Origin of the sequence: Pseudarthrobacter sp. CCNWLW217 (assembly GCF_037203985.1) — a bacterium.
In the GTDB taxonomy this organism is placed as follows: Bacteria; Actinomycetota; Actinomycetes; order Actinomycetales; family Micrococcaceae; genus Arthrobacter.
This window is the reverse complement of sequence record NZ_JBBCBT010000017.1, coordinates 1-57,671: the sequence shown is the minus strand read 5'-3', so window position 1 is coordinate 57,671 and position 57,671 is coordinate 1. Positions and strand designations below refer to the sequence as shown.

The window sequence follows — 57,671 nt, the reverse complement described above, 5'->3', positions numbered from 1 at the left end:
TGGTCGCCGCTGTGGCCGTCGGCGGGGCCATCGGGCTCTGGCGGGCCCGGGTGGTCGAAATGACCGGCATGCCCGAGCTCATCGCGCTGCTGCACAGCTTCGTGGGCCTCGCCGCCGTGCTCGTGGGGTGGAACGGCCACCTCGAAGCTCCCGCGTTGTCTTCGGACCTGATGGCGATCCACCATGCCGAGGTGTTCATCGGCGTGTTCATCGGGGCCGTGACCTTCACCGGTTCGATCGTGGCGTTCCTGAAGCTTTCAGCCCGGATGAAATCCTCACCCCTGATGCTGCCGGGCAAGAACGCGATCAACCTCGGCGTCCTCGCCGCTTTCGTTGCGCTGACCGTCTGGTACGTCAACGACTCCCAGTTGTGGCTGCTCATTGTTGTCACCGCCCTCGCGCTGGGGCTGGGCTGGCACTTGGTGGCCTCGATCGGCGGCGGTGATATGCCCGTGGTCGTATCGATGCTCAACAGCTACTCCGGGTGGGCCGCAGCGGCCGCGGGATTCCTGCTGAATAACGATCTTCTCATCATCACCGGTGCCCTGGTCGGCTCCTCCGGTGCGTACCTGTCCTACATCATGTGCAAGGCCATGAACCGGTCCTTCATCTCCGTGATCGCTGGCGGCTTTGGCATCGCAGCACCCAGCACCGGGGGCGACGTCGAGCAGGGCGAGCACCGGGAGATCACCGCGGAAGCCACCGCGGAGATGCTGACCAACGCCTCGTCCGTGGTTATCACCCCCGGGTACGGCATGGCCGTCGCGCAGGCCCAGTACCCGGTCGCGGAACTGGCGCACCAGCTGCGCGAACGGGGCGTGAACGTCCGGTTCGGCATCCACCCGGTCGCCGGGCGGCTGCCCGGGCACATGAACGTTCTCTTGGCAGAAGCGAAAGTCCCGTACGACATCGTCCTGGAAATGGACGAAATCAATGATGACCTCGGCGACACCTCCGTGGTCCTGGTCATCGGCGCGAACGACACCGTCAACCCGGCCGCGGCCGAGGACCCGGGCAGCCCCATCGCCGGGATGCCCGTCCTCAAAGTCTGGGAAGCCGAGAACGTCATCGTGTTCAAACGCTCCATGGCCGCCGGCTACGCAGGAGTTCAGAACCCGCTGTTCTATCGCGACAATTCCCAAATGCTCTTCGGCGACGCCAAACAACGCGTCGAAGACATCCTCCGAGCCTTCTAACAGAGAACACCTCCTGATGTGCCTCAGTGGTAGTGCGAGCCACATCGGGAGGCCTTCAATGTCCTTGAGCGGGCGGCTTCCAGAACCCCTCCAACAGCACACGCAGGTCCGCACCGCGCTGCGGGGGCATCAACCACTCCGTGAGAAGGACGCATGACGTTGCAAAACTATCCGGCCTGGAATCGACTAATCGGTGCAGTCGTCGAAATCCGCCAGAACGGGCAGGTCGTCAGCGCAGGTGTCGTAGAAGACGCTATGCCGGATTCTTCTGCTCTCTGGATCGCGGCTGACGGCGTCCAGGCACGAAGTATGTACGAGTCGGCCCTGAACTATCAGGTCTGGGTCGAACCACAGCAGCTGGCTGGCAAGACCTGCTATCGGATGACGTCTGCCCAGCTCTACCCAATGGGGCCGGACACGTGACAAGCTCGAACAGCTCACGGAGCAGGGCTATCGAAACCCGCCGAACTGTAGGCGCGCCGATCCAGGTGTAGAAGCCGTCTCAGTGACCGTAGCAGTGCACCTCTTCCCGACTCGTTACTAACCGCCGTTAAGGGACCTTTCGTCACAACGGGAAGCGCTCCCAATGCCGCTTTGGAGCTGGAATGTGGGCAAAAAAGGAGGTGTGGACAATGTCCACACTTTTGGCTTCGGACTGGGTCGTATATCGGTCGGACTGGCCCGGATTGCGGATGTTTTCGGGAGTTCCCAGTGTTTGCAGGGGCTGGAATGCAGTTCGAGTCCCACCTCGGGCACGGCATATCCCCTCGTCAGAGGGGTTTTTGCTTTAATGTGTGTACAAAGCTTGTGGTGGCGTCCCTCTGACGTTGGGTTCGCGGGCTGTGGCCTGGCCGCCGCGGTCGCCTATTCGGTTGTGTGTGGGTGGTGGGTTAAGGGCCTGGCCGTGGGCCCTCCGCCTGCTGGGATAGGGGGTTATTTGCCGTCCTATCTGGTTGTTCCGGTGGCCAGTTGTTGGCCCTCACTCGTTCATGGGCAGGAGTTGTGGTGACGGCATGACTCCGAAGTGCCTTCGAGGATCCTCCGTGGATAGATGTTTGCTGTGAGCCAGGCAGAGTGCGCTCATCGTGTGTTTGTCCGGCCAAAGGGGGTGTGCACATTGTGCACACCTTTGTGCACGGGAGGCTTTCAACCTGAATTTTGATCCCTTCCTCCTGGCTCTGCCTTCACCACTTCATGAAGTTCTCTGGTTCAGGCGACATGACTTGATGGCCAAAACCCACAGTTCCTAGGACGTTCCGGGTTCAGCGGCACCTCTCACGCCGTACCTGTGGCCGGCGTACGATCCGTGGGCGGGGTGAAGGTGTGTGGGATCCGGACTCTTCTTCCGGGGGCCGTCCTGGTTTGGTTGATTCCGTTGACGCCACCGATGTTTCTGTCAGATTTCGGCGTCGTTCTGATATCGGAGTCACCGCTGGGTTTGAGGGTCCGGAGCGCAACTTGGGGAACCGGGAACGGTTCAAAGTTTCGCGAGGAAATAAGCGACGGAGGAGCGCCGAACGAAACTTTGGATCGTGAGCGGCGCACAGCGCCCTGATTGCGTGCAGGACCCGCCCAGCGATGATGGGGATCAGAATGACGTTGCCTCTGGTGGTTCACGGAGGTGCGGGAGCAAGGCGGCACGATTGACAGAAGCGCGGACGCGGGATCTCTAGGGTGGAGAGAACTCGAACAACTGGAAGGACCTGGCGACACGGCTTGACAGGCGGATAAGCCATACGGCAATCGAAGCGGTACGACCACCCGGCGACGCGGAGATGGAACGATTCATTCGAGCGCCACTCAACGTCGCCCGTTTTACACGGAACGGGCCTCGTGATGAGAATCAACGTCGTGATTCGGACGTGGGATTGTTACCAGGAACAGAGAAAGCCAGAGCCTCCCCGTTGCGAGCGTGGGAGACCCTGGCGGCTTGTGCAGCCTTTCCGCTGAACTAGCTGGCGTAAGGGTCAGCTACACCTATGTATTGGGTGTAGAGGTATTCTTCGATGCCTTCGTGGCCGCCTTCGCGGCCGAGTCCGGATTGTTTGATGCCGCCGAAGGGTGCGGCGGCGTTGGAGATGACGCCGGTGTTGAGGCCGAGCATGCCGGTTTCGAGGCGTTCGCCCATCCGGATGCCGCGGTTCAGGTCGCGGGTGTAGACGTAGGCGGCCAGGCCGTACTCGGTGTTGTTCGCGAGCCGGACGGCCTCGTCCTCGGTGGTGAAGGTGATGATGGGGGCGACGGGTCCGAAGATTTCCTCGGACAGGATGCGGGTGCCTTCGGTGACGCCAGTGAGGATGGTGGGCTCGTAGAAGTAGCCCGGGCCGTCCACGGGTCGGCCGCCGATCACGGCGGCGGCGCCGGAGTCGATGGCGTCCGTGACGAGTTCGTGGACTTTGTCCCTGCTCTTCGCATCGATCAGGGGACCGACCTTGGACTCCGGCTCCGTGCCGCGAGCCGTCGTCATGCCGGCCATTTTCACGGCGAATTTTTCGATGAATTGGGTTGCCACGGACTTGTGGACGACGAACCGGTTCGCGGCGGTGCAGGCCTCGCCCATGTTCCGTAGCTTGGCGAGCATCGCTCCGGTGACCGCGGCGTCGATGTCGGCGTCTTCGAAGACGATGAACGGGGCGTTGCCGCCGAGTTCCATCGAGGTGCGCAGCACGGTTTCCGAGGCGTCGGCGAGCAGGCGGCGGCCGATCTCGGTGGATCCGGTGAAGGAGAGCTTGCGGAGCCGGGTGTCCTTGATCAGCGGACCGGTGGTGGCGCCCGCGGTGGTGGAGGGGATGACATTCAGGACACCGGCGGGCAGTCCGGCTTCCTGCATGAGCGCGGCGAAGAGCTGGGAGGTCAGTGGTGTGAGTTTGGCGGGTTTGAGGATCATGGTGCAGCCTGCGGCGACGGCGGGGGCGATCTTGCGGGTGGCCATGGCCAGCGGGAAGTTCCACGGGGTGATCAGCAGGCAGGGACCCACCGGCTTCTTGGTAACCAGGAGCCGGGATTTGCCCTCCGGGGAGACCGAGTAGCGGCCGGAGGTGCGGACGGCTTCTTCTGAGAACCAGCGCAGGAATTCGGCGGCGTAGGTGACCTCGCCTCGGGCCTCGGCCAGTGGTTTGCCCATTTCCAGGGTGATGAGCAGAGCGAAGTCCTCGGCGCGGGCGGTGACGAGCTCGAAGGCGCGGCGCAGTATCTCCCCGCGTTCACGCGCCGGAACCTTCGCCCAGGTGCCCTGCGCGGCAGCGGCCGCGTCCAGGGCCGCGAGGCTGTCGTGGACTCCTGCGTCAGCGATGGCCATGAGGGCCTTGCCGGTGGCGGGGTCTTCGACGTCGAACGTCTTACCCGACGCGGCCGGGCGCCACTGCCCGTTGATCAGGAGCCCGGTCGGAACGGAGGCCAACAGCGGATCCTCTTGGTTATGGGTTATGGACAATTGTTTTCCTTCATCCAGTGCGTGGTATCGCGCCTAGGGCGCATGAAATGGGCGATGGCCAGTTCGCCGCCGAGGAAATATGCGCAAACCTGGCCAACGGGTGCTCAGCTGTGCATGCTAAGGGGCAGCTCCGGCGTCGCTGCCTGGGTGTTGCCCAGGGACTGCAGCCGCGTGGCCACGACACTTATCTCGGCAATATTGGTGCGGGGTGGCAGGCTAACTGCGCAATATGCTGCCTCGGCAACGTCGTCCGGATGGACTGCCCAGTCTCTGACCTCCCGGGGTGGCGGGCTCGGACGCAGGTCAAGGATGGGGGTATCTACGATTCCAGGCAGGATGCTGCACACCCGGATACCGTTTCCGTGCTCGTCCCGGGAGGCGCCTCGGGCGAGACCCAGAAGTGCGGACTTCGACGCCCCGTAAGCTGCACCACTGTGGTCCGGCCAGCTCGCAGCAATACTCGAGATTATGACGACGTCGCCGTGCTTTTCACGCAACTGATCCAGGGTAGCGGACAACAGGGTGAAAACTCCGTAGACGTTGGTCTTCATGATGTGATCGAAGCTTTCGTCGTCGAGCTCCGCGAAGCGCCGGCGCGGAACGTTAGTGCCGGCCGCGCAGATGAGGGTGTCGATGGGATCCTCGACTGAGAGCCGCTGGGCGAGGGCCCGGGCCCCGGCCGTGTCCGAGACGTCCAGGGCATGCGGCACAAACTGTCCGCTGAGAAGATGTTCAGGGCTTACCGCATTCAGGGCTTCCTGCCGACGGGCTACGCCATGTACCCGGGCGCCGGCTGCTAGGAACCGGCGGACTACGCTGGCACCGATTCCGCTGCTGGCCCCCGTGACGAGGGCCACCCGGCCATTTAGATTTCTCTCCATGATTTTCCTCCAAAAGTTGAGAGCCGTGGTCACAGTTCTCTGCCTAGTTGCGTCCGTGACCCGGCCGTGGAACTTGCCGACCGATCTAAGTTATCACTTGACAGACAATCTGTCCGCATGGTGATGTTGAGCCTAGATGGTGTGCCCCTCCGGCACCCTCCAAGTACCAGAATGATTTGGATCCGCTGCTGCGGCATCACAAATCAATTCGTGCTTGGTATCAACCGAGTCAAGCCACTGCGCGTGGCTTTCCAACGCGGGAGCATTCAATGACGATTGTTGAGCAGAATCCAGCCCAACCCCAGACAGCCCCCGGACGCATCCGGCTTCAACGTAAATCCTTGCTCGCCACGGGCGTGGGTAACCTGCTCGAATGGTTCGACTGGACCATTTACACGGTTGCGTCCGTGTACCTAGCGGGCAGTCTCTTTAACTCCGGCAACCCGATGTCGTCACTGCTCAGCACACTCGCTGTCTTTGCCGTCGGCTTTCTGATGCGGCCCATCGGTGGACTCGTTTTCGGGCCCCTCGCGGACAAATGGGGGCGCCGCAAAGTGCTGCTCACCACCATGTTCCTCATGGCTGGTGCCAGTTTGGGAATTGCCCTGATTCCGTCCTACGCGTCGATCGGCAGTTGGGCCTCCTTCCTGCTGCTCGTGGCACGGCTTGTCCAGGGATTTGCCCATGGCGGAGAGGCAACGACGTCGTACGCATATATCGCTGAGATTGCCCCGCCCAAGCGACGAGGCCTGTGGTCCAGCACGGTCTTCATAGCCGTAGGCTCCGGCTCCCTACTCGCCACCTTGTTCATGGCACTCCTTACTGGCGTCCTCAGCAAGACTGAAATGATGGAGTGGGGATGGCGGATACCCTTCGCCGCTGGAGCCTTGCTCGCAGTGGCTGCATTGTGGTTGCGCCGGGGCATGATGGAAAGCGAGCACGTGGCCACCGCCCCCGGCGGCAGCGCAGCGACGCCCTGGAGTCCCCGTCAAGTCTTCCGGGCAGGAGTCAAGCTGTTCCTGTACGAGGCAGGCTCCACTTTGACTTATTACACCTGGGTGACCTCGGCGGCGATCTATGCCATTGGCGTCAAGGGGATGGACCCGGGTCAGGCTTTCTTCATGAGCGTTGTCGCACAAGTGGTGTACATTGCGTTCCTGCCCGTTTCGGGATGGATCTCGGACCACTGGGGCCGCAAGACAACTACCCTGATCTCCCTGATAGGTATCGCAGCCACCGTTTTCCCCCTATGGGGTTTGATGTCGAGTGAGCCCTGGACTTTGCTGGTGGCTCAGACTGTCGGACTGTTGCTGGTTGCGTTCATCACAGGGTCTAAACCAGCCGCCATCTCCGAGCAGATCCCGACACGATACCGTACCCGCATTTTCGGAGTCTCAATCTCACTGGGTGTTGCTGTCTGCGGCGGAACGGCGTCCTACCTGAGTACATGGTTGTACTCGATTGGATCCGGTTGGATATTCAACGTCTACGTCATCGTTGTCGCAGCTGTATCCAGTGCCGTCGTTCTTACTTGGAAAAACAACAAAGGCGTCCCATTGGATCAGATTTAGCCAAAGCTCGCCCGTTTCCCGCCTTACGTTCCCGGCGTCGCCCATGGCGCGCCGGGAACTTTTCGTTTCCGGAAGGATTCATCATGAGCATATCGACCAAGTCGCTGCCCCTCCCGATGTCGGCGCCCGCCGCTGTCCGTACTTCCCTGCAGCCCCGCAGCATCCGCGTATTCGAACAGGACCTCCCAGTTCCTGGCCCTGGCGAGGTCCTGGTCCGGACCGAGTACTGCGGACTGTGCGGATCCGACCTGCATATCTGGAATGGCGATGACGGGTACGACTGGGTACCTTGCGGCACCGTGCTGGGACACGAGATAGTGGGAACTGTGGTCCGAGTAAACGGACCTTCAGCAATTGCGCCCGGGACACGCGTTGTCGCGGTGGCGCAGTCTGGTTGCGGCGACTGCCCGGCCTGCGCATCGGAGTACGCCAACGGCTGCGCCCACAGGCTCACCTTGGGCCTCTCACAGGACGGCGGGGCGGCCGGCTTTGTCCGCATCCCGTATGCGCAGCTGATCCCGGTACCTGAACACATACCTGCGCTGACCGCGGTTCTCACGGAACCACTGTCGGTGGCAGCCCGAGCCGTGGCCAGCCGCGGGCTCGTCACGCATGCCGACACCGTGGTGGTCAGCGGCCCAGGCACGATCGGCATACTTGCGGCTCTGGTGTGCAAGCACCTCGGCGCACGCGTTGTACTCAAGGGGCCGGAACGCGACGTTGCTGCACGCTCCGGACTAGCGGCGCAGCTTGGTCTTGAGTTGGTGCCGGAGCTGCCGCCCGGCTACCGGCCGAACGTCTGGATCGAAGCGGCCGGCGCCGCCGCGGCATTGGACGACGCCGTCCGCGAGCTGTCTGTCCTGGGCCGTCTCGTGGTGGTCGCTTTGTACGGCTCCCCTCCGGTGGTGGCGGCCAACGATGCCGTGCGTAAGGAACTTAACATCATCACCAGCTACAGTTCACATCGCGCTGACTATCAGCTTGCCCTCCGCATTCTCCAGGAACGACCCGACCTGGGCGATCTCCTGGTGGACGTGGTGCCGCTTCGGAATATCGCTCTGGCATTCGAGAAGGTGGGTCGAGGAATAGCGCCGAAAGTAGCCGTCGCGCCCTAGCGGCACGAAAATAATGGTCCTTGGGGCTCCGCGGTCAGCGGGCTCAGGACATGTGAAGACACGGATCCGGCTTTGCCGTGGAAGGAAGCCTACGGGTAGTGCTTGCAGCGATCCAGCTATCGGCGAGGACACACGAAAAGGCGGGCGGAACCAGTTCCGCCCGCCTTTCGACGATGGCCTTGACTCAGCTGCGCTAACAGCTAACTGAACGTTCCATCGATGGTAAGGCCGCCGTCGATCTTGATTAGCTCCCCATGGACAAAGGATGCGTCGGGGGACAGAAGGAACGCGATGACCGAGGCGATTTCCTCGGGTTCCGCGAGCCGGCCCAGGGGAGTGCGCCCGATGAGGGCCGTTTCACTAAGGGTTCCGTTTCGCAGGCCACTGCGGACCATCTCGGTGTTGACGTATCCAGGCGCCACTGCATTGACGCGGATGCCGTGGCGACCCCATTCAACCGCCAGGGTGCGTGTCAGGCCGAGCATGCCAGTCTTGGCGGTGGCGTATGCAGTCCGGCCCGGCAGCCCCAAGGTGGAACCAACTGAACCTATGTTGACAATGGAGCCACGCGCGGCCTTGAGCATCGGATAGAAAGTTTTGGCCATGAGCATGGAACCGGTCAGATGAATGTCCAGGAGTCGGCGCCACTGGGCGATGTCGAGTGCCTCAGCCGGCTGCCGGAGGATATTTCCCGCACAGTTGACCAAACCGTCGATCCGTGCGGTTTCGTCCGCGACAGCCGCATGGAGGGAATCGACGCTTACCTCGTCAGCAACGTCCACACCGAACCCCAAGTGGGCCGAGCCCACCGGGTAATGCCTGTTGAGTTCCTCGGCGAGATCCTTGGCAGGTCCTTCATTGAGGTCGGCCACGATAATGCGCCAGCCGCGACTGGCGAGAGTGTTTGCCGCTTTCGCGCCGATTCCTTGCGCGCCGCCTGTAATCAGGGCGGTAGTGGGAGCGTTCATTATTGTTGCTTCTCCTTGAACTATATGTGTGACGGCTCAGTAATGGTTGAGGCGGAAGGTAGCATCAGGCTCCTGCACGGTGACGTCAGGAGTTCCGTTAAGGCTTTGGAGCAGGGTTGTCGAACAGGCGACAGCCAGTGCTCCCCAGGCCGCGGATCGTGCCAGGGCGGCGGAAAACGCTATGGTCCAGGGACTTCCGCCTACACCATCCGTGATGGTGCTTCCTTCACTCAGGAAGCCCGCCAAGGCCGCGTCGCCGGCGCCGGTGGTGTTGATAACCGGGGCTGAAGGAACGCGGGCCCATCGGACACCGTTCGGGCACATCCCGATCAAACCGTCGGCGCCCATGCTGGCGAGGACCGTGCCGACTCCCGCGTCCACGAGTTCCCGGGCTGCCGCTACAACGTCCCCGAGAGTCGACAATTGGCGCCCGGCGACGGACTCCAATTCCGGTAGGTTAGGTTTCACTAGGTCAACCAGGCCGCTCGTAGCCCAGCGACCCAGGTCGGCACCGTTGACATCCAGACATACTTTGACCCCAAGCTGCTGGACCTGCGCTAGCAGCCATCGAAGATCCACAGGGTTCCCGTCGGTTGTCATGGGCAGGGCTCCCGCCACGACCAGCCAGTCGGCGTCCAAGGTGCGGAGCTCATCCAGGGTGGCCTCGCACACGGACCGCCATTCGGCCTCCGGCAGGAGCCCTGGTTTCTGGTTGGCGTTGGTGGTGGATCCGTCCGAGGAAACCAGCGCGGTGTTGACGCGAGTGGGAGGCGACACGAGAACCGTGCGGATAAGCTCGCCCTCCCGGCGCATGAGTTCCAGCCCGGAAGGATCCTTGGCCGATACCGGCGCGACCGCGCGGGTGAGGTTACCGGCCAGCTGCAGGGTGCGGGCGACGTTGATGCCGTTTCCACCCAAGTACTGCTCGACAGTGAGCGCCCGGTTGACGGTCCCTGGCACCAAATCTTCAAAGAAGTAGACACGGTCCACCACCGGGGACGGAGTCAGTGTCACCACGACCTGCCGTCTGCCGGCAGTCTCTTGCTCTGACTCCTTCCCGGTTCGGCGGGTGCTGAGCGCCCCGTGCCGGGCGGCTTCGCCTGAGCGGCTGGTCTTTTGAGTGATGAGGCTCATAGGGATCAGCGTCCCGTTGGCTAGTCGTCGGCCAGGGCGTGGCTGACTTGCTCAGCGACGCGCACTGCCGAAAGCCCGTACTTGTCGAGCAGGTACGCGTTTGGAGCGGATTCGGACCAGGCGTCTGCCAAGCCAAGTCGGGTGACAGTCTTGCCAAGCGTGGTGCCGGTGACGAGCTCGCTAACGAGCCCGCCGAGTCCTCCGATAATGCTGTGCTCTTCGACGGTGAAGATCGGGGCAGGCCCGGACAGGGCCGTCAACAGGGCCGCCTCGTCCAGGGGCTTGAGACACGGAACATGCACGACGCGCGTCTCGATTCCCACTGCCGCCAGCAGGCCGGCAGCGTCCATCACTCGGGAGCTCTGGACGCCCGTGGAGACCAGGATGGCACCGTCGCCCTCGCGCAGGATATGGACTGCCCCCTGGACAAAGGAATAGCCAGGGTTAAAGACCTCGGCGACGGCGTCCCGGGCAAGCCGCAGGTATACCGGGCCCTCGTGTTCCGCCGCCCACCGGATTGCTGCCTCGGCTTCCACGGCATCGGCCGGGGCGATAACGGTCATTCCCGGCATGGCCCGCATGATGGCAAGGTCCTCGATGTCCTGGTGCGTCTTGCCGCTGCTGCCGTTGAGCAACCCTGCGTAGGAAGCGGCAATCTTCACCGGCGCACCGGTCTGAGACACCAGCATGCGAATCGGATCGAGGGCGCGGTGGGTCAGGAAGACGCCGAACGTGGACAGCCATGGTCGGAAGCCCAACGTAGACAGACCGAACGCTACACCGACCATGTTCTGTTCCGCTATACCGATTTCGAAGAAGCGGTCCGGGAAGGCGTCTGCGAAAAGGTCGGCTTTGGTTGATGTGGCGAGGTCCCCGTCCACGACGGCCACCCGCAAGTCCGTACGGGCGAGGTCCACAAGGGTCTGTCCCCAAACGTCGCGTTGCGCCTTCACTTTGCTTCTCCTTCGAATGTCTGACCGAGCTCTGCTGCTGCGGTGGTCAGCTGGTCCTTAGTGGCCACGCCGTTATGCCACTTGTACGTGCCTTCGGCGAACGACACACCCTTGCCCTTCGTCGTCTTAGCGAGAATCACCGTTGGTTTGTCGGATCCGCGCAGTTCCCGGACGCGATCGAATGCTGCCTGAATCTCGTCGAAGTCGTGGCCGTCGATGTTGATGACGTTCCAGCCGAAGCTGCTGAAGACTCCTGTCAGGTCCACTCCGGCCCACGGATTGGAGCGATCGAAGCGGTCACCTTCTTCCGAGACCGGCCAGCCGTATTGCTGGAGCCCGTTGAGATCGACGACCGCGGTCAGGTTGTCCAATTTGAAGCGGCGGCATGTGTGGACTGCCTCCCAGACCATGCCTTCTTCGAGTTCGCCATCACCCAGCATGACCCAGGTGTGGAAATCGGCGCCCAGCCGCTTTGCGGCCAGGGCCATTCCGGCGCCCGCCGACAGACCCTGGCCCAAGGAGCCGCTGGATGAGTCGACGCCCGGCGTCAGTTTCATGTCGGGGTGTCCCTGCAGCCGGGAACCGCCTTGATCAAAGGTGGCCAGTTCCTCCACCGGGAAATACCCGCGCAATGCCAGCACGGCGTATAACCCGATGGCGCAGTGGCCCTTAGAGAGGATGAAACGGTCCCGGGACGGTTCCTGTGGGTTGCGCGGGTCAACGGAAAGCTCGTTGAAATAGAGGTAAACGAGCAGGTCCATCGCCGAGAGCGGGCCACCGATGTGGCCGGCCTTGGCGTCCGCGACCGTCTGGAGGACGTGCCATCGACCGCGGGAGGCCAGTTCTTGGAGTTCGGCGGTCGTCGCACGAATTTCTTGTTTGGTTGACATGACATTGTCCTCATTGATCGTAGTCAGGAAGTCGTGAGTAAGAGATTACCGCTATGCGGACTAATTGTCCATTAAATGAGAAGTATCTAGTTGTTGCTGCGCACGATCACCTTGACTGCCCCGGCGGCGGAGCGCGCCTCCGCAAATGCATCGGCAACGGCCTCGAGGGGATATTCGGATATCGGGACTCCCGCGAGTCCAAGGGCCCGGTTTCCGATGAGCTGCACGGATTCGGCGAAGTCGGCCGGTTCGTAAACCCGGACGCCGATGATTTTCTGCTCGGCAAAGGCGAGCTCACGCAGATCGATATTGGCCGGTCCGTGGTGCACGGCGACGATCACGATGCGTCCCCGAACCGGCGCTGCCTCCGTTAGTGCCGGCGTGACACTGGAGTGCCCGGCGCAGTCAAACACAACTTCCGCCGTGGCCTCGCGATTTTCGCGAGCGACCGGAGAGTCCTGCGGAGCAAGGGCCCTGAAGCCGAGTGCCTCAACAATGTGCCGGCGCTGCTCACTTGGCTCGACAAGGAGCACATCCTTAGCGCCGCGAAACCTCGCCACGAGGGCCACCAGGATTCCTATCGGCCCGGCACCGAAGATTAGTACCTTCTCTCCCGGTGCCATCCGCGAGCGACGGACGGCGTGGACCGCCACGGCCAGGGGTTCGGCCAGAGCCGCTTCGGTCGCCGGCGCGTCGGCGGAGAACGCGAAGAGGTTCGACACCGGAACGGCCAGGACTTCAGTCATGGAGCCCGGGACGTCGATGCCCAGGAGGCGCAGGTTCCGGCAGACATGCCCCAGCCCATTTACGCAGGCGCCGCACTGACCGCAGGGCAACAGTGGATTGACAGCGACCCTCGTGCCCGCGGGAATTCCGCTCCCGCCTGGTTCCTCCAGAATGCCGGTGATCTCATGCCCCAGGATGAGTGGCATTGCGGCACGGGGATGGCGGCCGTCAACAATTGGAAAGTCGGAACCGCAGATGCCGGTGTATGACACGCGGACCAGGGCTGCGCCGGGGCCTGGGCTGGGTTTCGGGACATGCTGGACCTCGAAATGGTGGGCGGCGGAAAGAACCGCGGCCCGGATTCCGGTGGTTAGGGTGGTTGAGGGCGACATCGACTGCTCCTTTGAATGTCCGAACTGTTCTTTTGGGACTGGCCTCTTCAAGCTACCACCAAGTGGACGCAATATCCGTGCGGTGATAACTCGGAACGCAGCGGGGTGGAATGTTCCAAATCTTGCGTCTTGGTACCCAGATACGTATCGTGACTCATGAATGAATGTCCGCTACGTGAGAGGTTCCAATGTCGGAAGCAGTCGACCCCAGCGGCGGAATGAACCTGGTGACAAAATCCGCCCTGGTCCTCCAAGCCATAGCGGATGCCGGCGAACTCTCAGTGAATGAACTCGCCGAACGCACCGGGGAGCCCGCCAGCTCCCTGTATCGGCTCCTCTCAACGCTAGAAATGATCGGATGGGTCGAGCCTGGGTCACGTCGAGGGAAGATGCGCCTGGGTCTCGGATTTGTCAGGCTCGGTGCCAGGCTGGAGTCGCAGCTGGATCTGCGCGAACTCGCCAGGCCCGAGCTCGAGAGGCTCCACGCAGAAACCGGTCAGACTGCGTTCCTCTGTATCCGAAGAGGGCTTCGTGCCGTGTGCATCGACCGAATTGACGGCCTCGATGTCCAGATACACAACCTGAGGCTGGGCGAGTCAATGCCTCTGGGGCAGGGGGCCGCGCCGCGTGCCATTCTGGCATTCGAATCTGCCGATATCGTTGAACGCTACCTCCGGGAACTGCCGGATGATCCCCTGTTCGGACCAGTGGCCCCGAGCCCCGAAAGCCTGCGGGAAAAACTTTCAGAAACGGCTGCTGCTGGAGTGGCCGTGGCCCACGACGATTGGGGCCAGGGAATCGGGGGGGTTGGCGCACCGATCTTCAACCACAAGGGTTCAGTGGTGGGCGCGCTGTCCATCAGCGGGCAGACGCATCGCGTATTCCACAGCGGCTACGATCTCGTCGCAAGCGTCAAATCGGCGGCCGATACCGTCAGTCGCGCACTGGGCGCATTGCGCGCCACGGAAAGCGCCCTGGACCTCCACGAAAGAAGGGCAGTCTAGTGGCCGCGAAACCGATCCGTGTCATGGCAAATAGCGCCGATCTGCTCAATGCGCTGGCGGACCGCGGTCCGCTGTCGGTGGTGGACATCGCCGATGAACTATCGATGCCCCGTCCCAGCGTGTACCGGTTGCTGGATGCCCTCCAACACGTTGGCCTCATAGGGCTGCGGGACGATGGCCGTGCCCAGTTGGGAACTGAAATTCTGCACCTTGCCGACGCTGCTGTTGAGGGTATCCCGGAAGTACGCGCTGCCCGCCCGGCGATGGCCCGCCTGAACGAACAGACCGGACAGACGGTGTACCTTTGTGCCCTCCGCCATCAGATGGTTGCGTGCCTGGATTGGGTTAAAGGTACGAAGGTCACTCTCCTGCTCCTCAATCCCGGAGGAACCCTTCCACCGCATGCGGGCGCGGCCTCACGTGCCATCCTGGCCTGGGATGAGCCGCTTCGATGGCATGTAACTTCGGCGGCCCCGTTGCAGAAACTCACCCCACATACCCTCGTAACAGCACACCAGATTGAAGCAGATGCCGTGCTCACCCGCGACCGTGGCTTCAGTATCTCCGACGAGGACGTCACTATCGGAGTTGCTGCTTTGGGCGTGCCATTGTTTGACACCCGGGGCGAATTGCGTGGGGCGTTGTCCGTCGCCGGGCTCCGCGACGATATCGTCCCGCATCAGGACGAGTACGGGGCGTTGTTGAAGGAAGCGGCGGCGGAGATTTTGGCCGCGATCTAGGGGAGCGCCGCCGTCGGGCAGAGGATGAATTCGTAGCCTTCGCTTATGTCGAACAGTCGCCGCAGGTTGACGCCTTCGGCCTTCAGCCACACTTTTCGAAAATCCTCGCTGACGACCTCGACAACCCCTGAGTGGACCTCAGCACCATCGCGCTCTATTTTGACGTGATCGCTAGGTTCGGGTCTGTAAACGGCCGCTAAGCTTGGGCCGCAGTCAGCAGGCTCAAGAGGAACTTGGCCCGTCATCAGGCGACCGCACAATGGCTCGGCCACGAGCTGTGGTGTTCCCGATCATCCGATGCCATCGCATAGCCGGAGATGTCCAGTTGAGCCGTAATTGACTGGCTAACAGAGCCCTGGAACAGATACTTCCTCAGCGCAGCTCCTGGGGCGTCAGGGACAATTCGCGGGTTGGAGCCATTCATTTAGTATTCCGTTCGACTTGAAGGATGCCTGCAAGGTGATTCCTGGCACCTATTATCGTAGAATGGACGTAGTGTCCGTTCAATGAGACTCTATGTTTCCTTCGATCCAGATGATCTCGCGGTGGCACTTTTGCCGGAGCTCCTTGCTTCCCGGCACGCCTCGGCCGGCATCATCTCCAGGACGAGGGACTAGGTAGAGAGAGGCGCTTAATGAACAATTGTCAGTGCGTGGCGCGATCTGCGGCGTTGCCATCATGACCACGTGCAAGATGATGGGAGCAGCTGCCGCCCTTGGGACGGAGAGGTGACTGCCGTGAATCCTGAGATGAACAGTCGGGAGGATCCTTCGGAGTTTCGCCGTGCTTTCGGCTTGTGGCAACCGCGCGGCGTGGTCTTTGACTGTGATGGGCTGCTGATGGATACCGAATCATTGTGGATGCTGACCCAACGTAGCGTCAGCGAGAGCCACGGGGTCCTGTTTGACGCCGAATTTCAACGCAAACTGGTCGGCCTTCCAGCGAGCCGAATCGGGCCGCTCATTGCCGGTCGTGCGGGATCAGATCCGGGCAGGGTCATTGATCAGTTACTACGGGTGAACATAACCATGGTCGCTCAATCTGCTGCGCCAATGCCAGGCGCGCGGCGTTTTGTCGCCGCCGCCTCCTTGCGTGTGGCTACCGCAGTGGCCAGCAACTCGGCACGTCGCATACTGGATACCGCGTTGCTTCGTGGGGATTTCGGCGCCGGTTTCGACATCACGGTATCGGCCGACGAGGTCGCGCATCCGAAGCCGGCCCCCGACGTCTATCTCGCCGCAGCAGACGCCCTGGACCTGGATCCGAAGGATTGCCTTGCGATTGAGGATTCCGAGGCCGGCGCCGCTTCAGCACGCTCCGCCGGAATGAAGGTTATCGCCATTCCCACTCCGGGCCAGCAACCTTGGGCGCACCTGACTCGTGACTCGCTTGAGGCGTCCGACCTCCTAAGTTGGGTCGAGGAGTGGCGGCCAACGACAGCGCCAGGACAGAGTCCCAAGGCCGCCCGCCTCACCGGGAGCACCGCGGAACCCTGGAATCCGAAAGCGGCTGGGTAGGCGTTCCAATGCCGTATCAGGGGTCTCCGGCCGAGGCGAGCTGCTCCGTCCTATCAAATTGGGTCAGCGCAGCGCATGCCCGGTCCAGAAGGCCTAGCCGGCCCCAGTCAGACCGCTGCTCCAGAGGGGCGGAAGGATTCTGCCGACGGCCGCCAGTGTTTCATCAACCGCTGCGTCGTGCAGAGGCCGCGGGGCTCGTTCGAGACTGACGAATCGCGCCCTGGTATGTCTGCTTGAGATGTTCAACTGTGGCGTCATAGTGTCTGCTGGCGTAAGTCGCGTACAGGATGTCGATGACCAGCAACTGGCCCCATTTGCTCGTCACGGATTCCCCATAAAGTTCCCCGCCGCTGGGAACGGTCGCTGTATAGAGCACAACGTCCGAGTAATCGCGCAAGGGGGAACCTTCAGCTCCGGTGATGGCAATGGTCGGCGCCCCACGTTGTTGTGCGAGATGCATCGCATCGAGGATCGGAGTGCTGCGGCCGGAGTCGCTGATGCCGATCAGCAGGTCACCGGGCTCTATGATCGCCGCCAGCATGACCTGGATCGTGGTGTCGCGGTAGAGCATGCACTTCTTCCCGGCACGCGTGAAGCGCATGACTGCTTCCTCGGCGGCAATGCTCGACGAACCCATGCAACAGAAGATCACAGTGTTCGACGCGTCGATGAGGTCCACAGCCCGCTGAATTGCCTCGACATCCTGCCGTTGCCCGGTGCGCCGTAGGGACTGCACGCTGCTGCGTTCGACCTTTCCCGCGATCTCAGCGGCTGTGTCGCTGCGGTTGACGCCTTCGTATACGACTTCAGAATCTGCCGTGTGGGCACTAGTGGCTGCCTTGGAAATAAACGTTGCTTCGGCCAGGCCAAGCAGCATTGATTTGTAGCCGTCAATCCCCAGTTCCTTGACGAACCGGGAGACAGTGGACTCACCGACCCCGGCGGCCACCGCCAGTTCAGAAATGGTCATGGTTTGAGCCAGCTCCGGGGACTTCAGTACCGCTTCTGCGACTTGGCGGAGTGAAGGCGGGAGGTATGGCAGCCGCCCCGAGATTCGGTGCAGCAGCCCGCCGGTGAAGGTCTCCGTCATGTCGTAGTCTCCGGTCTAGTTCCTAAGTGGCGAGGGCCTGAAGCAGGTTGTCCACAGCGGCCTGTGTGGCCCGGTCCACGCTTTCCTTAGTGTATCCACCGATGTGCGGGGTTGTGATGACCCTCGGGTGCGTGGTCAGCCGGTTGGGTGCGGGAGGTTCAGAACTGAACACATCTGTGGCCAGAAATCCGACTTGCCCGGAGTCAAGAGCCTGCAGCATCGCCTCGTCGTCGATCAGGGATGCCCGCGCCGTGTTGATGATGCCCGTATCCCATCGGAGCAGCCCGATCGCCGCGGATCCGAGGACCGGTTGCCCGGACGGCGGAGTGTGAAGCGATATGACATGGCTCGATGACAAAACATCCTCCAGCGGTGCCCACGAGAAGTCGGGCGAAGGAGCAAACGATGTCACGGGATATTCGTCGAAGGCAATCACCTTCATGCCTAGTCCAAGCGCCATCGTCGCAACCCGCCGGCCTATCTGGCCGCATCCGATCAGGCCAAGGACTTTCCCGGACACTTCGCTGCCGGGCCGACGGTTCCATTGGCCCGACTTCAGCTGGGCATCGTGCCAGGGGATGCTGCGGCTCCCGGCCAGAATCAGTGCGATGGTAAGTTCCGCTACTCCCTGCGAATTGGCTCCGGGCGCTGTAAGTACATTGATCCCCAGGCGTTTGGCCGCTTCGACATCGATCGAATCCACGCCGACGCCGTTCCGGGAGATGGCTTTCAGCTCCGTTAGGTCCTCGAGGAGCCGTCCGGAAAGGCGCTCTGTCCCTGCAAGGTAGCCGACGCACTCCGACACGCCGGAGCGGATCTGATCCTCATTGGGAACTGCACCCGGAGACGGATAAACCAATTCGTATCCGGCGCGTTCCAGCTTTTGTAGGGCAGGGTGCCCCCCGTCCGACAAGGAGCGGGGGGTCACTGCTATGCGGCCGTTGCGGCCTGTGTCCGTGAGGTGCGGCGAAGCCATGGACATCAGGCCTGCCAGCGGGGATTGTCAACGAACGCCGGCTTTCCATCGCGCTCCACGCACAGTTTCCGGAAGCCCTTGGTTTCAATGGTTCCGTAGTCGTGTCCGGCGTGCCCGGGGAAGGCGAAGAAAGTAACCAGCGGCTCCGTGGGGGACACGTTGATGCTTCGGTGGGCGTAGCGCCGCGGAACGTACACAGCCTGTCCGGGCGTGAATTCAGCAGCCTGCCAGTCACCTTCCGGGTTCTCCATCAGCATGTAACCGCGGCCGCTCAAGCAGTAGTAGATCTCCGCCGTGTCCAGGACTTCATGGAAGTGGCCCTTGGTCATGTGGTATTCATCGCCGACTTTCCCCGGATAGGTGATGCTCGTCCCATAGGCAACATCGCCGCTGGTCGAGGGAACACCCATGTCGAAGAACTCGTAGACAAGGGTGTCCTCCTGGGCGACCTGTGCGGCTGCGGCTTCCTGGTCGGCGTACATATCAGCCATTGCTGAAAGTCGTCGCTGGAGGGGGGCCTTGGTGTTTGACAGTCCGGTGGTGACGTCGAAATCGGTGACTACTGCTTTGACGGTGGTTGTGGGGGAGGCGTTCATGAGGGGTTCTCCTTCTGGGTTACGGTGTGGGCAATGTCGGAGAGCCGGTCGAATTCTGCTCCCCGTGTGGGAATGTCGATGTTGAATACGTCAGCTATTACGCGCGTCCAGCCATGAATGAAGTAGACCCAGCCGTCTTCGACCCGGACCTGGAGTTCCGGGTGTTGTGCACGGGCCTGATCCAGGAAGACGAGGTCGCCCCGGTAGTTGAAATCCCAGGCAATGGCCCCCTGGGGGAAAATGACGTTGTCCGTCAAGGGCGAGCCCGGACGGTCCTTTCCCAAGCCCGTGGCGTTGATGATCACCGATCCAGGGGATGCGTTGGCGACGACTTCATCATTGGTCGATCCAGCTGTGGCCTGGACGTATGTGATCGGCAGTGCGCTCCCGAGCCGGGCGTGCATGGCCTGCATTTCCTCGAGCCGCAGGTTCCGGCGATTGGTGACGATGATCTTCTTGGGTCCCGGCAGGCCGGCAGCGGCCCGCTTATGCAGATACAGCGTGAGGGCCAGCGAGGAGCCGCCCGCGCCGAGCAGCACCAGGTCCGCTGACGAATCTTCCCAGTAGTTCTCGGGAAGGATGGCTTCCAGGGACAGCCCGCTGGTGACGGCGTCCATCGCATTGCCCCACAACAGTGGGGACCGTTTGCTGATGCTGCTGATTTCATGGAGAAGCCGTGCGTCAGGGCCAAATTCGTCGAAGAGGTCCCGGGCTGCGCTGACGATGTCCAGCTTGTGGGTCGTCACGAGTGCGCCGAGCGACATTGGGTCGGATTTTATGAATCCGACGACGTCCCGGTAGGCCTCCGGCGGAGCACCCAAAGGAAGGTCGATGCCCTTGAGGCTGGCGTCAAGGCCGAGCTCTTTTGCCCACGCCGGGAAAACTTTCATGATGGAGGATTTGTTTGTCGTGACACCGATGAAGTACATCGTCGGTTCGACGGCGGGCAGTAGCGTCACAGGGCGCTCCTAGGGATTGGTGGTAGATGGGGTGGCGGGTTCGTGCTCTTCCCAGTTGCAGGCGCGGGTGACGGCCTTTTGCCACCCGGCGTACAGGGCAGAGCGTTTTTCTTCAGACATGTCCGGGGTGAAGGCCCGGTCAAGTGCGAATGTGTCACGCAGTTCGTCTTTGCTCGCCCAGAACCCACAGGCAAGGCCCGCCAGAAGCGCGGCTCCGCGTGCCGTGGATTCGACTTGCCGGGGACGGAGGACCGGGACATTGACCATGTCGGCCTGGAACTGCATGAGGAAGTTGTTCCGCACCGCACCGCCGTCGACACGGATTTCGGAGACGGGGAGTCCGGCATCGGCCTCCATGCAATTGATGACGTCCTTGATCTGGAACGCAATGGATTCGAGCGTGGCCCGGATGATGTGGTTCCGGCTCGAGCCACGGGTGAGTCCGAGGATCGCGCCGCGGGCATACGGGTCCCAGTACGGCGCGGCCAGGCCGGTGAACGCGGGAACAACGTATACCCCGCCGGAATCCTCCACCCGCATTGCGGCGTACTCACTGTCGGCCGAATCATAAATGACCCGGAGCTCATCCCGTAGCCATTGGATGGACGCCGCGGCCACGAAAATCAGTCCTTCAAGCGCATATTCAACTTCGCCGTTGATTCCCCAGGCAATGGTGGTCAGCATTCCGTTCGCCGAGCTGACTGATTTGTCGCCGGTATTCATGACCAGACTGGCGCCGGTGCCGTAAGTCGCCTTGACCATGCCGCGGTCGAAGCACGCCTGCCCGAACAGAGCCGCCTGCTGGTCTCCGATTGCAGAGGCGACCGGGATATGGGCGCCCGCAAAGATTCCGTCGCAGGTGTGTCCGTAGACTTCGCTGCTTGGCCGGACATCGGGGAGCATTAGACGCGGTACGCCCAGCTCACCGAGGAGTTTGTCGTCCCAGTCCAGGGTGTTGATGTCGAAGAGCATCGTCCTCGCCGCGTTGGAGTAATCGGTGACATGCGCGGCCCCGGCAGTCAGGTTCCAAATGATCCAGCTGTCGATGGTGCCGAAGCACAGCTCGCCGGCCTCCGCACGGGCCCGTGCACCGGGGACGTTGTCCAGGATCCACGCGATTTTGGTGCCGGAGAAGTAGGCGTCGATGACCAGCCCGGTCGTGGACCGGACATGCTCCTCCAGACCCTTCTCTTTGAGGCCGTCGCATACTCCGGCCGTGCGCCTGTCCTGCCACACGATGGCGTTCATGATGGGCTTGCCCGTGTCCCTGTCCCAGACGACTGTGGTTTCACGCTGGTTCGTGACGCCGATCGCACCGATGTCGTGCGGATCGATCCCGGCTCCCTGGAGGGCACGCCGTGCCACGGCCAGTTGTGTATTCCAGATCTCCATGGGATCGTGTTCCACCCACCCCGGCTTGGGGTAGATCTGGGTGAACTCCTGGCTGGCTTCGCCTACGATCTCAACGTTTGAGTTGTAGATGATTGCCCGGATACCGGTTGTTCCGGCATCCAGCGCCATGATGTACTTCGTTGTCATCGCCGGTCCATTTCTGTGTGCGTTGCGGATTCGAGGTGCAGCGCTTTAGTTCGATTCGAAGAGGATCATGGCCTTCATCCCTTGGCCTGATCCGGCGTAGTCCATGGCCTTTTCGATGTCATCCAGTGTGAACGTCTGGCTGATCAGTGGCGAGAGGTCCAGCCTGCCCTCCCCCACGAGGCTCAGGGCGGACGCATAATCGGAATTGCTCGAACCGGTTGTACCGGTCAGAGTCAAGCCCTGGTAGTGGACCCGGTTGGTGTCGAGGGCAACAGCTTGCGCCTTGCCGAGTCCGGCAAAGAAATTGACTCTTCCGTGCGTTGCCAGCAGGTCGACGGCCTGAGCCTGTACCTCGGGCTTGGAGACGCAGGTCAGGGCAACGTCAACTCCCAGACCACCGGTTTCCTCGGCCACGACAGTGGCCAGGTCGCGTTCGGTGAGGTTGACCAGTACATCGGCGCCGACTGTACCCGCGAAGTCGAGCCGCGGTTGCCGGTTGTTCGAAACGATGACTTTGCGGGCGCCGTAGAGCTTTGCCAGCATGACGTGACAGGCCCCGATGGGTCCGGCACCCATGATCAGAACGGTGGAGTCCGGTCGGACATCGAGTTTGCTGACCGCGTTGTAGCAGCACGAGAGTGGTTCGACCAGTGCGGCCTCGGCGTAGCCCACAGTCTCCGGAAGGTGGAACACGTTGCCTCGGTTGAGGGCAAAGCGGGGTATCCGGACGTACTCCTGGAAGCCGCCATCCATCGTGATTCCGAAGGCTTCATAGGAGGGGCACATGTTGTTCAGTCCAACGAGGCAGTTGGGGCATGTCCCGCAGCCGACGTTGGGCGTAACGCTGACGCGGTCTCCCACGGCGTAACCACTGACCTCGCTGCCAGCCTCCACAATCTCGCCGGCAAACTCGTGCCCAAGAACACGCGGAGTCCCTTCCGGAAGCTTGAAATGCCCGTTGGCGGCAATCCGACGGTCCGTGCCGCAGATCGAAGCAGCCCGGACTCTGATGATGATGTCACCCGCGTCGGCAGACGGTCTGGGGATGTCATCGACCCTTATATTGCCGGGGGAGTGAAGCCGTGCGGCTTTCATGATGTGCGTACCTCTTCCTGCGCCTCGTCGGCGACGGCGAAGAGCACCTTGTTGTACCAGATGGAGCGGTCCGTAAGACGGCGGAACACGGCCGGTGCTTCGTCCAGGGGGCGGACGTGGCTGATCAGTTCGTCCACGTGCAGGTCGCGAACGAGGTGGGCGATGACCATGTCCCATTCGCTGCGGCCCTTCGGGGCGACCTTGGCGTTCCAGGTCCCGTACAGCCTCAGCTCCCGCCGAAGCAGGGACGAGACTGCGTCCTTGGCCAGGTGCAGGTCGCCACTAAGGTCACCGAGCAGGACGACTTGTCCTTGGACCGAGGCTGATTCAATGGCCTGGATGAGCGCTTTCGGGTTTCCGGTGGCCTCGACAGCTATCTGCGGGCCCCAGCCGTCCGTGGCTGCTCGGGCAAGATCTGCGGTGTTCCCGGTCTTGGCGTCAATGGTTTCGAAACCGAGCCGCGACATGATCTCGAGCTTCCGATCGTCGATGTCCGCCACCAGCACGCGCGAGCAACCAAGGATTCGCAGCCATTGAGCGGCCAAGGCGCCGATCGGGCCCGCGCCAATTACGAGGGCAGTGGTATGAGTGGGGATCTGCACCTTGAGCATTGCGTGCAGGGCCACCCCGGCGGGCTCGACCATTGCCGCGTGTGTCAGGGGCATGTCGTTCGGAACCCGGAAAATGCTTTGTTCGGGAACCCACATCCGTTCGGACATTGCCCCGTGACGTCGAGACCCGAAGTAGTCGTATCCCGTTCCGAGAGCGTACTCGCCGATTTCGGACATGGGATCCCCGTGCCTGTGCAGCAGCGGGAAAACCGCAGCCCGGTCCCCGGCGCTCAGGTGGGGGCTGTCGGGGGCTTCCTCGACGATGGCCGAAAATTCATGTCCGAGCACCAGAGGGTAATGGTAGGCCTTGCCGTGCCCGTAGCGCAGGACGTCTGATCCGCAGACGCCGACGGCGCCGACGCGGACCAGAACGGGGTTTTCGCCGACTGGTTGCGGTTCCGGAATGTCCGCATATTCGAGGTCGTTGAGTCCGTTGAGGATTGCAGCCTTCATGGCGGCTTAGACCTCCATACCGTAGCGGTGGGCTTTGTGCGTGGGGTAGAGGGCGATCTGGGGGATGGTAACGTCCGGGGTGCGGGTGGCGACGAAGAGGGTTATTTCCGCAACGTTGTCCACTTCGATGCAGCTGGCGTGGATGCCTTCCTCGATTTCCTTCTTGTCGAGCCAGCCGTCGATGTAGGCGGGGACGTCGCCGTCGTACAGACCCTTGTCGATGATCTCGGTCATCGGAGTCTTGACGTGGGAGGGGTTGATGACGGTGACGCCGATCTTCTTGTCTTTGCCCTCCAGGAGGATGTTCTTGCTGAACCCCATCAGGCCGTGCTTTGAGGCGCGGTACGGGCTGTGGCCCGGGCCGGAGGCGACACGGGCGGAGGACGATCCCATGTTAATGATGCGGCCGCCGTTTTCCTGCTTTTCCATGATCCGGAACGCCTCACGGCACATCAGGAAGACAGCGGTCAGGTTCGGAGTCATGGTCTTGTTCCATTCATCCAGGGTGACGTCGACGACGGGCGGTGCCAGTGAGTCGCGACCGGCGCTGTTGACGATCAGGTCCACGCTTCCCCAGTTGGTTTTGGCCCATGCGAACAGGTCTATTACGGACTGTTCGTCGGTGACGTCGGCGAGGATCGAATGGACGTCCCCGCGTCCGTAGCCGCGGATGCTGGCGGTGACCTTCTCGAGACGTTCTTCATCGATGTCGACCAGGAGGACCTTGCTTTCGTTGGCTGCGAAGATCCGGGCGACGGCTTCGCCGATTCCGGAGGCTGCGCCGCTGATGATGGCGACTTTGCCGGCCAGGGCGACTCCGGTCTGTGGGACGTATGTTTCGCTCATTGTGATTTCTCCTGTTGGTATTGAAACTGTGGTGGTGAGGTTTGGGGATGGCCTGCTTAGGCCCGGGTTCCCGCCGTGCGGGGGCGTGGGGAGCTGGCGGCGAGTTCAGCTGCCTGGCCTGCCTTGGTGGTGATTTCCTCCCAGCGTCGGCCGGTTACCGCGTCCTTGGTGGCGATCCAGGATCCGCCGCAGGCTGCCACGGATGGCTGGGCCAACCACGCTGAGACGGTGTCTGCGGTGATCCCGCCGGTGGGCATGAACGACACGTCCGGGTAGGGGGCGCTGAGGGCCTTGACCAGGGGTATGCCGCCGATGGCCTCGGCCGGGAAGAGCTTGAGTAAACGCAGCCCCAGGGACCGCGCCGCCTCGATTTCTGACGGCGAGGTGACGCCTGGGATGATCGGGATCGAGCGTTGTCTGGCCCGCTCCACGACCGAGGCGTTGAGCCCAGGGGAGACGATGAAGTGTGCACCGGCGTCTGCTGCTGCATCGACGTCGTCTTCGGACAGAATGGTTCCGGCCCCGACCAGCAGTCCTGGAACGTTGTCCACCATGCGGGCGATGGCGTCGGCCGCAACGGGGGTTCTGAAGGTGATCTCCGCGACGGGAAGGCCCGCGTCGACAAGCGTCTTGCCCAGCGGAATTGCGTCGTCGGCATATTCGATTTCAATGACTGGCACTATCGCGAGCTCGCGAAGTCTCTGGAGCAGGTCTTCGGCGTTCATGCCGGTTGCCTTCTTTCGTTCTGCGGGACGTTGGCTGTCCGGGCGGGGGTGATGTGGTACGCCTGTCCGAGTGACGGGAGCGTCCACTGCACGTCGCCGGCCAGGTGCGTGAACTCCTGTGCCGCCTCGCCGGGGTCTACTGTGTTGAAGTCAAAGAGGCCGAAGTGGTGCCCGACGACGGCCGGGATGTCCGCCGCCGCGCACAGTTCGAGGGCTTCATTCACCGTGAAGTTCCCCGGCACCCCGTTCTGAAGCCGGTGGCTGTCCCTACCGTTGATGGGGAGCAGCGCAAGGTCGACCCGCATGTTGCGGAGGAGTTCTGCCTGGCCCTGGTAGGGGACGCAGTCACCAGAGTGGTATATCTTCACGCCTGCGATGTCGATGATGTAGCCCAGGAAAACGGAATCCCCGTTGATGTCGGTTTCCAGATCTTCGTGGGCTGCCGGGACGACGGTGACGCTGATGTCGCTGGCTAGTTCCACGCTGCTGCCGGCTGTGACCGGAATCAACAGCTCGACGGGGATGTGCCGGTCCATGGCCACCTGGGTTCGTGCCCTGGGGGCAAGGAAGAAAGGACGGTTCCTCGTCTGCAGTGCCCGGACGGTCTCCGGATCCAAATGGTCAGTATGGGCGTGGCTGTGAAGAACAGCCTGTATGCCCACCATCTGTTCCGGGTCCACAGGGACTGGATGAAGGCGAGTGTGCGGGAAGACGGTCCCCGCGTATTTAGTGGCGAGACTGTCCGAGAGATAGGGATCAATGAGTATCCGGCGTCCGTCGTGTTCCAGAGCAAATCCGGCCTGACCCAACCACCAGAACCTGACGTCCCCCGATGGAGCGGCGGCAGCGGTGAGATAGTCTGCCCCCGGTCCGTCGGGAATTAGACGGACCATAGGGAACGTCGCAGGGTCACCATCCGCTTCGGAGGGAACGGTCGGTTCGTCCACGTCGATCACGCGGCCATCGGAGGCTGCCGCGTGTGCGACGGTGACACGGTGGCGCTGTTCCCCGGAGAAGTTTGCCACAAAGCCGTGACACGCCGTTGTGTGCGATTGAACATTTTCGTGCCTTTCTGGTGTCCAGTAAGCGGTCGCCGTTGCCATTGGCTTGCTCTTGATCACACAGTAGCAAGAATTTTCCAACAAGAAAATAGTTTGGGAAGAAAATTCCCAACAGATGTAAGCTGGGGGCCATGTGTGGAATCGTGGGATATGTCGGAAGCGTCAACCAAGACCAGGGCAATATCGAAAATCGTGCCCTGAACGTCGTCCTCGGTGGCTTGAGCCGCGTTGAATACAGGGGGTACGACTCGGCGGGCGTGGCCGTGCTCGCTGACCGCGGGATCAGCTCCCGAAAGAAAGCTGGAAAGTTAGCGAATCTTGAAAACCTTCTCCGCTCCAACCCGCTGCCCCCCGCGCAGGTAGCCATTGGCCATACGCGGTGGGCCACGCACGGGGCGCCGACGGACGCGAACGCCCATCCGCACCTTGCTGATGATGGCCGATTGGCAGTCATTCACAACGGGATCATCGAAAATTCCGGCCCGTTGCGGAGCCGCTTGACGGCCCGTGGCCACGTGTTTCTCTCGGAGACCGACACCGAAGTCGCAGCTGCGCTACTGGCTGATGTCTACCTCACCCTGGGTGGAGATCAGGCTGGCGGTGATGCTCTGGCGGCAGCCATGCGCCGTACCTGCGCGGAGCTGGAGGGGTCCTTCACGCTTCTTGCGGTACATAGCAACCATCCCGGACTCATCGTCGCGGCGCGGAGGAATTCCCCGCTCGTGGTTGGCCGGGGTGAACGCGAAAATTTTCTCGGATCGGATGTGTCGGCATTCATAGACTCAACCCGCCGCGCCATTGAGCTCGGGCAGGATCAGGTTGTCAGCCTCACGGCTGACGAAGTGACCATCACTGATTTCCACGGCAAACGCGCTGCCGGCAAGGAATTCGTCGTCGACTGGGACGCCAGCTCGGCCACGAAGGATGGCCATTCCTCGTTCATGGCGAAGGAGATCCAAGAGCAGCCAGAAGCGGTCCGCCGCACTCTCCGGGAGAGGATAGGAGCAGACGGGACCCTGTCTCTGGGCCAGCTTGGAATCAGTGACGCAGCTCTGGCCGGCGTCCGGAAGATCATCGTCGTGGCCTGCGGTACGGCCTCCTATGCCGGGCAGATTGCGAAATACGCCATAGAGCGCTGGTCCAGGATTCCGGTTGAAGTCGACTTTGCCCACGAGTTCCGTTACCGCTGTCCGATGCTTGATGACAGGACGCTGGTGATAGCCATATCGCAGTCCGGCGAGACGATGGACACGCTGATGGCCGTGCGGTACGCCCTTGAACAAGGAGCCAAGGTGCTCGCCATCTGCAACACCGTGGGAGCGACTATTCCGCGTGAATCCGACGGTGTGTTGTACACGCATGCAGGTCCTGAGGTGGCCGTGGCCTCCACTAAGGCGTTCCTTACCCAGGTGACAGCCGCGCTCCTGCTCGCTCTCTACCTTGCCCAGTTGCGGGGGACCGGGGACCCGCTGGAAATTTCCGGGGCAATCCTCGAACTAGGAGGCATGCCGGAAAAGATCCAACGGGCACTGGCGGCGGAGGAACAGATCGCCGCGCTCGCCGAATCGCTAGCCGATGCGACGGCGGTACTCTTCATCGGTAGGCATGTCGGGCACCCGGTGGCCATGGAGGGGGCCCTGAAGCTGAAGGAGCTGGCGTACATTCACGCCGAAGGCTTTGCAGCCGGCGAGCTTAAGCATGGTCCGATTGCCCTCATCGAGCCCGGACAGCCGGTCGTCGTCATTGTGCCCTCACCCGTGAGTAGCCGGACGCTTCACGCGAAGATGATGTCGACGATCCAGGAGATCAAGGCGCGCGGCGGTCGCGTCATCGGCGTCTGTGAAGAAGGGGACGCAGTGACGGGGGCCTGGGCGGATGTGGTGGTGGCCGTGCCGGCATCAAATCCGCTTCTGGCGCCACTACTAACTACCATCCCGCTGCAAATTTTTGCTGCCAGGCTGGCGGACGCGAAGGGGCTGGACATTGACCAGCCTCGGAACCTTGCCAAGTCAGTCACCGTAGAATAGCCGCGATGGCCATAGGTAGAACTTTCTGCCGAAACTATGGTCATGACGGGAAATTCCTGCTACTTTGATGCTGTTACCAATGACGGTAATGCCACTGCAGCACCAACTGATCCCGGCCGCATAGATCCTGCCGCCAGAGCGCCTGCAGTGCACATTCAGAGAGGGCCCACCATGTTTCAACGGAGAAACCGCTACCGGGGGAGCGCGGCAGTAGCCGTGCTTGCCTGCCTTGTAGCACTGACCACGGCCTGCGGTCCCGCCCCGGCCAGCCAGACGTCACAGGCAGACTCCGAGGCGTCAGCGGCGTTCACGGCAAAAGTCACCGCCGACGTCGCAGCTGCAACCGCACCGCAGACCACCACGACCAACCCCGTCCCAGCCAGCGCATCGCTCTCCAACGGGCCCAAGAAGATCGTGATCATTCCTTGTTCCATGGCCGTGGAAGGGTGCGCGCGGCCGGCCCGTTCAACGCAGGAAGCCTCGCGGCTGCTTGGCTGGGACGCGAGCATCGACGACCCCGCGAGCGACAGCACCAAGATCTCCGCGGCCATCCAGCGGGCAGTCTCCCGGAAAGTCGATGCCATCGCGTTGACGTCCATCGACGCCGCTGCAGTTCAGGGTGACATCAAGTCGGCCAGGGATGCAGGCATCGCCGTCACCTGCAACATGTGCGGCAACAAGGATGACCTTTACCAGTCGCTGATTCCAGCTCTGGACGCAAACAACAAAGCAGGATACCTCTTGGGGGAGTTCGCGTTCCTTGAAGCGCGCAAGCGTTTCAATTCAGCACCGAAATTCATCGTCCTGACCGATCCGGAATTCGACACCGTGAAGGCGCGCGTGAGCGGCCTCAAACAGTTCATTGAGGACTGCAAGGCTGCCGGAGCAGGTTGCGAGCAGGTAGCCGAGAGCTCGTTCCTGGCAGGTGAAATCAGCACCGTCGCGCCAGGGCGCGTTGCCCAGTTGGCCCGCAGCAACCCGCGCTACAACGTGCTGTTCGCAGGATTCGACGCGGCCATGCTGTTCTTCTCCCAGGGGCTACAGCAGGCAGGGCTGGCTGATTCCAAGAAAGCTTTCGGAATTTCGGTGGACGCCGACGTGGCCAATACCGAGATGATCCGCAAGGGGGGTTTCCAGGCCGCGTCCATCGGATTCGCCTTCGGCCGTGCAGGTTACGGCCAGGTGGACAATCTCAACAGGATCTTCAGTGGCCAGAAGCCGCAGGACCAGGGCATCACCGGCAAGCTCGTTACAGCGGAGAACGCCCCGGCTTCCGGCGGCTGGGACGGAGACTTCGACGGAGTCGCCCTTTACAAGGGACTGTGGAAGGTCGGCTGACGTGAACACCGCCGATTCGCCCCGCACTGTCCTGACGGTGCGGGGCCTGTCCAAGACCTTCGTCGGACAAAAGGCTCTCGATACGGTGGCCCTGGAGCTGCGCGCGGGGGAAGTACACGCGCTCCTGGGCCAGAACGGCTGCGGAAAGTCGACGCTTATCAAATGCCTTGCAGGGTTCCATCATCCCGACGAAGGCGCAGAAATGACCCTCGACGGCGTTCCCGTCACGTTGCCTTTCGAGCCCGCCCAAGCGGCGGCAATGGGTCTGGTGTTCGTGCATCAGGACCTTGGACTCATTCCGAACCTGTCCATCACCGAGAACTTCGAAGCCTCAAGGAGCTACGGATCGGGGTTGTTTTCGAGGATCCGCTGGTCGCGAATGCGGGAAAACACCGTTGCGGAACTCGCCCGCTTGGGGCACGCCGACCTCGACCCCAACACCCCCGTGGGGCGCTTGCCGATCGCGCAACAGACCATCGTGGCGATAGCCAGGGCGCTCAGCTCAGCCGGTGAAGGGGCCAAGGTTCTGGTGCTGGATGAGCCCACGGCTGCTTTGCCCGACTCGGAAGCTGCGCTGCTCTTCGCCGCCGTCCGGAAAGTGGTTGAAAGCGGCGTGGCTGTGCTCTATGTGACCCATAAACTCGAAGAGCTGGCCTCGTTCGCGGACCGGGCCACGGTCCTGCGGGATGGCCGGAATATTGAAACCATCGGCATCGCTGACACGGATCGTAAGAGCCTTGTCCGCCTGATCGTGGGGCGGGACGTCGAGGCTTTGCCCCTCGCCCGTGAGCTGGGGGTGCCAGGACGTGAGCTCATGGACGTCCGGGGACTAACCGGAAAACGCCTGAAGGATGTCTCATTCACGATCCGTGCCGGCGAAATCATCGGCGTCGCCGGCATGCTCGGATCCGGCCGGAGTGAACTCGCCCGCATACTCTTTGGCGCCCAGGAACCCGTCCGTGGCACCATCACAGTCAAAGGCAGTGAATGCCGGTTCCGGACGCCGAGGGACGCGGTGGCGCGGAAGATCGCACTCATCCCAGAGAACCGTCGTCGGGACGGCGGAGTGCTGGACATGAGCGTCGGGGAGAACCTCACCATTACGTCCATCGACCGGTTTTGGCGGCGAGTCAGGCTCTCAACCGGAACGGAACGAAAGTGGATAGCTCAAAAGATCGGCGAGTACGACGTCAGACCGGCGTCCTCCCAAAGGCTTTTCAAGGTGCTGTCCGGGGGAAACCAGCAAAAAGTGGTCATCGCCAAATGGCTGGAAACCAGTCCCGACATTGTCATCTTCGACGAACCCGTCCAAGGTGTGGACATCGGCGCCCGCGCGGAGATATTCGACCTCATCAACCGCGCGGCTGAACGGGGCGCCGCGGTCGTGCTGATCTCTTCCGAGATCGAACAGATGATTGCCCTCAGTCATCGGATCCTCATTCTCCGGCATGGACGCATCGTTGCCGAGGAATCAACCGCCGGCCTTACCGCCGGCAAGGTCACGCAGTCGATGTACTTCGACGGCGAACGAACTAAGGAAACAACGTCATGACCTCGACCCTCGACCCGTCATCTGCCCCATCAACAGCCCGTGAGCCTAGAAAAACCGGATTTCGCATCCTGCGAAGGCGGCAAAATGAGGCGCTGCCATTGTTCTTCGCCCGGATAGCGCTGCCGCTGCTCCTGATGCTCCTGATTATCGTTTTCTCCCTTGCGGCCCCCGACACCTTTGCAACGGTGGACAACCTCAAAACAGTGCTGAACCTGCAGGCGGTACTGACAATCCTTGCAATCGGGCTGCTCCTTCCGCTGATCGTCGGAGAACTTGATCTCTCCGTGGCTGCCAACTTGGGCCTCGGACTGATCCTGGTGACAGGCCTGACTTCACAGCAGGGCATGCCGGCGGTCCCCGCCATGATCACCGCCATTGCGGCCTGCACCGCTGTTGGACTAATCAACGGCCTGCTGGTCAGCAAGGTGGGGATCAACTCCTTCATCGTCACTATTGGCATGAGCACCATCCTCACCGGACTTATCGGCGCCTACACGCTCGGGAACGTCTTCTACGAGAACATCCCCGAGGAGCTAACCGGGCTCGGGCAAGGCAACCTGCTCGGCATTCCCTTGCCCGTGGTCGTCGCGGCAGCCATAGGGCTGATTGTCTGGTACATACTGTCCCAGACGCCCGCCGGGCGCTTTCTGTACGCAATTGGCGGGTCGAGGGATGCCGCGCGCCTCTCCGGGATCGCCGTACCGCGGTTCACCATTGGAGCGTTCGCTGGGGCGGGGGCCCTGGCCGGAATCGCCGGTGTGATCCAGGCAGGAATCCTCGGAAGCGGCAGCCCAACGGTGGGCCCCCCCATGCTGCTTCCTGCCTATGCCGCAGTTTTCCTGGGCGCCACCGCGTTCCTCCCGGGTACTTTTAACGTGTGGGGCACCATCGTCGCCGTCATAACGCTCCAGGTCGGCACCACAGGGCTGGCACTCATCGGAGCGCCGTTCTGGATTGAGCCGTTGTTCACCGGAACGGCCCTCATTGCCGCAGTCGCCGCAACCAGATTCCTGCGCGGCGAAGCCACCTAGGCGCTGCATCAAGACCTGAATAAGCCACCACAACAACAAGAAGGCGAAACACGTGAACATCAATCTTGAAGGAAAGAAAGCGCTGGTCACAGGGTCCAGTCAGGGAATCGGGCTCGCGATTGCCAAGGGCCTCGCGGCGGCGGGTGCCACCGTGACCATCACAGGACGCAATCCGGAACGGGTGGAGAAAGCCGCCCAGACGGTTAACAATCTCAACCTTCCAGGGACCCTGATACCACTGGCTGTTGACCTCTGCTCGGACGAGGGAACCGCCCAACTCTTCGAGGCTCTTCCCGCCGTGGACATCCTGATCAATAACCTGGGCATTTTTGAGCCCAAGTCGTTCTTCGACATCGACGACGACGAATGGATCCGATATTTCGAAGTCAACGTCCTCACGGGAATCAAGACTGCCCGCCAGTATCTTCCGGGGATGATGAAGTGCGGCTGGGGTCGAGTCGTATTCATCTCGAGCGAATCTGCACTGCAAATTCCGCCAGAAATGATGCACTACGGAGCAACAAAGACTATGCAGCTGGGAATCTCACGTGGGCTGGCGGAACTGACCGCCGGGACTGGAGTTACCGTCAACTCAGTGCTTCCAGGACCGACCTTCTCCGAGGGCGTATCCGACTTCGTTGTGAAGATGGGCGGTGACTCCCAGCTCTCCGCCCAGGAACAGACCGACGACTTCGTCAGGGAGCACCGACCGACCTCGCTGCTCCAGCGCGCAGCGACAACAGACGAAGTCGCCAACTTGGTCGTCTATCTCAGTTCCCCGCAAGCGTCGGCGACCGTTGGCGCCGCCGTTTCCGTGGATGGCGGCACCCGCCGAGCAATCTTCTAAGAAGCACCCCAGGAGTTCACGGCTCAAGCGGAGGAGGGGCGCGGGAGGGGCGGGCACGGGCGTGCCCACCCCTCTTTGCACATACGCCGCAATTGAGCGCTGGGTTAAGCCGCCCCCGTGGGATCAGCATCTTGCTTGGGCAGAACCGCCGCTCCAAGCACGGAACTGTCGCCGCCTCTTCTGGCGGAACCCGCACCGGTCTGGCCCCTCACGGGGTGCCGAACGGGCGCTCCTCAAGTCGACGCTGTAATTCTGCTGCGTCGCGCACCGGAGTTCCGGTGACAGCCCGGGAGCCCAGCCGACGTGTTCAACCGGCAGCACGTCATGGAGCTCGTGCACGCATCCGAAGTGGCCACTGCCGACCACGAGGACGAGAAATGTCAGCATGTCCAAATTCATGCCCCCGCGGCTAATTCCCATTGGAGAACCCGTCTATGGGGAGCAGGAGATCGAGCGTCCACACAGTGGCTTCGCCGAATATTTCGCTATGTCGGATTGACTGGAAGAGGAAGAGTGAACGTGACACGTATTGGCATTGTGGCCGAGTTGGGTCGCGAGACGAGGGTGGCGGCGACCCCTGTCACCGTGGGGAAGTTGTTGGAGTTGGGCTACGAGGTTGTGGTCGAGAAGGGTGCGGGGGAGGCTGCGTCGTTCCGTGATGCCGCCTACGAGGCAGCGGGCGCAATGATTGTGGGCGCCGACGAGGCGTGGGGCAGCGACGTGGTTTTGCGGATCAATCCGCCCACTGAGGAGGAGATCGGCCGCCTGGCCGACGGTTCCACACTGATCGGCTCATTGAGTCCGGGTTTGCGTCCGGAGCTGGTGGAGGCACTGGCGGCGCGGCCCATCACGGCGCTGGCGTTGGATGCCGTGCCACGGATCTCGCGGGCGCAGTCGATGGACGTGCTCAGTTCAATGGCGAACATTGCCGGCTACCGCGCCGTGATCGAGGCAGCCCACGAATTCGGCCGGTTTTTCACCGGCCAGGTGACCGCGGCGGGCAAGGTCCCGCCGGCCAAGGTCCTCGTGGCCGGTGCCGGGGTCGCAGGCCTGGCCGCGATCGGTGCTGCGTCCAGCCTGGGTGCGATCGTGCGTGCGACCGACCCGCGGCCCGAGGTGGCCGATCAGGTGAAGTCCATCGGCGGGACCTACCTCAAGGTGGAGGTCGAGGAGGAGATGAAGTCCGCCGACGGGTACGCCAAAGCCACGTCAGAGGCGTACAACGCCCGTGCTGCGGAGATCTACACCGAGCAGGCCCGGGACGTGGACATCATCATCACCACGGCCCTGATTCCGGGGCGTCCTGCGCCGAGGCTGTTGACCGCAGAGGATGTGGCCGGCATGAAGTCGGGCAGCGTGATCGTTGACATGGCTGCCGGGCAGGGCGGGAACGTGGAAGGCTCGGTCGCCGGGGAACGGGTGGTGACGGAAAACGGTGTGGTGATCCTCGGATACACCGACCTTCCGGCCCGGTTGCCGGCCCAGGCCTCCCAGTTGTACGGGACGAACATGCTGAACCTGCTCAAGCTCCTGACGAAGGAGAAGGACGGCCAGCTGCGAATCGACTTCGACGACGTCGTGCAGCGCTCAGTGACCGTGGTGCGCAACGGGGAGAAGACCTGGCCGCCGCCGCCGGTCCAGGTCTCGGCCGCGCCGGTGGTGAAGGCCGACGCCGGGACTGCCGCCGACGGCACGGCGCCGAAGAAGAAGGCCGGCCTCAGCCCGGCCGGTAAGGCCGGGCTCTTTGCCGCGGGCATCGCAGCGTTGTTTGTGGTCAATACGGTTGCGCCGGCGCCGCTGCCGCAGCATTTTACTGTGCTGATGCTCTCGGTCGTGGTGGGCTTCTATGTCATCGGGAAAGTGCACCATGCCCTCCACACCCCGCTGATGTCGGTCACCAACGCCATCTCAGGGATTATCGTCGTCGGTGCACTGCTGCAGGTGACCTCCGAGAACCCTGTCATGCAGGTTCTCGCTGCGGTCGCGGTCCTGCTGGCCAGTATCAACATCTTCGGCGGCTTCGCTGTTACCCGGCGGATGCTCGCGATGTTCTCCCGCGGTGACAAGGCACGTTCATGAGCGCCGTACCCGAAGCCGCAGCAGGAATTTTAACGAGGAGCTTTACTGTGTCTGACACCGTCTCCGGTCCGTTGACCGCCGACTCCATCGCGGGGGCGGCCTACATCGTCGCGGCCCTGCTGTTCATCCTCAGCCTTGCCGGGCTGAGCAAACACGAAAAAGCCCGGGCAGGAGTCATCTATGGCATTTCCGGGATGGTCATCGCCCTGGCGGCCACCGTCTGGCTGACCCTGCAGGGCGCCTGGGGCACCGGCCATGGCCTGAGGGGATTGGTCCTGCTCCTGGCTGCGGTGCTGGTCGGCGGGGCCGTCGGGCTGTGGCGCGCACGCGTGGTGGAGATGACGGGCATGCCCGAACTTATCGCGCTGCTGCACAGCTTCGTTGGTCTCGCCGCCGTGCTCGTGGGCTGGAACGGGCACCTCGAAGCCCCCGCGCTGTCCCCGGATCTGATGGCTGTCCATCATGCCGAGGTGTTCATCGGCGTGTTCATCGGCGCGGTGACCTTCACCGGTTCCATCGTGGCGTTCCTGAAACTCTCGGCCCGGATGAAGTCCTCACCGCTGATGCTGCCGGGGAAGAACGCGATCAACGTCGGCGCCCTCGCCGCGTTCGTTGCCCTGACGGCCTGGTACGTCAACGACTCCCAGCTCTGGCTCCTCTTACTGGTCACCCTCCTCGCCCTCGGGCTGGGCTGGCACCTGGTGGCCTCCATCGGCGGCGGCGACATGCCCGTGGTCGTCTCCATGCTCAACAGCTACTCCGGCTGGGCCGCCGCTGCGGCGGGTTTCCTGCTGAACAATGACCTGCTCATCATCACCGGCGCACTGGTGGGCTCCTCCGGCGCCTACCTGTCCTACATCATGTGCAAGGCCATGAACCGGTCCTTTATCTCCGTGATCGCCGGCGGCTTCGGCATCGCCGCCCCCACCCGCGGGGACGATGCCGAGTACGGCGAGCACCGCGAAATCACCGCGCAGGCCACTGCCGAAATGCTGACCAACGCTTCCAGCGTGGTTATCACCCCCGGTTACGGCATGGCCGTCGCCCAGGCCCAGTACCCCGTGGCCGAACTCGCGCACCAGCTCCGCGAACGCGGCGTTAACGTCAGGTTCGGCATCCACCCCGTCGCCGGGCGCCTGCCCGGGCACATGAACGTGCTCCTCGCCGAGGCAAAGGTCCCGTATGACATCGTCCTGGAAATGGACGAAATCAACGAAGACCTCGGTGACACCTCGGTGGTCCTTGTCATCGGCGCAAACGACACCGTCAACCCCGCCGCGGCCGAGGACCCGTCCAGCCCCATTGCCGGGATGCCTGTTCTGCGGGTGTGGGAAGCCGAGAATGTCGTGGTGTTCAAAAGGTCCATGGCCGCAGGCTACGCCGGCGTCCAGAACCCGCTGTTCTTCCGCGACAACTCCCAAATGCTCTTCGGCGATGCTAAACAACGCGTCGAAGACATCCTCAAAGCGTTCTAAGCGAACGGAGGACGGAGGCGACGGGACGTCGTGTCCGATGACGGGTTTTCGCCTCCCCGCAAGACCACAGCACGAATACGATGGCCGTCGCGACGATCCGGGAGAGGTACCAGCTCCCGGATCACTCGCGCCGGACAATGATTTGGGAACTCGGCACGAACCCGCCGCGTGAGCATCGTGGCCCGAGACTGGACCGCAGGCCCCGGCCACACACTTTACCTGGAAACCCCAACCGACTGAACAGGCTGCTGCCCGCGGTGGCCATGCCAGCGAAAATTTCGTAGCAAAGGCGTCGTGAACTCGTCAACTGCGAGCAACGCCGTGGGGAGGTTCCGGCGCCTCACCGCTGAAGGCGGGCAGCACATGCTCGGCTATCTCTTCGAGAGCCTCTACGACTGGCCGGGAACTGGGACGGAAGTTTAGTGCAACGTGCGCAATACCCGCGCCCTCGAGCTCGCAGAGATAGCTTTGCAGCTGGCGGCGCCCCAAACGCGCCCCGAACCTGATGGGCTCCGCCGGGGCGTTGGGGTCGTCGAGCAGATCCACCAGCATCGTGGTAATCGCCGGTTTGTACTCGCCCCCCGGGACTGAGTGTTTCCATTTGTCCGTTACGGGCTTCATGAAATGGGCCGGACGGTGATAGGTCATGTAGCCGTCCATGTTTTCGGCCACCCACTCCGTGCTCTGCTGGGCACGCCCCACCGCGATCAGCGGAATTGACCCCTCATGTGGTGCCGGAAGGACCTTCATGCTGGCACTCGGGAGTTCAGCGCTGTCGCGCCAGAGACGCCTGAGCGTACTCACGGCTGTTCGGTACTGTTCGCCGCGCGACTCAAAGTCCACGCCGAAATTCGGATATTCAGCGGGACGGTCCCCGGAGGCGACACCGAGGATCAGCCGTCCCCTGGACAGCTGATCGACGGTGGCCGCCATTTTCGCAACATGCAGCGGGTGCCGCAGGGGCAGCACGACGGCGGCTGTTCCCAACAGAATGTTGTCGGTGACACCAGCGAGGAACCCGAGATAGGCAAACGGGTCAAAAACCTGTCCGGCGTCACCGAACTCCGGAATCCACAACGGCACGTCACGCAGCCACAACGCCTTGAAACCCAGCTTGTCCGCGAGCACTGCCCGCTCGCGATGTTGCTGCAGGTCCGGTATTCCGAAGGTTGAGGTCATTTTCTTCCCGGCCGGGCCGCGAGCAGCGAAGTCGTTGTCGAGGGGGAGCTCGACCCCCAGGGTCATTCCCCGGCCCTGCCTGCTCAGAACATCTAGTGCGCGAAACCGCGGCTGACCTGATTTCCGGGCTTGAGGGGATGAGAGGGCGGCCGTACGATCCGAAGTCATGATTGCTTCCTTGAGGTGGTGAGGTTCCGCTAAATTGATGCTTCTACGACGGCGTCAGTCGCGGTTTTAGAGGTGTTGTCGCCGATAGTGGCCGCCGTTTTGGAGCGTTTGGCGCTGGTTGCGGCGATGGCCATCACGACCAGGCCCAGGAGGGTGATGCCGGCTCCGGCCCAGATCGGTGAGGTGTAGCCGAGGCCGCCGGTGATGGTCACGCCGCCGAGCCAGGCGCCGAGGGCGTTTCCGACGTTGAACGCGCCGATGTTGGCGCCGGAGGCCAGGGTGGGGGCGCTATGGGCGTATTTCATGACGCGCATCTGCAGGCCGGGGACGGTGGCGAAGCCGAAGCCGCCGAGCAGGACGATGGAGGCGATGGTGAGGGGCTGGTTGCCGGCGGTCAGCGCGAACCCCACGAGCACCACGACGAGCACAGCCAAGACCACGAGGAGGGTGCGGTCCACGTTCCGGTCCGCGGCCTTGCCGCCCACGGTGTTGCCGATGAACAGTCCAATACCGAAGACGATGAGGAGCCAGGGCACGGTGGAGGCCGCGAAGCCGGTGACTTCGGTGAGGGTGAAGGCGATGTAGGTGAAGGCGCCGAACATGCCGCCGTAGCCGAGGATGGTGACGAGGATGGACAGCCAGACCTGGCCGGAGCGGAAGGCGCGCAGTTCGCTGCGGAGTCCGCCGGGGGCCGCGTCCCCGGACCCTGTCTTGGGGACCAGGGTCAGGATGCCGACGAGGGAAATGATGCCGATGACCGTGATGGCCCAGAAGGTGGAGCGCCAGCCGGCCGCCTGGCCGAGCATGGTGCCGAACGGGACGCCCAGGACGTTGGCGGCGGTGAGTCCGGTGAACATAATGGCGATGGCGCCGGCCTTCTTGGTGGGGGCCACCATGTCAGCGGCCACTACTGCCCCGATGCCGAAGAACGCACCGTGGGCCAGGGCGGCAACGATCCGGCCGATCATCATCATGGAGTAGTCGGGGGCGAGGGCCGAGATCAGGTTGCCGGCGATGAACAGGACCATCAGCACGGCCAGGACTGGCTTGCGCTCGAAGCGGGTTACGGCTGCGGTGAGCAGGAGGGCGCCGACGACGACGGCGAGAGCGTAGCCGGAGATCAGCCAGCCGGCCGTGGCCTCGCTGACTTGGAAGTCTGCAGCCACTTCGGGCAGCAGGCCCATGATCACGAACTCGGTGAGTCCGATGCCGAACCCGCCGAGGGCGAGGGCTATCAGGCCAATAGGCATGGTGAAGCTCCTTCAAAAACTGTACGGAATGGGGTAGGGCGCGTAAGCTGTTAGTTGCAGACGCGTTATTTATTGTTGCACAAGCAGATACAGCGCGCAAGCAACTATTATTTGTTGCGCCTCGTTTCACATCGGTGGGTGCACGATCCGAAGGGAAGTACCAGATGGGCATTAAGGACGACGCCGTTGAAGTCCGTGCGGAGGGCTGGCGGACCCTCGCGGCTTTGCATGGCCTGATCGAGTCGGAGCTGGAGCGCTCGCTCCAGGCCGAGGCCCAGCTGTCCGTCGTCGAGTACACGGTGCTTGACGCCCTCAGCCGGCAGGACGGCTGGCACATGCGCATGCAGCAACTGGCCCGGGCAACCGCGCTGAGTGCCAGCGCCACAACCCGGCTGGTGAACAGGCTTGAGGACCGCGGCCTGCTCACGCGTATCCTCTGCGCGGATGACCGGCGCGGAATCTATACCGAGCTCACTGCGAGCGGCATCAGGCTGCTGGAGGAGGCGCGGCCCGCCCACGACGCCGCGCTGGAACGGGCCCTCGCCGAAGCGCAGGAAATCCCGGAGCTTGCCCCGCTGGTGGATGCCCTGCCCAAACTGCACGCATCCGTCTGAAATGCGGAAGCGGCGGCGACGGATTGGCCTGGACATCTTTCACATGGACAGGATTCTTGAACGGAGTATGAGCTGTCGGCGCACGGCTTGCCGGAAGATAACGGCCCAAGCGTCATCGCCGCCGGGGCATACCAACTCGCCCGAATGTACGATAGCCGCCCCGCACGTAAGTGCGGGGCGGCTATCGCGAATCGCCTTCTGGCATAGGGAACGTTTTCAGCTCGTTGCAGTCAACCGCCACCCGCAGAAGTTCCCGGCAGTTGCCCGGCGAGCCCGGCAACTGCCGCTGTCCGCTACTGACTCCTGGGGCGTGGCGCAGTTTCGTAGGTGATCACATGGAGGAGTAGGCATTACCTGGCAGGTCCCCGTTGACCGTGTACCCACCATCAACGGCGAGGACTGCACCGGTCGAATACGACGCTTCCTCCGATGCTAGGTAGGCGATCGCCGACGCAACCTGTTCGGCCTGTGCGACGGAACCGAGAGGGATGCGGCGCTCCAATGCAGAGAGCACTTCGGGCGTGTACATGGGTGTGGTCAGAGCCGACCACGTGGCACCCGGCCGCACCGCGTTGACGGTGATGCCATACTCTGCCCAGTCGGCTGCGAGCGTGAAAGTAAGGGCTTCGATCCCGCCCTTGGAGGCGGCATAGCCCGCCGAGTCGCGAAGTGAAATTGCGGCGTGGATTGATGAGACATTGACGATCCGACCAGGCTGGTTCGCCGCCACCAGATGGCGGGCGACGGCGGTGGACATGAGGAATGTCCCGCGGAGGTTGACGCCGATTACGGTATCGAAGTCCTCCACGCTCATCTCAAGCGCAGGGGTGATTTTAAGGATGCCGGCGCAGTTGACGAGGCAGAAAGGTACGCCCAGCCGGTCGATTACCGCCCGCACCGACCCCTCCACGGAGCGTCTTTCGGAGACGTCGGCGGCAAATGGAGCGGCGCGGCCGCCGATCTCATCGATGAGCCTAACCGTCTCATCCGCACCCTCTTGCGAGATATCAAAAACTGCTACCAGCGCACCCTCCGAGGCGAGCCGCAGGGCTGTGGCGCGACCGATTCCTGCGCCTGCTCCGGTAACGATGGCGACTTTTCCCTCGAATCGGTTCATGTCTTCACTCCCAGTTGTGCCACACCCGTTGTATCCATTCCGATGGGGATCTCCTTCTGGGCGATCGGCTGCACGCCCAGGGTAAGTTCGATCTGAAGCGTGTCACCGCCGGAGATCTTGATCGCGCCGTGTTCGCTCGCAAGGGGGCCGAACGGCGAAGTGGTGTGCGGCTCAACTGCGACGATGTGCGCTGTGCCCCACCATGGGTAGCCGCCAGGCGCGTGGGCTTCTTCCCAGATCCAGAGTTCGGGGAGGACTTCTGCGGGCCACGACATCGTGACCAGGAGATCCATTGACGGAGATCTAAGCCCGAACCAGCCTTCGGAGACCGTCGCGTACAGCAGGTCGGCACTGCGTGATCCTGCTGGTGCCAGATTAAAGACCCCGACGCCGTCAACAGGGGAAGCGTCGATTCGAGTGCCGGGGGCATGCAGCTGCGAGGAGGAGAACTTATCCGGATGACTCGTCAAGGCGTCGAAAGCGCCGTACACCTGGCCTGATCCCGCAATGGTTTGGGTGTTGAATGCGGGGTGGAAGCCCCAGTGCACTGGCAGTTCGGTGTCGGAAAGGTTCTCGACGCGAGCGGAGACATGAAGTACTCCGCCATCAAGTCGGAACGTCTTCGTCAAAGCGAACGGATACCGCGTGAGCGCGGTAGTACACGTCAGCGCCGTCTCCGTGTGCTCTACGGTCCAGGGTCGTCGCAGCGCCTCCCCGTGGAAAGGCAGAGTTGCCCCTCCTATTTCTGTCGCCGGCCCGGCGTTCGGAAAAATTTCCTGCATGCCGCCTGGGTAGTTGTCGAAGTACGAACGAGGATCAGTATCGTAGTCGCCGCGCAAAGGCGACAATCCGCGTGACCTCGGGTTCTGCCAGAGAATCTCAGTCTCCGTCGGGCGCCAGATCACTGAAAGGACATCCGCACCGCGCTCAGGGTTGATGGTGACAGCGAGCAGGTCGCTCTCAAGCCGGTATGTGCGACCGTCGGCATTGCGTGAGATGGTCACCATCATGCCCAACCGATTACGGTTTTGCCCACGCTGCCGTTCGCGAAATCGGCGAAGGCTTCCGGACCGTCCTCGATGTTCGATATGCGGGTAATGATCGGATCGAGGTCGACGCTGTGCTTCTCAACTTCTCTGACAGCTTCCATCATGAGTGGGATGCTGAACACGAACATGCCTCGCAGTGTCACTTGACGCATGATGAGATCGGGAACGGGATCGACATCGAATCCGGGCCCGAGACCGACGAACACGACGGTTCCCCATGTGCGTACCCCTTCGAGCGCCGCGCGCCGGCCATGGATATTGCCTGAAGTCTCGATAACGACATCCGCCCTCTCTGTACGGAGCGTGGAGATGTCGAAATTGTTGGAGTCGTAGACGTCCGTGAACCCGATCTTTGAGGCGAATTCGCGACGTTGCGGACTCGGGTCGGTCGCGATGGCATGAAGGCCTAAAGCTCTTGCCCAGGTGAGCACGGCAAGGCCGACAGGTCCGGCTCCGATCACAAGCACCGTTCCTCCCGGGCGCACCTCGGAACGTTGGATTGCCTGATATGCGGTGGTCGCCCCGCAGGCCAGGAACGCACCTGAGGCGAAGCTCACCGAATCCGGCAGCACCACGGCGTCCTTCGCCGTCACGATGAGTTGGTCCTGGCAACCGCCTGGCCGGTTGAGGGAGTACACCCGCGCGTTTTCGCAGTGCACGTCCCAACCCTTACGGCAGGTTTCGCAGGTTCCGCACCCCGAGTAGTGCTGAATTGCGACACGGTCGCCGACGCGTGGGTGGGTGACACCTGGGCCGATCGATGCCACAACACCGGCTATCTCGTGACCTGGGGTCATTTCAGGGGAGCGCGGCTGGGTGGCGTTCTGCATCTGGTCATGGGTCATATGGAAGTAGTGCAAATCGCTGCCGCAAAGGCCCGCGGCCTTCACGTCAAGCACGATCTCACCGGGACCCGCTTCCGGGAGCGCGGCATCGACAACGGAGACGCGGTCCTTCTCGGCGAAGCGCAGGGCGCGAACGGTTGTGGTCATGATGATCCTTTCAGTCAGGCGGCCGGCGCATCGACGCGGGCGGCCATGAGGACAGATTCGTTAGTGGTTGTCGGATCGCTAGTGCCCAAGGTCGGGCTGCAGCACAGAAAGAGCGTCCGGCCATCTTCCCCGCCGAGGGCAAGTGAATAGACGCTGAGCTCGCCGACGTCGATCGACTCAACGATTTCGCCTTCTGGCGAAACGCGGAGCGCAGCATGGGAGTTTGAGGATGCCACCCAGATTGCGCCGTCAGAATCGGTTGCGAGGCCATCGGGGAGAACTTCGAGTTCCCGGGTGGCCCTGGCGATGTCGAGGTAGTCGGGAGCTTCGCCGAACTGCTTCCAGGTGCGGCCGGTGCCCAGCTCCGGGCGGCCGTCGGGGCCGACGGAGTAGTCGAACGCAGATAGGCGGGCCGCAAATGTCTCCGCCACGATGATCTCAGTGCGAGTGGGCGTGAAGACGATGCCGTTAGGGAACACCAGTCCGGGCGTAATGAGGTCGGCTGTTCCGTCGGGCGACACCCGCACAAGTCCCGTCCGTTGCAGCGAATCGGGATGGGCGTCAGAATTGCCGAAGCTGCCGACCAGCGCCCAGCCTTCCGGGGTCACCAGCATGTCATTCGCATAGCCGGTGATGAGGTTCCCGAAGCGTGCGTGAGCTGACAGTTTGCGGCCGTCCCAGCGCATGACTGCACGGTTTAGCATCGATGTGACCAGGAGCGAGCCGTCTGGGGAAAACCCCAGTCCGGATGGGCGGCCGGGAACCGAGCACACGGTTTCGTGGGTGCCCGACGGGTCGAACTTCAGCACCCTCTCCGAGTAGAAGTCAGAGGCGTATAGCGCCCCTTCGTGCCAGCGCGGGCTCTCTAGGAAGCTAAATCCGGATGCGATTGTTGTCGCTTCCTCACAGGGGGATCGGGACACCGCTGACACCTTCTTCATCGAAGTGGAATATTTCATTGGGCGGACAGCGTGTCCGAAATACAGTACACACCTAGAGCGTTTCGCGCGCTCCGCCCGAGTGCGGCGGCAAGCGTGACCGCCGGTAGATCGTGGGAATTTAATTTCAATAAAGTCTACCCTAGTGGTAGTAATTTCTGAAGAGCATGCATAGGATGGACAATACGTCCGAAGAGAGATAAGTCGATCTGAAATCATTCGCGAAGGAGCGAGCAATGCTGAGCGGTTCCCTTACAGCCACGATGAAGGCCGTCGTATTCGACGAAGGGTCTTCCTGGAGCCTGGAGCAGATCTCCATTCCCGTGCCCGGACGAGGCGAAGTGCTGCTGCGTCCGATACGCGTGGGTGTGTGTGGGACGGATGAGCACCTCCTTCATGGAGGTTTCATCGCGAAGTTCCCACTGATACCGGGCCACGAGATCGTCGCAGAGGTCGCAGCCTATGGCGACGGCACGACCGGCCCGGCCGTTGGCAGCGAAGTGGTCGTGGACCCGACTGTATTCTGCGGCGAGTGTCCATCGTGCAAGAGAGGACAGCCAGGCTACTGCGCCAGTTTCGGATCGCTCGGATGCGACCGCTCGGGCGGCTTTGCAGACTATCTGATCGCCAGCGCATCGAAGATCTTTCCCACGGGCGGTCTCCATCCCGACATAGCAGTGCTGACCGAGCCAACTGCCTGCGCCCTGCACGGAGTCGACGTGCTGGCCCTCAAACCGGCTTCCGACGTACTGATCTTTGGCGCAGGTCCCACCGGCCTCATCCTCGCCCAACTGCTGCGAATGGCTGGCGCAGCGCGAGTCACCGTCGCCGCCCCCACTGCCTCCAAGCTCGCCGTCGCACTCAAGCAAGGAGCGAACCACGCCGTTCAGATCGACCGCGCGAATCCGGACGCCGCCGCCGAGGAGTTGCGGCGAATCGCGCCTGAGGGCTTCGATGCGGTTGTCGAGGCAACCGGATCTACATCGGTACTTGAGCTCGGCATTAGCCTCACCCGCAACGGCGGCACAGTTCTCGTCTATGGACTCGCCGGAGAAAACGCCCTCGCAGCTGTGAAACCCTACGAAGTCTTCAGCCGGGAACTAACCATCAAAGGTTCATTTGCCCAGGCCAACTGCATCGGGCGTGCCCTGTTCGCGCTTCAGTCCGGCCAGATCTCGACTGCCGGGATCGTCACAAGTGTCGTCAATCTCGACCAGTTTCAGACCGCCCTCGATAACCTGCACGATTCCGAGCAGATCAAGTCGGTCGTAATTCCCACGCGTCCTTGATAACCCGAACGAAGTCGTGAGGCAGTTCCAGGACAAAACTTAGGAGCAAATCTGTGAAAACAACCCGTAAAAATATGATTGCCAACGTCAGTGTTATCGCGGCCATGTCCGTGTTCGGATCGATCGGACTCACAGGATGTGCAACGGCATCCGGCGCCTCCGGCGACGGCCCCCTGAAGATTGGAGTGACGGTCGCCAACAGCACCAATCCCTTCTTTCAACAGGAATCCAAGACCGCCGAAAGCTACGGCAAGGAAGTTGGCGCCGAGGTACTCTCTCAAGTCGCCAACGAAGACGTGCAGACCCAGTCGAACCAGATCGACCAGTTCATAACTGCGGGGGTCAGCTTCATCGTGATTGACGCCGCAGACACCGACGGCGTCGGGCCTGCGGTCAAACGTGCCATCAGCGCGGGCATCCCCGTTATTGGCGTCGATAACCAGTCCAAGAACGCCACCGTTAACATCACCACCGACAACACACAGGCAGGGGAGATCTCGTGTCGATCACTGGCCGAACAGTTGGGCGGAAAGGGTAAAGTTGCCATCCTGAATGGAACGCCGGTGTCCGCCGTTGACGATCGCGTCGCAGGCTGCAAGAGCGTTCTCGGCCAGTATCCCGACATCAAGATCGTGGCGGACCAGCGGGGTGAAAACAGCCGTGACTCGGCATTGCCCATCGCCACAGATATCCTGACCGCAAACCCCGATCTTGACGGCTTCTTCGCCATCAACGACCCGAGCGCCGTTGGTGTGCAGCTAGCGGCCGAACAGAAGGGCGCATCGGTCGTCATCACGTCAGTCGACGGTGCCAGCTCCGCCACCGACGCGATCGCTGCGGGGGGTCTAATCACCGCCACTGCTGCGCAGGACCCTGCAGCGCTCGTGCGCCAGGCCATTGATCTTGGGATCTCGATCGTGGATGGCAAGGAGCCTGATCAGAAAGTTATCCTCGTTCCGACGGAACTCGTCGACGCTTCGAACGTCGCCAAGTACAAGCCCTGGGGCTGAGTGACCTTGACAGACATGCTGGCCTCGCGAGTGGTTGCTCGCCTCCGGGGAGTGACAAAGTCGTTCGACGGAACGACTGTTGTGAGAAATGTCGACATTGACTTCCGCGCGGGTGAAGTTCACGTGCTCGCAGGCGAGAACGGCGCAGGCAAGTCGACACTGACGAAGCTGCTGGCAGGTATCCATCAGCCCGATCACGGCACGGTAGAGATCAACGGTCAGATGGGCCCTTTTGTCGTCAAGTCGGCCCGTATGGCCGGAGTTACGCTCGTCCACCAAGAGCTCCTGATTGCGCCCAATCTGACCGTCGCCGACAACCTCGCAATGGGGCAGGAGAACCGCAATCGGTTCCGCGCCCTCGATCGATCTGCAACTCTGGAGAACGCCCGTGCACAGCTCGCCCACATCGGAGCGACCTTCCCCGTCACCATGCGAGCGGAGGAACTTACCGTCGCCGACCATCAGCAGATCGAGATCGCCCGTGCCCTCGCGCAGAAACCGAAGATCCTGATTCTCGACGAGCCGACGTCCGCGCTGTCCTCCGCTGAGACTGAGCGGCTGCTGCGCATCGTGGACGAGCTTCGGCGAAACGGCACGTCCATTATCTACATCACGCATCGAATGGAGGAGATCGAAGCCCTGGCCGACACCGTCAGCGTCATGCGCGACGGATCACTCGTCGAGACAATGCCGAAAGCCGAGGCAACGCCGGATGCGATCGTGCTCAGGATGGTGGGCCGAAAGATCGACTCGCTGTTCACCGCGGAGCGACCGGCGCCTGGGAGAGTCGTTCTTCGGGTTGAACAACTCACCAACGGAAAAGACATCGGCCCGATTGATCTTGATGTGCGGGCCGGTGAGGTTGTGGGAATCGGCGGCTTGATCGGATCAGGTCGGAGCGAGTTCGTGCGCCTCATCTTCGGAGCCGACAGAGCAAGTTCCGGCACCGTCTCGGTCGACGGGTCCCCGGTCAACGTGACCGGGCCGGGCTCGGCGGTACGCGCCGGGATCGCGCTGCTCCCTGAGAGCAGGAAGACGCAGGGGCTTGTGCTTGACCAATCGATCGCCGCCAATATCGTGCTCGCGAGCCTCGGTCACATCTCCTCTGCTGGAGTCGTAACGCCCACAGCAGTAAAGCGGGTTGCCAGCAAAGCGCAGAAACGGTTGGGGATCAAGTCGGCCTCACTCAGCCAAGAGGTGACCACACTCTCCGGCGGCAACCAGCAGAAAGTGCTGTTCGCGAAGTGGCTGGAGACCAAACCCAAGGTCCTGATTCTCGACGAGCCCACCCGTGGGGTCGATGTCGGAGCCAAAGCGGAGATCTACCAGATCATCAATGAGTGCGCTCATGCGGGAGTGGCGGTCCTTGTCATCTCGTCCGAACTGCCGGAGCTGATCGGACTCAGCAGCCGCGTACACGTCATGCGCGAGGGCCGGCTAGTTGCAGAAATCGACGCCCAGAGCCTTACCGAAGAGGCCGTCATGAACCATGCTTTCGGGATCGCCCAAGCGACCCAGGCTTAGACCATTAGGAGACCAGCTACCGTGACCATGTCCCAGCTTCAATCGCCACCCTCCCCAGTGCTCGACAGAGTCCGTCCGGGGCGAGGCAGCCTCCTCGCAGCACTCTCCCGAAGCGGACTCGTGGGGATCAGCGCCGCGCTCCTTTTGCTCGTGATAGTCATGGCATTGATCGCCCCGTATTTCTGGAGCGTCAACAACCTGATCGAAGTCGTCCGTCAGGTCGCGGCGATCGCCATCCTCGCCGCGGGGGGCACATTCGTCATCCTCACGAGCGGGATCGATCTCTCTGTCGGTTCCGCACTGGGTGTGACGGCCATGGTCTCCATTGTCATGGCCAACTCGGATGCGCCGTGGTTCATCGCGGTCGGCCTCGCCCTTATCGCGGGCGCGGTCATCGGCGCCATCAACGGCCTTTTCACTGCCCGATTTGCGTTGCCAGCGTTCATCGTCACGCTTGCCGCACTCACCTACCTGCGTGGATTTGTCTACGTTGGCACCGGCGGCACCACCCTCGTTCCGGAAAACGTGACCTTCTCCTGGATCGGTCAGGGACAAGTCCTAGGCATCCCGATTGCAGCCCTCGTCCTGATCGCGGTGTACGTCCTGGGCTGGTTCCTACTTGAGCGAACTGTCTTCGGCCGCCAGGTCTACGCGATCGGAGGAAATTCCGAGGCGGCCCGACTGAGCGGCATCCCGATACGACGGATTATATTCAGTGTTTACGTAATTTCCGGTCTCTGCGCCGGAATTGCGGGAGTCATCGTGTCGGCACGGCTTGAAAGCGCCGTTCCTGATCTCGGAAGCGGCTACGAACTCAACGCGATCGCAGCAATCGTGCTGGGGGGTACCTCACTGATGGGTGGCCGGGGGTCATTGATCGGTACTCTCGTCGGTGCGCTATTCATTGCTGTGCTCTCAAACGGAATGACCTTGCTGAACGTGCAGTCGTTCTATCAGCAGATCATCATGGGTGCGGTCATCCTCCTCGCGGTCTTTGTCGACCGCCTACGTCGCGGAACATCCGTCGCCTAACCGGTTCTTACACCAGCAAAGGACATCATGAACGCACTAGTAGTCGTCGTCACCCTCAGCCCTGCAAACGGACATCGCGAAAAACTCCTAGCCGTTTGCCGTAAATACTGGCCCGGCGTGCAGGAAGAACCCGGATGCGAGCTATTCGCCCTGCACGAAGGCTCAGACTCCTTCATGGTCATCGAGCGCTGGTCGAGTCGTCTGCTCTGGGAGCAGCACCTTGCCACGGTCGACAACGCCGCCCTCAACGCCGAGCTGGCACCGCTTCTAGCAGAGCCCGCGAATGTGTGGCCGCTAACTGCTGTGCCGATCGGTGACAAGTCGAAGGCAATCCTGTGATTTCTAGCGACACGTAAGGCTAGGTCCGTACCCCTGTCCACGCGAGATCACGGATTACTTGATCAGGAAACATAGGCCGACATCGCTACTTTAACGCGCGGCAAGGATAGAGGTAGTCGCCCAAGATGGTCGTTTCACTAGGCCGGGCCTCGGGCCATCAGAGGGCGGGGTATCCGCCGGTGACTGGACCCGGCGCGCGATGTTGAACCGCCGTGAGGCCCGACCGAGCTGTGGAGCGCGCCGGTACAAACACCTCGAAGGGAGCCAGGGCTCATCGCCGGCACCTTCCAATTCCGGTCCTGGCCTTACTCTCGGACGGCATTATCCTGGTTCCGCGAAGTCCATTTTCGTCAGCGGATTACTGGAGAGGGCGGCCATGAAGCGGGCGTTGATTTTGCCGGACGCGAAGAAATGGGATGCCCACACATCGCCTACAGCCACGGCGTCTTTAGGTACCTTCAGTAACGGACCCGGCGTGCGTCGGCTGACACAGGACCGAAGCTCGGAGTTGGGTGCCGGTGAGTGTGCCGGAGGTTCTGGCGCCAGACGCCCTCTGGTTGTCGAGCGGATATGGACAGGGCCTTATTCGACAAGGATCACAGAGCGGGATGGCGCCGGCTCAGTTACGGCTGCCAGAGAAGCGGGCCTTTTCTATCAATGTTTCGGATGCAGGCTGACGCGGTCCACGCCGTGCATGGCGTCTGCCGCCCGCACTAGTGTCAGATGGGAGAAGGCTTGTGGAAAGTTTCCCGCCATCCGCTTTTCCCTCATTGAATATTCTTCGCTGAGCAGGCCCAGCTCGTTGGCGAGGCCGACCAGCACGTCCATAAGGTTTCTGGCGTCCCCCCAACGGCCTGACCGCGCGTACTGTTCCACTAGCCAGAAGGAGCATGCGAGGAACGCATGTTCTCCCGGTTCCAATCCGTCAACTCCTGTTTCAGTGCGGTAGCGCAGCAGCAGGCCCTCAGTGGTGAGCAGCTCCTTTTCCAACTGGTCAACCGTACCGAGCATGTGCTCATCGTCGTAGGCAAGGAAGCCAACCTGCGGCAAGGCCAGCAGAGCAGCGTCAGTCTGCCGACCGCCATAGGTTTGGGTGAAGGAGTTGAGGTCCCGGTTGAAGCCGAGATCCAATATTTCCGCGGCCAATCCCTCACGGAGCTGCTCCCAATGCTCTGCCGGTCCAGGTAGGCCGTGATCGCGAACAGCCCGCACTCCGCTGTCAAAGGCGGCCCACATCATCACCCGGGAGTGGGTGAAGTACTGGGCATCACCGCGCATTTCCCACAGGCCGAAGTCTTTGTCCTCGAGGTGATTTTCCACGGATCCGAGCAGCGCACGCTGGAGTGCCCAGGAAAAGTGGTCTTCCTTGCCTCCGGCCAGCCGAAGCCTTTCAAGTGCCACCATCACCTCACCGACCACGTCAGCCTGGTACTGGGACACGGCGGCGTTACCGATTCGCACCGGTCTGGAATTCTGGTATCCGGGAAGGTGGGGGAGCTCCTTTTCCGTCAGGTCCCGCTCACCCCCTACGCCGTACATAATCTGCAGGTCCTCCGGATCGCCCGCGAGAGCACGTAAAAGCCAGTTACGCCACTTCAGCGCCTCCGATTCATAGCCATGTGTCAACATGGCCTCCAACGTCAAAGAGGCATCGCGCAGCCAACAGTAGCGGTAGTCCCAATTGCGTGACCCACCAAAATCCTCCGGTAGGGATGTGGTGGGCGCAGCGACAATGCCGCCCGTCTCGTAGTGGGTGAGCGCACGAAGCACCAGCAGCGAACGCTTCACAGCACTGCCGTATTTGCCGTCATCGCGGCAATTTCCTGCCCAGGTGGTCCAATAGGCCACAGCCAGTTCAAGGGCGGCATCGACATTGACGGCCGATGGCACATCCTCGTGTGACGGGAACCATGTTAGTTCGAAGTCCACGTTCTTCCCCTGTGCAACCCAAATTTCCCCGGCATGCCGGTGACCTTCCGCAATCGGAAGATCTTCACCCCGGAGGGCCAGAGCGTCCGGACCCGACATGGCCAGGAGAATCTCCGCACCCTGACCCGGCGAGCTATCACGAACCCGACTCACCCAAGGCAACACAGTGGCGTATTGGGGTCGGATTCTAATCTCGTGGCGCATGAGGACCGTCCCGCTGAGTCCTGTCATGCGACGGACAAGACGCGAACGGTTGTCACCCACCGGCATGAAGTCCGTCACCATGACCTTGCCGGCATCGGTCTGCCATGTTGTTTGGAGTACGAACGTCGAGTCGACATAGTGGCGGTCAATGACCACGGCCTCCGGCGCACTCGGCGCCAACAGCCATCGACCATGTTCCTCACCCCCGAGTAGGGCAGAGAAGACCGAGGGCGAGTCAAAACGCGGGAAACACAGCCAGTCAACGCTGCCCCGCCGCGAAACGAGAGGCCCGGTGTGAAGATCGGAAAGCAGCGCATAATCCTCTATTAAGGCGGCCATGCTTCACTAAATCACGACGGGACGGAATCCACATAGGCCTGTCTCCCAGCGCTTTGATCTCCATATGCCGCCGTCTGGCCACCGTGCCGAGCATCTGGCCCCAGGAATAGAAGCCCAAGCATTGGTTTCCTACCGCCGACGAGCTGTTAGAGCAACGCCTCGGGACGAAGTCCACTGACCTCGGTGGCTGCTGGAAGAATCTTCAGCAGTGGGGCGTCTCAGGCATGGGTAAGTCGAGGTCCGGGAGTGCAGTCGAAGAATTCCGGCTGCACGACGCGTGCAAACGGAATAACGAGCCATTGGTTGCCGTAGTACTCAACGTAGGAGTCAGCGGGGCAACGTGCAAAGGCTTCTTCGCGAGTCATCGTGTGTTCCCTTCTACAGTGTTCAAACGGGTAGGGTTTTGACCCGCGCCGCGTCATCAAAAGCACTCCCAGCACTGCGGCTTATGGATGCGAGCGTGGTGTCGCTGTGCTGTTACTACCCATGGTAACCGAAATTTTCTGCCAGTCCATAACTTTGGGCAGAAATTTCCTTCTATTCCCTCTGTGACCCCGAGACTGTGTTGATCTCTTCGGGGCGACCACGGCTTCAGCCGGGAGAAAGTGGAGGAGGCCGGAACCATACAGGTCCCCGCTGCGACGGAATACCGGTTGTTCGACACATCAACTCTGCCGGTAATCAAGCACGCGCCGTCCGCCAAATCCCGCCCGCTGCGCCCGATGTGCCAAGAGAGTTCAGCGTTGGACGTTGGCTTCCTGTTAGCTGCCATCGCCCCGCCCGTCTGGCTGCCTCTGGTCATGCAACCTCCAACGCTATAACCCATGAAAGCTCGGACGGGAGGAGAATACCGAAATTCCGTTTGGAAGGCTTCGGGCGCGGAACGCAGAGCTGCCGTGCACCAGTCGGGGGCGCGGGTGTTCAAAACCGTCAAAAAGGGGTGTGCACATTGTGCACACTTTGCTGGCGGACCGCGTCGTATATGGGGCGGACCGGCCCGGATTCCGCATGTTTCCGCGGGAGCCCAGTGTTTGCAAGGGCTGGAATGCGGTTCGAGTCCTACCTCGGGCACGCATTTCCCCTCGTCAGAGGGGTTTTTGCTTTTAATGTGTTGACATTGACCCTCCGCGGGTCCCTCTGACACTGGCCGCGATCTGTGCCTGGCGCCGCGGTGACCTGTGAAGTTGTGTGGGTGGCGGGATCAGGGTCCTGGCTGGTGGGCCCTGCGGTTGCATCAGATCTGGTATCTATCCTCCTTTCTGGGGTGTTCTGATGGCCGTGGGTGGCCATCACTCATTCATGGCTACGCGTTGTGTTGACGACATGACCTAGGGCCAATTTCTTTCCGGTTTCCCATCCATTTCGCTGTTTCCTGAGGACCAGAGTGAGCGGCTGGGCTGTGTTTGTCCGGCCAAAGAGGTGTTGACACTGTCCACACTTGGTTGTCAGCCAACTGTCCGACTCGCATCGTGATCCCTTCCGCAGACTTTGTTGCTGATGGCAGTTCATGCGTCCGGCCATCCCTGGGTACATGACGTGCAGAGATCCCGGGCGCGGGGGAGAGCGCTGGGGTCGGGACAATCGTGCCGTCTGGGGCTGTGCCGTCTGAAGGGGCCTGTGTGCCAATGGCTGCAAGATCGAGCATGCCGTGCACCTTCCGAGGGGTGTTGGCGCTGTTACCTTTCCATGGGAGCCACACACCGGGCCGACGTGACCGCCCGCTAAGGTGTCTGGGATGCTCTGCCGGATGGTGGTTCCTGAAACCAGCGGTCCGGGCACGCAGGGCGTTGTAGGAGCGGAACAATCCCCCGGAACCCCCAACGGATGCCGGTGTGTGGGACTGCAATCCGCCTATCGACTCTGCGTTGCCACAGGTCAGAGGCGTTTCGGGCTAAGCGTGTGCACAAACTTACGGTGAAGTGTGGACACGCGCGCGACTTTCCCAGCCCGGCGCAGGCAACGGCGGCGTTGGGCCGGGCAACTTGCAAGGGGGGCGCACGGCTTAGCCCTGAGTCCCGGGAGCGCCATGCGAAGAACCGGGCCCCACTCGGTCCCAGGCTGCTGGGTAGCACCTGATGAACCGGGACATTACGGCAGCCTTCCAGCGGACACCTTGTCGCGGGCGAGCGTCTGTCAGATGCAATCTAATTCTCGTCGCCAACGGAGTGCAGAGAGGCCTTCTGAGCCTATCGGACGGTAATACAGTCAAATCCTGACGTCAGGTTTGGGTGTAGCTCAGCCTGATGGCAACCCGATGCCAGTGCTTCCACAAGGGCGGGGCGTGGGCCGAAGTGGTGATATACCGTTCCGACGCCGACTCCAATGTCCCTGGCGAGCTCGTCTAGACAGCCTCAGGTCTCCCGAAGTAACGCGGGCAATTGCGGCCTCCAGCACGGTCTCCCTAATTCGCGGGGCGTCTGCGCGCTTTGGGGGCCTCGCGCTCGGCATCTATCGTCATTCCATCAGGATAGGCCGAGTGCTGAGAGGCCGTCGGCATTTGAGGTCCTGCCCGGGCCTGCGGGACGGGGCAGGAGGCTATTGGATGTCCTGCTCCGCCGCCGGGTCGCTTGGAAGGAGGATTGAGTCAGGGATGCCGGCGGGGCGAAACTCGCCGTTCCTTGAGCGGCTGTGGATCTCACTGAAGCTTTGGCCCTCATCGCGGGCTTTGACCAGCATTTCAGGGTCGAAGTGGGGGCCCAGTTGGTCAGCCTCGAACTCAATGGATGCAAACATCCATTCTTTAGATTCGGCCCAGTCTCCGAACGTATCTACCTGTATCTCAACTCCATTGCCATCCGGGTCTGCATAGTACAGGGACATGGTCATCCCGTGGTCAAGCGTAAGAAACGGTGTAATCCCTGTCTGACGGAGGCGGATGTAGTTGTCGAGCCACTGATCGAATGTGGCGTACTCGAAGGCCGTGTGATGAAGACCTGTGGTGTGCGCCTTGTCGGTGGGGTGGCGCAGGCCATCCGGCACCAGGAGGGCGATCCTGTGATTCGCCTCGTCGTTGGTCAGCCAGGCACCATGGTCGCCGTAGTAGACCGGTGTCAGCCCGGTCACCTTCTCATACCAGTCAATCATGGCCTCGATGCGCAGGGTTGTGATGGCTGTGTGGTGCAGCCGCGGGGCGATGATTGGGCGCCTCGGCATTCGCTTACTGGACACGCTCTTGCCTCTCTCCTGGGAGCCTGAATAGGCCCATACAGGCATTGTCGCCCTCAACCGAGCATGTCGCCACCAATGTCGGAAAGCAGTCCGCGCCCTTGATCCCCACCTAACAAAAAAAGAAAACGAGCCATAATTTCGAAATATCGTTGACATGCCGAATCTCGAAATGCGACGATCGATCTGGGATCCAGAAGGATCGCATACTCAATGTGGAGTGGAAGGTAGCCATGGAGCGCGAGGGATCATTCGAAGAGCACCGGCCCTGTCGAGCAAAGACTTGTGACCGGGCAGAACGGACGGACCGAAGGTGTCCGGCAGTTGTTGGATCCGGAGGAATCCAACGACGAATCCTACTTGGGCCGCTGGTGATAGCTGAGGCGGATATAGCGGCCGTTGCTCACCCAGGAGGCTGCTGACGATGTCCCTTCATCGACTCGCTTCCGTGACCATGGGCGTTCCCAATGTCACCGAAACAGAAAAGTACTACGAGGACTTCGGTCTCGCTCCACTGGGCGAGGGCAGGTTTGCCACGACTGACGGAGGCGAACAGTTAAGAATTGTTCACGCACCAACGAGGCGACTTGTTGAGCTGGCGGTGGCGGCGGACCATCAGGAAGATCTTGGCCGGATTGCACGGAACCTGACCGGGCTTGGCCTTCAGGTCCAGCAGACCTACGATTCCGTGTCCGTGATTGAACCAGTCGCGCAAATCCGTGTAACAGTGACGCTGGCGCCCCGTGTGGCGCAAAAGGCTACGGCGGCGACTCCGTACAACGGCCCTGGCCGCTACGACAGAACCGGGAGAGCTCCGGGGGTGGTGCGCAACGGACGTGTACACCCCAGAAAGCTCGGCCATGTGGTTATTGGATCGGTGAGCCTGGACGCGACCATCAAATTCTTCACAGAAGGCATCGGCTTTAAGGTCAGCGATGAGATCAAGAACGAGGGAAGCTTTCTCCGCTGTTCCATCGACCATCACAATGTCCTCGTCCTGAACTCCCCGGTCAACTACCTCCACCACACATCCTGGCAAGTCAACGACATTGACGACGTTGGCAGGGGAGCATTTTCCATGTTGGAAGACAACCCTGAACGGCACATCTGGGGGTTGGGACGCCACTACGCTGGCTCGAACTTCTTCTGGTACCTGAAGGACCCTGCCGGAAATTTCTCGGAGTACTACTCCGACATGGACTGCATTCCCGAGGACGAAATATGGAAGCCCGAGGTCCTGGAAGGGGCAAAGGGCCTGTTTAGCTGGGGTCCGCCGCCACCCCCGTCCTTCCTCAAACCCGAGGACCTTGCGGCCCTCATGACCGGCGTCCACGGTCCGAAGTAGCGGGCTCCGGACAAACACCGAGGAGGCAAGAGAGCCGATGATAGTCCGTGACAGTGAGGTTGTGTTCGATCCGTCCAGCGACGTCTGGACGGTCGGAGGTCTTAGCGGTGACTCTGCAGTAGGCGACTACTTCTCCGACTGGTCAGAAATTCCTGTCGGACTATCGGTGCTTCTGACGGGTAGTGGCCTTCCGCCGATGTCAGGGGTCGTTGACGACAAGATGGAAGACGGCTCCGCCGTCTGGATCCATGGAGCGCCATGGCACAGACGCCTCGTCCACCGAAGCGACGGATACGAAATCCGCGGCATTTACTATTGGCGGTTTCCGACCGGCAAAAACACAAAATTCAAGAAAGAACACGAACACTCATGACAACACCATCCATCGGGCTGGACCTCGCCCTGCTGCTCATCCGAATCGTGGTCGGCGGAACTATCGCCGCCCACGGTGCGCAGAAACTCTTCGGCTGGTTCGGAGGCAAAGGTCTTGACGGTTCAGGGGAAATTTTCTCCACCATGGGATTTGAACCTGGCCGTCGAAACGCTCTCATGGCCGGGCTCGGGGAGACATTCGGAGGCCTCCTCATGGTCGTCGGCCTTGGAACGCCGGCGGCCGCTGCCGCTGCCGCGAGCACCATGGTTGGGGCAGCGGCGTCGAGCCGGGACAAGGGCTTCTGGGCCGTCAAGGGTGGATATGAATATCCACTCGTCCTGGCAACCACAGCCGCCTGCATCTCAATCGCCGGCCCGGGACGATACTCCGTTGACGAAGCACTTGGCAATATTCTGAACCAGCAGTGGATGAGCCCAATAGCTCTGGTGGCGGCCGCGGCTGCCATCACGGCCGTACTCCTCAAACGCCGCGCTGAAATCGCCCGCCGCGCACAAAGTCAGGAAGCCAAAGCTGCTGGTTGAACCCTCAACCGAAGACGAATATTCTCCACAAACATGAAGGCAGCGTATGAACAGCATGACTGTGGCACAGATCGCTCTAATGGGCGGTCCTGTTGAGGGGTCCAACGAGGTTCTGACTCCTGATGCACTGGAGTTTGTGGCCAAGTTGCACCGGGCGACGGCGGCGCGGCGCCAGGAACTTTTGCAGGCACGCCGGACCCGGCGGGCGGACATCGCCGGCGGCCAGGACCCGCGGTTCCTGCGGGAGACCGAGGACATCCGCAATGACCCGTCGTGGCGGGTCGCTCCCCCGGCGCCTGGCCTGGAAGACCGGCGTGTTGAGATTACCGGGCCGGTGGACAAGAAAATGACCATCAACGCCCTGAACTCCGGCGCTAAGGTGTGGCTCGCGGACATGGAGGACTCCTCCACCCCCACGTGGCGGAACGTGATCAAGGGCCAGCTGAACCTCAC

At 61.9% G+C, this 57,671-nt stretch carries 49 protein-coding genes and 2 pseudogenes (1 of these 51 running past the window's edge); 23 read left to right on the top strand and 28 right to left on the bottom strand.

What is annotated here, in order from left to right:
• Positions 1-1,196 carry the 3' portion of a Re/Si-specific NAD(P)(+) transhydrogenase subunit beta gene (gene pntB / locus V9L18_RS17840; protein ID WP_337348497.1) on the top strand. The gene continues 286 nt to the left of window position 1, outside the view, so the window shows 1,196 of its 1,482 coding nt (coding positions 287-1,482); its start codon lies beyond the left edge, outside the window; it ends in the stop codon at positions 1,194-1,196.
• 153 nt (positions 1,197-1,349) lie between these two features.
• Positions 1,350-1,619, top strand: coding sequence for a hypothetical protein (locus V9L18_RS17835; RefSeq protein ID WP_337348496.1), 270 nt, complete (start codon positions 1,350-1,352; stop codon positions 1,617-1,619).
• Positions 1,620-3,147: 1,528 nt separating this feature from the next.
• On the opposite strand, the gene V9L18_RS17830 is transcribed toward V9L18_RS17835, so the two are convergent.
• Complete coding sequence (locus V9L18_RS17830; RefSeq protein WP_337348495.1) at positions 3,148-4,629, bottom strand: NAD-dependent succinate-semialdehyde dehydrogenase; 1,482 nt, start codon at positions 4,627-4,629, stop codon at positions 3,148-3,150.
• A gap of 104 nt (positions 4,630-4,733) precedes the next feature.
• Positions 4,734-5,510 carry an SDR family oxidoreductase gene (locus V9L18_RS17825; protein ID WP_337348494.1) on the bottom strand — a complete coding sequence of 259 codons (777 nt, stop codon included), beginning with the start codon at positions 5,508-5,510 and terminating at the stop codon, positions 4,734-4,736.
• A gap of 269 nt (positions 5,511-5,779) precedes the next feature.
• On the opposite strand from V9L18_RS17825, the gene V9L18_RS17820 reads away from it, so the two are divergent.
• Both V9L18_RS17820 and V9L18_RS17815 read left to right on the top strand, forming a co-directional pair.
• Positions 5,780-7,081, top strand: coding sequence for an MFS transporter (locus tag V9L18_RS17820; RefSeq protein WP_337348493.1), 1,302 nt, complete (start codon positions 5,780-5,782; stop codon positions 7,079-7,081).
• Between the two features lie 83 nt (positions 7,082-7,164).
• Positions 7,165-8,196 (top strand): alcohol dehydrogenase catalytic domain-containing protein, encoded by a 1,032-nt coding sequence (locus V9L18_RS17815; RefSeq protein ID WP_337348492.1) that lies wholly within the window; start codon positions 7,165-7,167, stop codon positions 8,194-8,196.
• A 200-nt stretch (positions 8,197-8,396) separates the two neighbouring features.
• Here V9L18_RS17815 and V9L18_RS17810 read toward each other — a convergent pair whose 3' ends face one another.
• The 5 genes from V9L18_RS17810 to V9L18_RS17790 all read right to left on the bottom strand — a co-directional run bounded on the left by V9L18_RS17810 (position 8,397) and on the right by V9L18_RS17790 (position 13,259).
• Positions 8,397-9,164 carry an SDR family NAD(P)-dependent oxidoreductase gene (locus V9L18_RS17810; RefSeq protein ID WP_337348491.1) on the bottom strand — a complete coding sequence of 256 codons (768 nt, stop codon included), beginning with the start codon at positions 9,162-9,164 and terminating at the stop codon, positions 8,397-8,399.
• Positions 9,165-9,200: 36 nt separating this feature from the next.
• Entirely contained in the window at positions 9,201-10,298 is a 1,098-nt protein-coding gene (locus V9L18_RS17805; protein WP_337348490.1) for a 1-phosphofructokinase family hexose kinase, read from the bottom strand.
• Positions 10,299-10,318: 20 nt separating this feature from the next.
• Positions 10,319-11,251, bottom strand: coding sequence for a transketolase family protein (locus tag V9L18_RS17800; RefSeq protein ID WP_337348489.1), 933 nt, complete (start codon positions 11,249-11,251; stop codon positions 10,319-10,321).
• Positions 11,248-12,141, bottom strand: coding sequence for a transketolase (locus V9L18_RS17795; RefSeq protein WP_011691649.1), 894 nt, complete (start codon positions 12,139-12,141; stop codon positions 11,248-11,250). The genes V9L18_RS17800 and V9L18_RS17795 overlap by 4 nt, the downstream gene beginning before the upstream one ends.
• Positions 12,142-12,227: 86 nt before the next feature.
• On the bottom strand, positions 12,228-13,259 hold the full coding sequence (locus V9L18_RS17790) for a zinc-dependent alcohol dehydrogenase (protein ID WP_337348488.1): 1,032 nt from the start codon (positions 13,257-13,259) through the stop codon (positions 12,228-12,230).
• A gap of 188 nt (positions 13,260-13,447) precedes the next feature.
• Between V9L18_RS17790 and V9L18_RS17785 the strand changes: the two genes are divergently transcribed.
• Together V9L18_RS17785 and V9L18_RS17780 are read left to right on the top strand one after the other, a co-directional pair.
• On the top strand, positions 13,448-14,263 hold the full coding sequence (locus V9L18_RS17785; RefSeq protein WP_337348487.1) for an IclR family transcriptional regulator: 816 nt from the start codon (positions 13,448-13,450) through the stop codon (positions 14,261-14,263).
• A 23-nt stretch (positions 14,264-14,286) separates the two neighbouring features.
• Positions 14,287-15,003: an IclR family transcriptional regulator gene (locus V9L18_RS17780; RefSeq protein WP_337348486.1), complete on the top strand. Its 717-nt coding sequence runs from the start codon at positions 14,287-14,289 to the stop codon at positions 15,001-15,003.
• Here V9L18_RS17780 and V9L18_RS17775 read toward each other — a convergent pair.
• Complete coding sequence (locus V9L18_RS17775) at positions 15,000-15,248, bottom strand: hypothetical protein (protein WP_337348485.1); 249 nt, start codon at positions 15,246-15,248, stop codon at positions 15,000-15,002. The genes V9L18_RS17780 and V9L18_RS17775 overlap by 4 nt on opposite strands.
• A gap of 492 nt (positions 15,249-15,740) precedes the next feature.
• Between V9L18_RS17775 and V9L18_RS17770 the strand changes: the two genes are divergently transcribed.
• Positions 15,741-16,520 carry an HAD family hydrolase gene (locus V9L18_RS17770; RefSeq protein WP_337348484.1) on the top strand — a complete coding sequence of 260 codons (780 nt, stop codon included), beginning with the start codon at positions 15,741-15,743 and terminating at the stop codon, positions 16,518-16,520.
• Positions 16,521-16,683: 163 nt separating this feature from the next.
• On the opposite strand, the gene V9L18_RS17765 is transcribed toward V9L18_RS17770, so the two are convergent.
• The 10 genes from V9L18_RS17765 to V9L18_RS17720 are packed head-to-tail and all read right to left on the bottom strand — an operon-like array spanning position 16,684 to position 26,435.
• On the bottom strand, positions 16,684-17,610 hold the full coding sequence (locus V9L18_RS17765) for a MurR/RpiR family transcriptional regulator (protein WP_337348483.1): 927 nt from the start codon (positions 17,608-17,610) through the stop codon (positions 16,684-16,686).
• Between the two features lie 22 nt (positions 17,611-17,632).
• Positions 17,633-18,586 carry a phosphoglycerate dehydrogenase gene (locus tag V9L18_RS17760; RefSeq protein WP_337348482.1) on the bottom strand — a complete coding sequence of 318 codons (954 nt, stop codon included), beginning with the start codon at positions 18,584-18,586 and terminating at the stop codon, positions 17,633-17,635.
• Positions 18,587-18,591: 5 nt separating this feature from the next.
• A complete protein-coding gene (locus V9L18_RS17755; protein WP_337348481.1) occupies positions 18,592-19,182 on the bottom strand; it encodes a glucose-6-phosphate isomerase in 591 nt (196 codons plus the stop codon).
• Positions 19,179-20,141 carry a shikimate dehydrogenase gene (locus tag V9L18_RS17750; protein ID WP_337348480.1) on the bottom strand — a complete coding sequence of 321 codons (963 nt, stop codon included), beginning with the start codon at positions 20,139-20,141 and terminating at the stop codon, positions 19,179-19,181. Before V9L18_RS17750 ends, V9L18_RS17755 begins: the two co-directional genes overlap by 4 nt.
• A 9-nt stretch (positions 20,142-20,150) precedes the next feature.
• The gene (glpK, locus tag V9L18_RS17745) at positions 20,151-21,680 is read right to left on the bottom strand and encodes a glycerol kinase GlpK (RefSeq protein WP_337348479.1); all 1,530 of its coding nucleotides are present in this window, start codon (positions 21,678-21,680) and stop codon (positions 20,151-20,153) included.
• 45 nt (positions 21,681-21,725) lie between these two features.
• Positions 21,726-22,775, bottom strand: coding sequence for a zinc-dependent dehydrogenase (locus V9L18_RS17740; RefSeq protein ID WP_337348478.1), 1,050 nt, complete (start codon positions 22,773-22,775; stop codon positions 21,726-21,728).
• Positions 22,772-23,839 (bottom strand): galactitol-1-phosphate 5-dehydrogenase, encoded by a 1,068-nt coding sequence (locus tag V9L18_RS17735; RefSeq protein WP_337348477.1) that lies wholly within the window; start codon positions 23,837-23,839, stop codon positions 22,772-22,774. Before V9L18_RS17735 ends, V9L18_RS17740 begins: the two co-directional genes overlap by 4 nt.
• 6 nt (positions 23,840-23,845) lie before the next feature.
• A complete protein-coding gene (locus V9L18_RS17730; RefSeq protein ID WP_011691662.1) occupies positions 23,846-24,685 on the bottom strand; it encodes an SDR family oxidoreductase in 840 nt (279 codons plus the stop codon).
• 56 nt (positions 24,686-24,741) lie between these two features.
• Positions 24,742-25,410, bottom strand: coding sequence for a bifunctional 4-hydroxy-2-oxoglutarate aldolase/2-dehydro-3-deoxy-phosphogluconate aldolase (gene eda / locus V9L18_RS17725; protein ID WP_337348476.1), 669 nt, complete (start codon positions 25,408-25,410; stop codon positions 24,742-24,744).
• Positions 25,407-26,435, bottom strand: coding sequence for an MBL fold metallo-hydrolase (locus tag V9L18_RS17720; protein WP_337348475.1), 1,029 nt, complete (start codon positions 26,433-26,435; stop codon positions 25,407-25,409). The genes eda and V9L18_RS17720 overlap by 4 nt, the downstream gene beginning before the upstream one ends.
• 167 nt (positions 26,436-26,602) lie before the next feature.
• On the opposite strand from V9L18_RS17720, the gene glmS reads away from it, so the two are divergent.
• The 7 genes from glmS to pntB (V9L18_RS17685) all read left to right on the top strand — a co-directional run bounded on the left by glmS (position 26,603) and on the right by pntB (V9L18_RS17685) (position 36,820).
• Positions 26,603-28,498 carry a glutamine--fructose-6-phosphate transaminase (isomerizing) gene (gene glmS / locus V9L18_RS17715; RefSeq protein ID WP_337348474.1) on the top strand — a complete coding sequence of 632 codons (1,896 nt, stop codon included), beginning with the start codon at positions 26,603-26,605 and terminating at the stop codon, positions 28,496-28,498.
• 171 nt (positions 28,499-28,669) lie between these two features.
• Complete coding sequence (locus V9L18_RS17710) at positions 28,670-29,836, top strand: sugar ABC transporter substrate-binding protein (protein WP_141140296.1); 1,167 nt, start codon at positions 28,670-28,672, stop codon at positions 29,834-29,836.
• A 1-nt stretch (position 29,837) separates the two neighbouring features.
• Complete coding sequence (locus V9L18_RS17705) at positions 29,838-31,388, top strand: sugar ABC transporter ATP-binding protein (protein WP_337348473.1); 1,551 nt, start codon at positions 29,838-29,840, stop codon at positions 31,386-31,388.
• Entirely contained in the window at positions 31,385-32,419 is a 1,035-nt protein-coding gene (locus tag V9L18_RS17700; RefSeq protein WP_337348472.1) for an ABC transporter permease, read from the top strand. Before V9L18_RS17705 ends, V9L18_RS17700 begins: the two co-directional genes overlap by 4 nt.
• Positions 32,420-32,471: 52 nt before the next feature.
• Positions 32,472-33,266, top strand: a complete 795-nt coding sequence (locus tag V9L18_RS17695) for an SDR family NAD(P)-dependent oxidoreductase (RefSeq protein WP_141140299.1) — start codon at positions 32,472-32,474, stop codon at positions 33,264-33,266.
• A 519-nt stretch (positions 33,267-33,785) separates the two neighbouring features.
• Complete coding sequence (locus tag V9L18_RS17690; RefSeq protein WP_337348471.1) at positions 33,786-35,345, top strand: Re/Si-specific NAD(P)(+) transhydrogenase subunit alpha; 1,560 nt, start codon at positions 33,786-33,788, stop codon at positions 35,343-35,345.
• Entirely contained in the window at positions 35,342-36,820 is a 1,479-nt protein-coding gene (gene pntB / locus V9L18_RS17685) for a Re/Si-specific NAD(P)(+) transhydrogenase subunit beta (protein ID WP_337348470.1), read from the top strand. Before V9L18_RS17690 ends, pntB (V9L18_RS17685) begins: the two co-directional genes overlap by 4 nt.
• 303 nt (positions 36,821-37,123) lie before the next feature.
• On the opposite strand, the gene V9L18_RS17680 is transcribed toward pntB (V9L18_RS17685), so the two are convergent.
• Positions 37,124-38,167: an LLM class oxidoreductase gene (locus V9L18_RS17680; protein ID WP_337348469.1), complete on the bottom strand. Its 1,044-nt coding sequence runs from the start codon at positions 38,165-38,167 to the stop codon at positions 37,124-37,126.
• 29 nt (positions 38,168-38,196) lie between these two features.
• Entirely contained in the window at positions 38,197-39,417 is a 1,221-nt protein-coding gene (locus V9L18_RS17675; protein ID WP_337348468.1) for an MFS transporter, read from the bottom strand.
• A gap of 164 nt (positions 39,418-39,581) precedes the next feature.
• Here V9L18_RS17675 and V9L18_RS17670 point away from each other — a divergent pair, with 164 nt between their 5' ends.
• On the top strand, positions 39,582-40,031 hold the full coding sequence (locus V9L18_RS17670; RefSeq protein ID WP_337348467.1) for a MarR family winged helix-turn-helix transcriptional regulator: 450 nt from the start codon (positions 39,582-39,584) through the stop codon (positions 40,029-40,031).
• Between the two features lie 331 nt (positions 40,032-40,362).
• Here V9L18_RS17670 and V9L18_RS17665 read toward each other — a convergent pair whose 3' ends face one another.
• Genes V9L18_RS17665 through V9L18_RS17650 form a run of 4 tightly spaced genes read right to left on the bottom strand, consistent with a single transcriptional unit; the run spans position 40,363 to position 44,112 of the window.
• Entirely contained in the window at positions 40,363-41,148 is a 786-nt protein-coding gene (locus V9L18_RS17665) for an SDR family NAD(P)-dependent oxidoreductase (RefSeq protein ID WP_337348466.1), read from the bottom strand.
• Positions 41,145-42,158, bottom strand: coding sequence for an aldose epimerase family protein (locus tag V9L18_RS17660; protein ID WP_337348465.1), 1,014 nt, complete (start codon positions 42,156-42,158; stop codon positions 41,145-41,147). Before V9L18_RS17660 ends, V9L18_RS17665 begins: the two co-directional genes overlap by 4 nt.
• Entirely contained in the window at positions 42,155-43,189 is a 1,035-nt protein-coding gene (locus V9L18_RS17655) for a zinc-dependent alcohol dehydrogenase family protein (RefSeq protein ID WP_337348464.1), read from the bottom strand. The genes V9L18_RS17660 and V9L18_RS17655 overlap by 4 nt, the downstream gene beginning before the upstream one ends.
• 14 nt (positions 43,190-43,203) lie before the next feature.
• Entirely contained in the window at positions 43,204-44,112 is a 909-nt protein-coding gene (locus tag V9L18_RS17650) for an SMP-30/gluconolactonase/LRE family protein (protein WP_337348463.1), read from the bottom strand.
• 251 nt (positions 44,113-44,363) lie between these two features.
• On the opposite strand from V9L18_RS17650, the gene V9L18_RS17645 reads away from it, so the two are divergent.
• From V9L18_RS17645 to V9L18_RS17625, 5 genes are all read left to right on the top strand, one after another.
• Positions 44,364-45,416 (top strand): zinc-dependent alcohol dehydrogenase family protein, encoded by a 1,053-nt coding sequence (locus V9L18_RS17645; protein WP_337348462.1) that lies wholly within the window; start codon positions 44,364-44,366, stop codon positions 45,414-45,416.
• Between the two features lie 53 nt (positions 45,417-45,469).
• The gene (locus V9L18_RS17640; protein ID WP_337348461.1) at positions 45,470-46,426 is read left to right on the top strand and encodes a substrate-binding domain-containing protein; all 957 of its coding nucleotides are present in this window, start codon (positions 45,470-45,472) and stop codon (positions 46,424-46,426) included.
• A 51-nt stretch (positions 46,427-46,477) separates the two neighbouring features.
• Positions 46,478-47,950 (top strand): sugar ABC transporter ATP-binding protein, encoded by a 1,473-nt coding sequence (locus tag V9L18_RS17635; RefSeq protein ID WP_337348460.1) that lies wholly within the window; start codon positions 46,478-46,480, stop codon positions 47,948-47,950.
• A 120-nt stretch (positions 47,951-48,070) separates the two neighbouring features.
• A complete protein-coding gene (locus tag V9L18_RS17630) occupies positions 48,071-48,982 on the top strand; it encodes an ABC transporter permease (RefSeq protein WP_337348459.1) in 912 nt (303 codons plus the stop codon).
• A 27-nt stretch (positions 48,983-49,009) separates the two neighbouring features.
• Positions 49,010-49,321, top strand: a complete 312-nt coding sequence (locus tag V9L18_RS17625; RefSeq protein WP_337348458.1) for a putative quinol monooxygenase — start codon at positions 49,010-49,012, stop codon at positions 49,319-49,321.
• A gap of 654 nt (positions 49,322-49,975) precedes the next feature.
• Here V9L18_RS17625 and V9L18_RS17620 read toward each other — a convergent pair.
• The 4 genes and pseudogenes from V9L18_RS17620 to V9L18_RS17610 form a co-directional block, all read right to left on the bottom strand.
• Entirely contained in the window at positions 49,976-51,793 is a 1,818-nt protein-coding gene (locus V9L18_RS17620; RefSeq protein WP_337348457.1) for a glycoside hydrolase family 15 protein, read from the bottom strand.
• Between the two features lie 218 nt (positions 51,794-52,011).
• On the bottom strand, positions 52,012-52,158 hold the full coding sequence (locus tag V9L18_RS17615) for a hypothetical protein (protein WP_337348456.1): 147 nt from the start codon (positions 52,156-52,158) through the stop codon (positions 52,012-52,014).
• Positions 52,159-53,979: 1,821 nt separating this feature from the next.
• Positions 53,980-54,123 (bottom strand): annotated as a pseudogene (locus tag V9L18_RS22095) (hypothetical protein); the annotation flags it as partial.
• Between the two features lie 205 nt (positions 54,124-54,328).
• On the bottom strand, positions 54,329-54,946 hold the full coding sequence (locus tag V9L18_RS17610) for a VOC family protein (RefSeq protein ID WP_337348455.1): 618 nt from the start codon (positions 54,944-54,946) through the stop codon (positions 54,329-54,331).
• A 436-nt stretch (positions 54,947-55,382) separates the two neighbouring features.
• On the opposite strand from V9L18_RS17610, the gene V9L18_RS17605 reads away from it, so the two are divergent.
• From V9L18_RS17605 to V9L18_RS17595, 3 genes and pseudogenes are all read left to right on the top strand, one after another.
• Positions 55,383-56,303, top strand: a complete 921-nt coding sequence (locus V9L18_RS17605) for a VOC family protein (protein ID WP_337348454.1) — start codon at positions 55,383-55,385, stop codon at positions 56,301-56,303.
• Positions 56,304-56,672: 369 nt separating this feature from the next.
• A complete protein-coding gene (locus V9L18_RS17600) occupies positions 56,673-57,218 on the top strand; it encodes a DoxX family protein (protein WP_337348453.1) in 546 nt (181 codons plus the stop codon).
• A gap of 46 nt (positions 57,219-57,264) precedes the next feature.
• Positions 57,265-57,671: pseudogene (locus V9L18_RS17595) on the top strand (malate synthase A); the annotation flags it as partial.

Excerpts from the sequence above, each read along its gene's own strand:
- V9L18_RS17700 (WP_337348472.1), top strand. The coding sequence starts at position 31,385 with ATGACCTCGACCCTCGACCCGTCATCTGCCCCATCAACAGCCCGTGAG.
- V9L18_RS17785 (WP_337348487.1), top strand. The coding sequence starts at position 13,448 with ATGTCGGAAGCAGTCGACCCCAGCGGCGGAATGAACCTGGTGACAAAA.
- V9L18_RS17795 (WP_011691649.1), bottom strand. The coding sequence starts at position 12,141 with ATGTCAACCAAACAAGAAATTCGTGCGACGACCGCCGAACTCCAAGAA.
- V9L18_RS17665 (WP_337348466.1), bottom strand. The coding sequence starts at position 41,148 with ATGAACCGATTCGAGGGAAAAGTCGCCATCGTTACCGGAGCAGGCGCA.
- V9L18_RS17615 (WP_337348456.1), bottom strand. The coding sequence starts at position 52,158 with ATGACTCGCGAAGAAGCCTTTGCACGTTGCCCCGCTGACTCCTACGTT.
- V9L18_RS17765 (WP_337348483.1), bottom strand. The coding sequence starts at position 17,610 with ATGACGGAGACCTTCACCGGCGGGCTGCTGCACCGAATCTCGGGGCGG.
- V9L18_RS17735 (WP_337348477.1), bottom strand. The coding sequence starts at position 23,839 with ATGAAGGCTGCAATCCTCAACGGACTCAACGACCTCGAATATGCGGAC.
- V9L18_RS17660 (WP_337348465.1), bottom strand. The coding sequence starts at position 42,158 with ATGATGGTGACCATCTCACGCAATGCCGACGGTCGCACATACCGGCTT.
- V9L18_RS17825 (WP_337348494.1), bottom strand. The coding sequence starts at position 5,510 with ATGGAGAGAAATCTAAATGGCCGGGTGGCCCTCGTCACGGGGGCCAGC.
- V9L18_RS17780 (WP_337348486.1), top strand. The coding sequence starts at position 14,287 with ATGGCAAATAGCGCCGATCTGCTCAATGCGCTGGCGGACCGCGGTCCG.
- V9L18_RS17820 (WP_337348493.1), top strand. The coding sequence starts at position 5,780 with ATGACGATTGTTGAGCAGAATCCAGCCCAACCCCAGACAGCCCCCGGA.
- V9L18_RS17815 (WP_337348492.1), top strand. The coding sequence starts at position 7,165 with ATGAGCATATCGACCAAGTCGCTGCCCCTCCCGATGTCGGCGCCCGCC.
- V9L18_RS17805 (WP_337348490.1), bottom strand. The coding sequence starts at position 10,298 with ATGAGCCTCATCACTCAAAAGACCAGCCGCTCAGGCGAAGCCGCCCGG.
- V9L18_RS17740 (WP_337348478.1), bottom strand. The coding sequence starts at position 22,775 with ATGAAAGCCGCACGGCTTCACTCCCCCGGCAATATAAGGGTCGATGAC.
- V9L18_RS17655 (WP_337348464.1), bottom strand. The coding sequence starts at position 43,189 with ATGACCACAACCGTTCGCGCCCTGCGCTTCGCCGAGAAGGACCGCGTC.
- V9L18_RS17645 (WP_337348462.1), top strand. The coding sequence starts at position 44,364 with ATGCTGAGCGGTTCCCTTACAGCCACGATGAAGGCCGTCGTATTCGAC.
- V9L18_RS17775 (WP_337348485.1), bottom strand. The coding sequence starts at position 15,248 with ATGACGGGCCAAGTTCCTCTTGAGCCTGCTGACTGCGGCCCAAGCTTA.
- glmS (WP_337348474.1), top strand. The coding sequence starts at position 26,603 with ATGTGTGGAATCGTGGGATATGTCGGAAGCGTCAACCAAGACCAGGGC.
- V9L18_RS17710 (WP_141140296.1), top strand. The coding sequence starts at position 28,670 with ATGTTTCAACGGAGAAACCGCTACCGGGGGAGCGCGGCAGTAGCCGTG.
- V9L18_RS17620 (WP_337348457.1), bottom strand. The coding sequence starts at position 51,793 with ATGGCCGCCTTAATAGAGGATTATGCGCTGCTTTCCGATCTTCACACC.
- eda (WP_337348476.1), bottom strand. The coding sequence starts at position 25,410 with ATGAACGCCGAAGACCTGCTCCAGAGACTTCGCGAGCTCGCGATAGTG.
- V9L18_RS17670 (WP_337348467.1), top strand. The coding sequence starts at position 39,582 with ATGGGCATTAAGGACGACGCCGTTGAAGTCCGTGCGGAGGGCTGGCGG.
- V9L18_RS17605 (WP_337348454.1), top strand. The coding sequence starts at position 55,383 with ATGTCCCTTCATCGACTCGCTTCCGTGACCATGGGCGTTCCCAATGTC.
- pntB (WP_337348470.1), top strand. The coding sequence starts at position 35,342 with ATGAGCGCCGTACCCGAAGCCGCAGCAGGAATTTTAACGAGGAGCTTT.
- V9L18_RS17755 (WP_337348481.1), bottom strand. The coding sequence starts at position 19,182 with ATGAACGCCTCCCCCACAACCACCGTCAAAGCAGTAGTCACCGATTTC.
- V9L18_RS17680 (WP_337348469.1), bottom strand. The coding sequence starts at position 38,167 with ATGACTTCGGATCGTACGGCCGCCCTCTCATCCCCTCAAGCCCGGAAA.
- V9L18_RS17790 (WP_337348488.1), bottom strand. The coding sequence starts at position 13,259 with ATGTCGCCCTCAACCACCCTAACCACCGGAATCCGGGCCGCGGTTCTT.
- V9L18_RS17760 (WP_337348482.1), bottom strand. The coding sequence starts at position 18,586 with ATGGCTTCGCCGCACCTCACGGACACAGGCCGCAACGGCCGCATAGCA.
- V9L18_RS17810 (WP_337348491.1), bottom strand. The coding sequence starts at position 9,164 with ATGAACGCTCCCACTACCGCCCTGATTACAGGCGGCGCGCAAGGAATC.
- V9L18_RS17675 (WP_337348468.1), bottom strand. The coding sequence starts at position 39,417 with ATGCCTATTGGCCTGATAGCCCTCGCCCTCGGCGGGTTCGGCATCGGA.
- V9L18_RS17730 (WP_011691662.1), bottom strand. The coding sequence starts at position 24,685 with ATGAGCGAAACATACGTCCCACAGACCGGAGTCGCCCTGGCCGGCAAA.
- V9L18_RS17625 (WP_337348458.1), top strand. The coding sequence starts at position 49,010 with ATGAACGCACTAGTAGTCGTCGTCACCCTCAGCCCTGCAAACGGACAT.
- V9L18_RS17610 (WP_337348455.1), bottom strand. The coding sequence starts at position 54,946 with ATGCCGAGGCGCCCAATCATCGCCCCGCGGCTGCACCACACAGCCATC.
- glpK (WP_337348479.1), bottom strand. The coding sequence starts at position 21,680 with ATGACAACGAAGTACATCATGGCGCTGGATGCCGGAACAACCGGTATC.
- V9L18_RS17835 (WP_337348496.1), top strand. The coding sequence starts at position 1,350 with ATGACGTTGCAAAACTATCCGGCCTGGAATCGACTAATCGGTGCAGTC.
- V9L18_RS17600 (WP_337348453.1), top strand. The coding sequence starts at position 56,673 with ATGACAACACCATCCATCGGGCTGGACCTCGCCCTGCTGCTCATCCGA.